Raw genomic sequence first — 57,671 nt, forward strand, 5'->3', positions numbered from 1 at the left:
GGCTTGAAAGTGTCATAAACTCACACAGTTTCACATTTGCAGCCCGCAATCACGCGCCCGCTGCGCCTGCTGCGCCTGTTGTGACCAGCCGCTGACAGTCACTGGGATGGTCATGGCCAGCCGCAGAGCAGTCGTCGGGCCGGCCACCGGGTATCTCCCTCAGCAGCCCCCCACAGCAGCCCCTTCAGTCACACCCAAAATCCGCCCGATACTTGAGGATTCCACGCGACAAACTAGATTGTGTGTACGGTATTCCTTATATTCTTCATATTCTTTCCAGATAATCTTCCGGGAGAACGCGGCCGGGAACTGATTTGAACTGATCGGAACCGGTTGGAACTGATTGGAACTGATTGGAACCGGTTGGAACCGATTGCGGGCTTCTCACAGCTGAAGCCCGGCCAGAGTCCGGCCAAGAACCCCAAGATTTAAACGAAAACCAGAACCTAGACAGTCAAAAACATTCAACGTTGCAGGATAGAAAAACTTCTATGGCGAATTCAGACGGCCTCAAGCGCCTTGTAATTGTCGAGTCGGCGACGAAAGCTCGCAAGATTCAGCCGTATCTCGGCGATGATTACATCGTGGAGGCGTCGGTGGGCCACATTCGCGACTTGCCCCGTGGCGCAGCCGACGTTCCGGCTCGTTACAAGAAGGAGCCCTGGGCTCGTTTGGGTGTGAATGTCGACAACGGATTCGCTCCGTTGTATGTCGTCAGCGCTGATAAGAAGAAGAAAGTCGCTGACCTGAAGGCCAAGCTCAAGGAAGTCGACGAACTCTATCTCGCAACTGACCCCGACCGTGAGGGCGAGGCTATTGCCTGGCACTTGCTGGAGGTTCTGAAACCCAAGGTGCCGGTGCGTCGCATGGTGTTCCATGAGATCACCAAGCAGGCCATCCTGGAAGCCGCCGCCAACACCCGTGAGCTGGACCAGAACTTGGTTGACGCCCAGGAGGGTCGCCGTATCCTCGACCGTCTCTACGGCTACGAGGTCTCCCCGGTGCTGTGGAAGAAGGTCATGCCGCGCCTGTCGGCAGGCCGTGTGCAGTCGGTGGCAACGCGCGTCATCGTCGAGCGTGAGCGCGAACGCATGGCGTTTATCTCCGCCGAGTACTGGGATGTCGCCGCAACTTTGGACACCGGCTCGGCTTCTGCTGACGCCAACCAGCCGAAGGAATTCGTCGCAACCCTGACCAGCGTTGATGGTCAGCGCGTAGCGCAGGGCCGAGACTTCGATGACCGTGGCCAGCTGAAGAAGTCCGATGGCATCCGGGTCGTCGATAAGCAGCTCGCCGAAACCCTGGCGGCGGACCTCGTGGGCTCTGAGCTCAAGGTCGCGTCGGTGGAGGAGAAGCCGTACACGCGCCGCCCGTACCCGCCATTTATGACCTCCACGCTGCAGCAGGAGGCGGGTCGAAAGCTGCATTACACCTCTGAGCGCACGATGCGTGTGGCGCAGCGTTTGTACGAAAACGGTCACATTACCTACATGCGTACCGACTCCACGACGCTGTCCAAGGCCGGTATCGATGCCGCGCGTAAGCAAGCGCTGGAGCTCTACGGCTCGGAGTATGTCGCCGATGCGCCGCGCCAGTACTCGCGCAAGGTGAAGAACTCGCAGGAAGCGCACGAGGCAATTCGTCCGGCGGGAGAGACGTTCGCAACGCCGGGGCAGCTGGCGGGATCGCTGGATGCCGAGGAGTTCAAGCTCTACGAACTGATCTGGCAGCGCACGGTCGCCTCGCAGATGGCCGACGCACGCGGCACGTCCATGAAGGTCACCATCGCTGGCGCCACCGACACGCACGCCGTCGAGTTCGCCTCCACTGGACGCACGATTCGCTTCCCGGGCTTCCTCAAGGCATACGTTGAGGTCTCCGCGCTTTCCGACGGCCGCAAGGTCGCCGACAACGCTGAGAAGCGTCTGCCACAGTTGACTGAAGGCCAGGGCCTGACGGCCACGGACTTCAGTGCCGACAGCCACTCCACCAACCCGCCTGCGCGCTTCACCGAGGCCAGCTTGGTGAAGAAGATGGAGGACTTGGGAATTGGGCGTCCGTCGACCTACGCGTCGATTATCAAGACCATTCAGGATCGCGGCTACGTCTACTCCCGCGGCAACGCTCTGGTGCCCTCGTGGGTGGCCTTTGCCGTGGTGGGGCTGATGGAGGAAGCGTTCTCCGATCTGGTCAACTACGACTTCACCTCCGAGCTGGAGGATGAGCTCGACGGCATTGCTGCGGGCAATAAGGATCGCACGACCTGGCTGACCGGTTTCTACTTCGGTGATGACAAGGATCACCGCCACAAGGGAGCCGACGCCATTGCGACCCACGGTGGCCTGAAGAACATCATCGACGTGAACCTGGAATCGATTGATGCTCGGAAGGTCAATTCTCTCCACCTTTTCGACGATGCCGAGGGTAACCCAATCATCGTTCGCGTTGGCCGCTATGGGCCGTACCTGGAGCGCACTCGCCCGGGTACCGGTGAAAACGGTGCCGACGAGGTGCAGCGCGCCAACATCCCGGAGGCCATGACTCCGGACGAGCTGGACCTGGCCGCCGCCGAGAAGCTGCTGGCCATGCCGCAGGGTGGCCGTGAACTGGGCATTAACCCGGCCAATGGTCGCATGATTGTCGCTCGCGATGGCCGCTACGGCCCCTACGTCACCGAGCTGGTCACCGATGAAGAGCGCGAAGGTGTCGTAGCCAAGGCTGAGGAGATCATCGCAGCTGAGCGCGCCGAAGAGGACGCTCAGCGCGCTGCCGAGGGCAAGCGAAAGAAGAACTGGGAAACCAAGACCGCTGCCAAGCAGAAGGAAAAGCGCACCGCGGAAATCATCGAGGAAACTCTGAAGCCGAAGACGGCCTCGCTGTTTTCCTCCATGGAGCCGTCGACTGTCACGTTGGAAGAGGCTCTGAAGCTGATGAGCCTGCCGCGTGAGGTCGGTGTCGACCCGGTCGATAACGAGGTTATTACTGCTCAGAATGGTCGTTACGGTCCGTACCTGAAGAAGGGCACGGACTCGCGTTCACTTGCTAACGAAGAGCAGATTTTCACCGTGACATTGGACGAGGCGCGTCGTATCTACGCTGAGCCGAAGCGCCGCGGTCGCGCTGCTGCGAAGCCGCCGCTGAAGCAGCTGGGCGACAACGATGTCTCCGGTCGCCCGATGTCGGTGAAAGATGGACGCTTCGGTCCGTACGTCACCGATGGCGTCACCAATGCTTCGCTGCGCAAGGGGGATACGCCTGAGACTCTGACCGATGCCCGCGCCTGCGAGCTGCTGTCTGAGCGCCGCGCGAAGGAAGCCGCCGATGGTGGCACTAAGAAGGCTGCGAAGAAGTCGACTCGCAAGACCACGAAGAAGGCTGCGAAGAAGACCACCAGGAAGGCAGTCAAGCGCACCACCAAGCGAGTGGTGAAGGCGACCCGCCGGGGCAAGTAGGGCAAGTAGGTCTTAAGCGCCCGGCGCGCCTGGCGTGCCCGCCGAACCCGCAGCACCCGGCGCATCCGGCGCATCCTGCGGAGCCGGTTTGGGGCCACCGACCCCGGCCAACTCCGCCCGCATTGTCGGCCCGTACGACAGCCGGCGATGCACCTTCTCAAACGGCCCCTGCATGCCGCGACGCTCCATCGCCCACGCGGCCAACAGTGTCACCAACCAGACGCCTACAGCGATGAGCGTTTGCACGAACGCGCCCATGTCGCGCGGGATATCCAGCATAAACGGGTACACCAGCACAAAGAAGATCACCGACTGCATCAGGTAGCCGGTCATCGAACGCTTGCCGAGCGCCACAATCGGCACCAGCCAACCTGGTACAGCGGCGCCCTCGTTCAGGCGTCGCTGGAGCGGCTGCAGCGCCAACGCCAGCCCGGCTAGGATGCCAGGACCGGCGAACACTCCGGCAAAGTTATTAATTACCAAGAAGGCCATGTGCTGTCCGGCTGGAAGAACTCCAATCGCTGCCAACCCCATAGGGATACCGACACCGAAGGCGACAATCACGGCCACCACGAGCCACCGAATAAGCAGGGGACGGTGCGCGTCAACGTCGTCAAGCACGCCTTTGCGCGCCCACACGAAGCCAATCATCATCACCGGCAGGTAGAGGAACAGCTGTAGCGGCAGAGTAGTGATGCTCATTGTCAGGGCCTCGAGATTCGCGGCGAGCATATCCAGGTAACTTGTTTCAATCGCACCGCCGTTGACGAGCTCGGTCATGTCGGAACCGTCCAACCCGACGTCGGGCATCGCAATTGTGAAAACCAAAAACAGCAGGCTCAATACCGCATTAACTGTCAGCGCAATCCATGCGAGGATAGTCAGCACTTTGTTGCTAAGCCCCATAAGCAGCCCCAGGATGATGCCGCAGATGCCGTAGAGAAACATGATGTCGCCAAAGAACAGAAACAGCATGTGCGCGATGCCGAACAGCCCCAGGAACGCGTAACGCTTTACGACGACCACTCGCGCCCGCGACCGTGGAAAGTTTCTCCTGGCCAAACTGCGGACGATGAGTCCCACACCGAAGCCGAGCAGCGTTGCGAACATCGGCAGCCCGCGATTGTGTGCGGTCACAGCGGTAAAAAGCACGGTGGCTTTGTCGGCGATGCTGTCGTTTATGACGCCGCCGAAGAATGCTCCGGGCAGCTCGGGGCTTGCAACCAGCCAGGCAGTGGCAATGTTCGCGATAGCGATGCCGAGAAGAGCGAATCCGCGCGCAGCGTCGGGGACGAGCATGCGAGGTCTGGGGTTGGTGCTAGAGCTGGAGCGGCTGTCAGTCATTCCTCCAACGTAAAGGATTTGTGGGAGGGTACGCAGGTTGGCGAGACCGACGAGTCCGCTGCCCCCTAGGCCTCGTCGGCAAGCGTCGGGCGCACCGGGCGCGCAAGCTGCGTCATGTGCGTACGGCCGCGCAGCTCCACAGACTTCAGAGTGGTCCAGCGAGCCTGCTCGTCCTCGTTGGCCAGGCGGATAGTGGAAGCTGTAGCGAGCACGCGGCCCGGGGTGTCCTTAGCCAACTCAGTCAGACGGGCAGCCTGGTTAACCGCGTCACCAATAACCGTGTATTCAAAACGGTCACGAGCACCGATGTGGCCGGCGACGACATGACCGGCGGAGACGCCAATGCCAGCGCTGAGTTGGAGATCGAGCAGTTCCTCGCGCAGTTCACGGGCTGCGGTGAGGGCGTGACCAGCCGTGTCGTCGAGGGGCAGGGGAGCGCCGAAGACAGCCAGAGCTGCGTCACCCTGGAACTTGTTGATAATGCCCTTATTGCGGTGCACACAGTCAACAACGTGGTCGAAGAAGGCATTGAGCTCACGGACAACGACTTCTGGCGAGTTCTTCTCCGCGAAGTTGGTCGAACCAATTACATCCACAAACAGCACCGCGACCAGGCGATTCTCACCGCCCAAAGTTGGCTTTTCTTCCAGAGCCTTACGGGCGACCTCAGACCCGACATAGCGGCCGAAGAGGTCACGGACCCGCTGACGCTCCTGCAGGCCACGCATCATTTCATTGAAACCCGCCTGGAGAACGCCCATCTCGGAGCCGTCGTAAATAGGCACGCGCGTATCCACCTGGCCCTGGCGGACCTTGTTAATTGCGCCCGTGAGATCACGAATCGGGTCGACGATGGACATAGTGGCCAACATCGTGCCGAAATAGCCGGTAATCAGAGCCAGAATTGCCAGCGCGGTGATGGTGGGCAGCAAATCTGCCGCGTCATCTGTGAATAGGCCACGGCGCTGACCTATCAGCACAAGCAGGATTGCTACCACTGGAACACCGCTGGTCAACACCCACGTCTGGCGCAGGCGGTGGCCAATCGGTGGCTCCAGCGAAGAATCCGGGGCCCTACGCGCCAGCGCCTCCACAGCAACCGGACGCACCATGCGCTCCGCAATTAGATAGGTCAACAGTGCCACCATGGCGCCACCGAGCACCGAGGTGAGCAGCACCATCAGGCCAATCTTGCTGTCATAGGCGAACGCGACTCCACTGAAGACAATCACGCCCAGAGACCAGATGACGGTACCCAAGAGTGCCTGATAGACAGGCACGCGCATGACCAGATATCGTACCCGCCGCGGATCGTGCATATCCGGATGACGCTGCCATTTCAACAACGGCTTGAACAGGATCCAAGTAGTGCCGATTCCCGCAATAATTGCCAGAACCAGGTAACCAGCCAGGGCATAGATGACCCCATTAGCCAACCGCGGCAGGTGAGTTTCTTGGTTCAGTGGCAACAGCATGCCGAGGAACAAGCCGACAATCATGGCTCCGACAAGGTTGCAGACGAAGATAAATGAGGCATAAGCAGGCCACATTGTCCCGCTTAGCCATTTCAGATTTCGCCAGAGCCGTTGCATGACTACTACCTTAGTGGCAACCCCGGATTGCAGGGAGTAGTTACCTCACAAGAGTCTTGTGGGGCGCGCTAGAGTTGTGGCCATGACAGAGCCCATGACAGAGCGCAGCGTGTTTTCTCGTATGCCCGAAACCGGTGGGGTTCGTCAGCGGCTGCAGGCTGCTGTGCGCGCTGCGCATTATCGCTTTGCCAATGGTCAACCGCTGGCAGGCGATGGGGCGGAGGTTTCGCCGGAAGGTGGGGACGCGGGGTCGTCGTTAAGCGATGTGCCACGCGACTCGGACATGACGCACGCCTGGCTGTTCACGGGACCTGCGGGGTCGGGGCGGTCGGTGACGGCGACGGCGTTTGCGGCGGCGCTGCTGTGCACGCGGCATGACAACCCCGGATGCGGCGAGTGCGAGGGCTGCCGGACGGCGCTGGCGGGAACACATGGCGATATCAAGATTGTGCGCCCGGAGGGCACCATCATTTCCGTGGCGACGGTGAGGGACGAGCTGCGGCCCTGGGCCTACAAGATGCCCACAACGGCGGATTGTCGCGTGCTAATCATCGAAGACGCCGACCGCCTCAACGAATCCGCCTCAAATGCGCTGCTCAAGGTGGTGGAAGAACCGCCGCTGCGCACCGTCATCATCATGTGCGCACCAACGACGAACGCGGAGGATTTCTCCGTTACGCTCCGTTCGCGCTGCCGCCACGTCTATGTGCCGACGCCGCATATCGACGACGTCACAAACCTCCTGCGCGCCGAGCGGCCAGAGCTTACCGACGAGCAAGCGGTCTGGGCCGCGACGGTGTCCAACGGTCACATTGGGCGTGCGCGTGGCTTTGTCTCCGATGAGGGCTCGCGTGCCTGGCGGGGCAAGGCCCTGGATTTCGTAGAGGCCGTGTTCGACCCGGCGAAGTCGTATTTGGCGGCGCGAGAGTTAGCCAACGAAGTGGCTGGCGAGGTGAAGCGGCGGATGGAGCCACTAGAGGCTGAGGAGCTGGAGAACCTCGAGCGCTCACTGGGCGTAGGTGCGTCCGGCAAGGGTGCGCAGGCGGCACTGCGCGGCTCTAAGGGGGTTATCAAGGAGCTGGAGGAAAATCAGAAGCGGCGGCGCAGGCGCGCGGAGTCAGATCTGATCGACCTGTCGTTGACCGACATTATGGGGCTTTACCGTGACGCCCTGGTGCTGGCGTTTGGGGCGGAACGTGGTGGTGAGACTGCTTCGGGGGATTCGGGCTTTGGTGCTGGTTCTGAGTTTGGCGATGGCGCGGTCTACCTCATAAATCCAGACCGTCGTCGGACAGCCACGGAGCTAGCCCGACGCCTTCCGCCGGAGGCGATATTGGCCTCCATCGATGCTGTCACCGAGGTGCGCGGCATGCTCGTGACTGCAGTGAAGTTGACGGTCTTGATGGATGAATTGATGGCTAAATTGCAGATCGCGGGGCAGGTTGGTCGTAGGTAAGCCGGTAGCCGCGCCTAATGCAGCGGACTGCAGGCCCCATTTTGGTAGCGATGGGGGCAGTACAGTAGTATTACCGCTTGTACATTTTGTGCAGGGTTATTTCTGCTTGCTTGAAAGCTCGGCGCAATGTGCGTGCCGCCTTAGCTCAGTCGGTAGAGCGTCTCACTCGTAATGAGAAGGTCGCGAGTTCGATTCTCGCAGGCGGCTCGGTTTGAAACGGGATCCTTTAAAAAGGGTCCCGTTTTTTATTTTTTGGATCGGTCAAACATGAGGAGAGCGAATCCAGCGGCAACCCAGACGATGAGAACCCACCACGCTGCCCCAGCACCGTTGCCATCGAAAAATGACAGTGACCTGACTAGGTAGCCAGTCGCCCCAATGGGCATCCACTGGCCAAGGGTGGACCAACCGGCCGGAAGCAGCCAGGGGCCGGTGGACAGTCCAGAGAGCGGGTTCGCCAAGAAAATCGTCAAAATGGCGCCGATGCCCACACCGGGAGTGCCAATAATGGCCGCAAGCCCGGCGGTAAGCATTGAGGTAGCCAGGATTCCCAGAGAAATAGCCAGCCATTCCATGCCGAAGCTGCCCGAAAGCGTGCCGTAGACAGAGTGGAGCATCCACGTTGCCACGAGGGCTCCGAAGACTGCGATGCCAGCGAGGACACCCAATTTCGTCCACTTCTTACCTCGGAAGAGGAAGGTGGCTATAACTGCCGAGATGATACCGCCGAAAGCCAGCGGCAAGCCGAGGAGCGCGACACCGGAAGCTTGTGGGTCATCCTGTGTGGTTGGAGCCAAATCCTCCCGCTCTACAGGGATGTTTTGAGACTCGAGGGTCGTCGCAATGCCGTCGATAAGCTGCGAGTAAGGTGCGCCGTTGCCTGAAGCGGTGTAGGCGGTAGCGCCCGTCGGGGAGATGACGATGCCGCCAACAGTTTCGCGATTGAGGATTGACTCGCGTACGGCGTCAGGGGTGTCCATCACCTGGATATCAGGAGCATCGTCGCCAGCTTTGTGTTCGATGGCTTGGGTGATTTGTTCGGATATTGGGGCGGGGGCGGTCAGCGCAATGGGGACATCGTTCGGGCCGGAGGCAAATGTCGGTGCCAGGAACGCGAAGAGCATGAGCCCGATGACGAGCGGAATACCGAAGATCACGGCTACTGCTTTGGGGGCGGGTGAGGCTTTTTTCGTCTCAGTCGTAGCTGTTGACATGGCCTATCTCCTAACTGGAGCAGAGTGTTTCACTTACAAAGTGGAGCATAGTGTTCCGTTTGTTAGGATGCAAGTGTGAGACAAGATGCAGTGATGAACAGTGATGCCATCGTGGAAGCAGCGCGAAAACTCTTGATAGAGCAAGGAGCCGGTGTATCCATGCGTGCGATTGCCAGGGAGGCCGGTGTCGGTGTAGCTACGGCAAGCAGGCACTTTCCCAGCAGGATTGAGCTTCTCGGCGCAGTCAGTGCTCGTGTTGCAGCTGATATCGACAGGGTTACTGAGGCAGCCGTAGCTCAGTTTGACGACGATCCGGACGGCGCTTGGCACGAAGCAGTCCACGCGATCGCGAAATTAAGTGTTGCGGCACTTGCCCAGGCATTATTCAGCGATCTCAATACCAGTTTGGGGAGCGAGGCGAAAAAGATTGATGGCATTATCGAAAAGCGAATGACGGAGTTGCGTCAGAGCTATACGCGACTGCTGGATAAGGCAAAAGCAGCTGGGCTATGCCCGGAGGACGTTGCACCGCTTGATTTCCACCTTGGGCTCGCTGTGGTGTCGCGTCCCCTTCCTAACTCTGCAGCGGTCGAGCAGTACTTTCCCGGTGTGCAAGAAAAGCTTGTGGACTTAATGCTTACGGGTTTGGCAGCACAGGCGAAGGGGAATCACTAAACCCCTCGGTGATAAGTCCTGAAAAATCCTGCACACGTCCCGACGTGCGGTGATTCCCCGAAACGAAGGGGGAGGAAATCTCGGAGCCGGCGACTCTCAATCGAGTGTTTGCTACTGTTACTCAGCACATAGCAGGTACGCGGAAACTAGGAGAACGCACTATGCGGCAGCCCGGACACCAGGGACTAGCAGTGCAGCGATCAGCAAGACGACTAGCTGTGGCTTTGGTGGCTGCGGCAATTTTGCCAGCCGGTCTTGTAGCTTGCACCATCGACACGGAGGCTTCCAAAGCAGGAAGCGCTCAGCAAGCTGCGTCGACAGAAACGCAAACGTCGTTGGCAGCTGAAGAAGAGGCTATGCAGATGCCGAACCCCACTCCGCCGAATGAGGAGTCTGCAATGTCTGATTCTGCTAACCCCGACGCAGTCGCTTCTGGCGATGCACAACAACAGCAAGCTAATCGCGCTACTTCGCGTGCCGACGGCTCCAGCGCTGTAGCCGGCAAGGTCATCTACCTCGACCCGGGACACGCCGGCACCCCACCACCAGCGGACATGATGGTCACTGACGGCCGCGGTGGCCAGAAGCCATGTAATACCTCCGGTACCGCTTCCAATGACGGCTTCCCGGAGCATGAGTTCAATTGGCTGATGGCGCAGGAAATTAAGCAGCTGCTCGAACAGCGCGGTGCTCAGGTGCTGCTCAGCCGCGTCGATGACACCGGTCGTGCAGATTGCATCGATGCCCGTGCAGAGAAGGAAAATGCCTCCAACGCCGATGCCGTGGTGAGCCTTCACGCAGATGGTGCTGGAGAGGGCAACCGCGGATTCCATGTGTCTGCGATTTCGCAGCCGCTCGCCAATAATGACGAGCAGGGATCTACCGCGCTGGCAACCGCGCTGCGCGATGCTTTTGTCGCAGCCGGTTTTGCTCCATCCAACTACCTCGGTAGCCAGGGGCTGAATCCGCGCGCTGACCTCACCGGACTCAACCTATCGACGAAACCAAAGGCACTGGTCGAATACGGCAACATGCGTGATAGCAGCGACATTGCCCTCTTGACCTCCAACGAAGGCCGTCAGCGCTTGGCAGAGGCCACTGTGGCTGGGTTGGAAGGTTTCTTGGCGCAGTAGCCAACCTGCGCATCCAGGCCGTAGCTACCTCACACCAGTCACCGCCACAGCAGCCACCACAGCGGCCAACCGGCCAACACGCTAACTAGCCGGGTTTGCCTTAGCTTTCGGTGTCATCGCGTCGTAAGGCTCCATCATGGGGATATCCAGCATGGTGCTGGGGACACCGAAGGCGTCGACAAGCACCTCAGACCAGGGGCCAAGGGAATCAACAAGATCGGCCAAGCCCGCCCGCGCGCCCTTGGTGCGAGTACCGGTGAGCAGTGACTGCTCCAAGAACCAGCCGGCGTTATCGCAGACCACCGACAGGAAGAACACATCGCGAACCTGCTCGAGCACCTCTTGAGAGCGCTCATCTGTGAGTGTGGATTCAGCTTCAAAGAACGCTTCCAAAATCATGCGATCGATATGCGCCCACGCGCAGGAAATCATGTGGTCCTGGACCTTGTCCACCAGCTTCGCGGCCTTTTCCACAGGCAGTTTCCGCGCCGGGCGCAGCCTGCGAGCAAGGGACTTGAGAAGTCGATTCTCGCGCTCGATGAGCAATTGCATCTGGCTGGCGGGGTCAAAGAGCGAGGACTCATCAGCGTCAGTCAGCGCATCCAAGAGGTTCTGAACGACGGCGTCCGCACCGGTGCGACGGCGCAAAATGCCACTGAAATTGTCGAGGCCGAAGCGCACCATTTCCAGGTTGGAAAAACTCTGTACCTCCCGGGCAAAACCACCCAAAAGTTCCTTGGTGACCAGCTGCAACATCACCACGTTGTCGCCCTCAAAGGTAGTGAATACGTCAGAGTCCTCTTTGAGAATGGTCAACAGGTTCTCCGCCAGGTAGCCAGCTCCACCGGTGGCCTCACGCATCTCCTGGATGGCATCGGTGGCATGCGCGGTGTTGGCGACCTTCAATGCGGCGGCATGTGCCTCCGCTTCACGTAGATCGCGAGCCTGCTCCGGGGTTAGATTCGCACGGTCCAGCCCTTCCGCTTCGAGGTCGTGAATCCGCTTGATCAGCAGGTTGGTGGCAAATTGCAGACCGTACGAACGCGCAATGCGGGGGAGTAGTCGGATTCGGTGCTGGCGGTGCTCAATGAGTTTCTTTTCCGGCAGCGAATCGTCGGGAGCAAATTGGCGCCGCAAGTGTGCGTACTTGGTGCCGATGGTCAGTGCGGTGCGGGTTGCCGCACCAGCGGCCGCACCGACTGTCACGCGGCCGCGCACGAGGGCACCGAGCATCGTGAAAAACCGTGCATTGGGGCTGCCAATATCGCTGCTGTACTCGCCAGCGGCCGAGACATCTGCGAAACGGTTAAGCAGGTTCTCCCGCGGCACGCGGTAATGGTCGAACATGAGAGTGCCGTTGTCCACGCCCAAGAGGCCACCTTTGGTGCCGTGGTCGCCAATCGCAACCCCGTCGACAGGCGAACCATCATCATTGCGGATCCGGGCAACAATGCAGTGCACACCATGGGATTCTTCTTGTCCTGGTGTGTAGAGCTGGCAAAAGACCGCAGCCCAGCGCCCATCGCGCGCGGCGTTGCCCAAAAACCATTTCTCAGAGGAAGCTGTCGGCGAATTGAGGATGAATTCTTCCGTCTCGGGGTCGTAATGTGCCGTGGTTTCGAGTGATTGCACGTCCGAGCCGTGGCCGCGTTCGGTCATCGCAAAGCAGCCGAGAGCCCGCAGCTCAATGAGGTCACGCACCAACTCGCTGTGACGCTCAGTCCCCAGATTGCTGACAGCGCCGCCGAAAAGGCCCCACTGCACTCCGGACTTCACCATCAACGACAAGTCGGTGTGGCCGAGCATTTCAATCCCGGAGAGTGTCCCGCCGGTATCTCCTGTGCCTCCCTGGTCAGTGCGGAAAGCACCATAGGGCATGCCGGTCTTAAGCACCTTGGACAACGCCTCGGTGGTGTGCTGCCTGGCCTCCTCCACGGTCAGCCCAGAGGTGGGCCGCAGGGTGGGGTCTTCTAAAAGGGCGCGGACATCAGCGCGCGCCTCGGGGAAATAGCCGTCCAGGACCTTTTGCAGTGCGCGTGCCACTTCCGGTTCCGGACGGGAGGGGAGTGTCTTCGGAGCGTCGGTCGAGCGCCGGCGGGGGATTCGCGTGGAGCTGGAAGAATTCTGTGCCATAACCCAACGTTAATGGGATATCTGGGGCTTGTCAGTCGCTTTCGACTGAGAAACTCATGAGGAAATCGGGACCGAGGAAAGAGAAAGCGGGTTATCGGGAGAAAAAGAAGGTGGAAACGCAAAAGCCGTCGTCAAGCAAATGCTGCGTTGTGCAATGCTTGACGACGGCTTGCGTAATCAGACCCTCGGTGGGGCAGATCCCTTAGCTGTGGGAACTAGACGCGCGACTTAACTTCGTCGAGGTTAGTTTCCGGGTGCTCGATCAGGTCTCGGTCTTCGAGACCCTTCGGCAGCAGGAACAGGGCAATCAGTGCCGGGATAGCCATGGCCATCAGGTAGACGGAGATGTAGAACGGGTTGCCGGTGGCGTCCATGATCATCTGGGCAATCATCGGAGCGAATGCGCCACCGAGGACGGCGCCGATGGCGTAAGCGATGGAAGCGCCCGAGTAGCGGACCTCAGCCGGGAACATCTCGGAGTACATGGCTGGCTGCGGGCCGAAGGTCAGGGCCAGTGGCAGGGTGAGAACTGCGACGGTCATGATGTACAGGAACGGACCCTGGTCCAGGATGCTCCACATGACGGCCTCCCAAATCATAATCACGACGTAGCCGATGATGAAGGTCTTAGCGCGGCCGATGCGGTCGGACCAAGCACCGGCGATGAACATGAAGATGGTCCAGCAAATACCAGCGACGAGAGTACCGGTCCATGCGACGGTTGCGGGGTAGCCCAGTGTCTTCTGTGCGTAAGCGCCGAAGAATGCGATCACGAGGTAACCGGTAGCCTGCTGAGCAGCGAAGATCAGAGCACCCTGGATGACCTTGCCCCAGTGGTTGCGGAAGAGCTCCGGCAGCGGAGCGGAACGCTCGGCAGACTCAGTCTGCATAGCCTGGAAGACCGGGGACTCGTCAACGGAACGGCGAATCATGTAACCGATCAGAACCAAGATGAAGGACAGCAGGAACGGCACACGCCAGCCCCAGTCCATGTAGGCTTCCTCGCCGACGATTGCCATAACAATCAGCATGGTGCCGGTCGCGAGGGTCAGACCCAGCGGAACACCGGCCTGCGGGAATGCGCCGTAGAGACCGCGCTTTTCCTTCGGTGCGTACTCCACGGACATCAGGGCTGCACCGCCCCATTCACCGCCAGCGGAAATACCCTGGAAAACACGGAGGAGAACCAGCAGGATAGGTGCGGCGATGCCGATTGATTCATAGGTCGGTAGCAGGCCGATGCAGAAAGTAGCCGCACCCATGCCGATGAGGGTGAAGACCAGAATCATCTTGCGGCCGTAACGGTCACCGATATGGCCAGCAACAATAGCGCCAAGTGGGCGGAAGAGGAAGGAAATACCCAGGGTTGCCCAGGCGAGCACCTGAGCGACCTGTGGGTTCGACTGTGCAGCCGGCTCGATGAAGTGCGGAGCGAGCACGATAGCTGCGGCCTGAGCGTAAATCAGGAAGTCATAAAACTCGATGGTCGTACCCACGAGAGTTCCCGTGAGCACCTGGCGGCGCTGCTTGGGATCAGTCGCGATGATCGAAGTAGTCATAAATAACAAGACTTTCTTTACATACCCGTCCGCACGGCCATCGAGGACCTTGGCGATCTCAGCGGTCGTGCAGAAATCGCCCCAGGTTTTTCTCAGCCAGCGTTTGGGGAATGGACAGATTGTTTGACGGTGTCGAATTCTTACACAGCCAGACCGGTAGCGACCAGCGTTTGAACTTCAGCGAGCGACGACAAAAAGTGGGCAACGGGGGTAATGGGGGTTGGTGAATGGCGGTAGATTTCCTTTGTTTGTGACCGAATTCATTTTCTAGATGTCTGAAAAAGGTGGAATCGGGGGTATGTAAAGGGTGTGGAATGGATGCTGCTTAACGACGGGCCGTTTCCGGCCTGATGTGCGCGAGCTGATGGCCGTTTGTGCGTGAGACTGTCTTAAATAGGGGAAATCTGCGTTTTATGGCTGTTCGGCTACCCCCACATTGAACTAATCTGTAATTATATAATCAGAAGTTGTGTGAATAGTGCGGCGAAAGTGGCGCAAGATACGAAAGAAGTAACGGAACAATAACGATGTAGTGTCGAAAAGGTCATTGCCCCCGGATGGGGCAGGGATGCAAGGTCGGCAACATGCCACCCCGAGACGGGGGTGTGAGCCCCAGGTTTCAGGGGCATTTGTGCCGAGACCAACCCGAGGTGACCAAACTGGGCACGCCACCGCATTAGCCACCACTCCACTAGTCGCCACAGCACTAACCGACTCAGTTGCCCCGCCCCGCCTGCTCAACTATCTCGGCACACCTCTTGTGGTTAGCTCCGGTGGCTTAAAATCTGCACCATTGTGCGTAAGGCGCTGGGGACCGTCGTAAAGTAAACGACATGTCTTCTCACGCAGGAACTAACGGCAATGAAAACGAGGTACCTCACGGCAGGGCCAAATCCAATAAAGGCACGCCGTTGTGGCTGCTCGCCGCAATTGCAGTTTTCGCCGTCGCGTGGGGTGGCAATGAATTCACACCGCTGATGGTGATGTACCGCGAAAACGCTGACCTGGCGCCGGTGTTCATTGACCTTCTATTGCTGGTCTACGCTCTCGGCATCGCGCCGGCACTGCTGATTTCTGGCCCAATCTCGGACCGTATCGGCCGTAAGCCGGTGATGCTCGCCGCGCCGGTGCTCTCGATTCTGGGCTCGACTCTCATCGCGCTGGGCGAGACCATCGCTCCGCTCATTCTCACCGGTCGCTTTATCTCGGGCCTGGCAGTCGGCATTGTCATGGCCGTGGGCGGCTCGTGGGTAAAGGAGCTTTCCGATCCACGCTTTGACCCCAAGGCCACTTCCACCTCGGGCGCGAAGCGTCAGTCCATGGCGTTGACCTTGGGCTTTGGCCTGGGTGCGGGTATTGCCGGCACGTTGGCGCAGTTCGCACCGCTGCCGGGGCAGTTGGCTTATATCATCCACATCCTGATTTCCATCCCAACGATCTTCGGTCTTGTGGCTGTGCCGGAGACCCGCCAGTCGCCGCACCTGGGCGGCAGCAATGCTCCGCACGAAAGCGTCTGGGAATCTCTACACACCCCTTCGGTAACTAACCGTCGCTTCCTGCTCGTCGCCGCGATGGGAGCGCCGTGGGTCTTCGGTGCAGCCGGTGTTGCCTATGCAATCATTCCTTCTCTGCTTCAGGACCACGTCTCCCAGCCAGTGTTCTACTCCGCGATGGTCACACTGTTTGCGCTGCTCTGTGGTTTTGGCATTCAGCAGATTGGTCCACGCTTTGTAACCGAGCACAACGCCCGCGGCTCGCTGATCGCAATGGGCATTGTGGTTATCGGCATGGGAATGGCCGCATGGATGTCCACCAACCCCACCGCAGTGACGGCGTTTATTGCAGCGCTGGTGCTGGGCACCGGCTACGGCCTGGCCATGTTTACCGGCCTCAACGAAGTACAGCGCATCGCCGGCCCGCGCGACATGGCCGGGCTGACCGGTATCTTCTACTGCCTGACTTACATCGGCTTCGCATTCCCAGCAATTCTGACCAAGCTCTCCGAGTCCATCTCCTGGATGACCTACCCGGTCATGCTCGGTGGCGGTATGGTCATCGCCATCCTGATGGGCTTGGTTATTTTCTTCAATTCCACCGTCAACCTGCCACAGCGCGCTGAGTAATCTCGCATTCCCTGGAAGACTAATCAACCCCGTCAATGTGAGGTTGGCACACGTATAAGCGGCTTTCCTTACTAAGCGCCTATAGTTCTTCCTATGGAGAAGCACAAGAACGAATCACCGGCCACCGCGATGACAGAATCGTCGGCAAGCGCGAAACCGCGTGCGCTGGTGACGGGTGGTGCGGGATTTATCGGTTCGACGCTGGTTGACCGGCTGCTGGCTGAAGGGTACGCAGTCACGGCGCTGGACGATCTCTCCCACGGAAAGCTGGAAAACCTCCAGCAGGCATCGCTTAACGACGACTTTGAGTTCATAACCGCCGATGTGCTGGAGGTGGACTGGGACGAGCTGCTCGAGCAAAACCGTCCGGAGGTTATTTTCCACCTCGCAGCGCAGATTGATGTGCGGATTTCCGTGGCCGACCCGGTGCGGGATGCGACGCTGAACATCATTGGCACAATCAAACTTGCCGATGCGGCCCGAAAGCACGGTGTCCGCAAGGTTGTGTTTACATCTTCGGGCGGTTCCATCTACGGCACGCCGGAGGAGCTTCCGGTGTCGGAGAACGTGCCGGTCAATCCGCTGAGCCCCTATGCCGCCTCAAAGGCGACGGGCGAACTGTACTTGAATATGTTCCGCAATCTTTACGGGCTCGAATGCTCGCACATCGCGCCGGCGAATGTGTACGGCCCGCGGCAGGATCCACACGGTGAGGCCGGTGTGGTGGCTATTTTCGCTCAGCGACTGCTGGCGGGAGAGCCAACCAAGGTGTTCGGTGACGGCGGAAATACCCGCGACTATGTGTATGTCGACGATGTAGTGGATGCTTTCTACCGCGCATCCGGCGAGGTCGGTGGCGGGATGCGCTTTAATATTGGCACCGGTGTAGAAACCTCGGATCGGCAGCTGCACTCGTTGGTGGCGCAGGCTGCGAAAGCCGAGGATAATCCGGAGTTTGCACCGCCGCGCACTGGTGATGTGGCGCGGTCGGCATTGGATCCCACGCGGGCACGTGAGGTACTCGGCTGGGAGCCAGCTATGAGCATTCACGAGGGTGTTGCTCGTACTGTGGAGTACTTCCGGAATCAGGGCTAGCGCAACTTATGCGGGCGGCTTCGTGCACTCGCCCGCGTAAGTTAGCCGTGAGTCAGCGCAGCTTACTTGCCAGCTTCTTCCATGCGCTTAGCGTGGATGAGAGCCAGCTCGATATTGTCCTCGAACACGTCGAGAGGCTGTGCGCCCGAGACGAACTGAGTACCAACGAGGAAGCCCGGAGTACCGGAAATGCCCAGCATGGAACCGAACTGGGTGGCATTCTCTACCGCCTCGGTCCACTTGCCGTCCTTAAGTTCCTTTTCAAAGCGCTTCATGTCCGGCACACCGGCCTCACGAGCGACGGCAATCAGTTCCTTTTCAGTGAACTCCGGGTGACCCTGGCCCTTTTCCCCGGCCTTCTTAAACAGTGCACGGGAGAATTCCCAGAACTTGCCCTGAGCTGCCGCGGCACGTCCGGCCTCAGCATCCTTGGTAGCCTTCTCGCCGTTGATGGCCATGTCGTTCCACTCCAGGCGGACCAGGCCCTCATTGACGTACTTTTCCACGAGGGCAGGCTCGGTTTCGTTTGCGAACTTCGCGCAGAACGGGCATTCGAAGTCCGAGTAGATCGAGATTACGACCGGCGCATCCACTGCACCGAGAGCAAAAGGATCATTTTCATTGCGGCGGTGGACATTGTCCATATCCTCCGGGGACTTCAGCTGTGCTCCCGCCTTTGGCCCATAGATGCTGGCATCAAAATCCCCGTTCGGGCCAGGTACAGGCGCAATCTCCCCCTTGCCTGGTGCAACGCCCGCCATGTTGACGGTGCTCACGCCGTTGAAGCTAGCCGAACGCGAACCAGCGAAGAAGCCCGCTGCGCCGACAACAATCAATGCGACGACAGCTAGCGCCCATGCGGCGTTCGGAATCGAGTACCACGACTTGGTTTTTCCATCACTGTCGGCAGACCAGGACTCCAAGTCCTGCTCAGTGGGTACCGGCTGAGAAACCTGCTGGGGTTCCTGCTGTGTCCCCTGCGGCGCTGCGTCTGCCGAGGGCTGCTGCGAATCGCTGCTGTTGTCAGCGGCGGCGTTGTCCTTATTTGCTTCGCTCATGGCTTCTATGGAACCACAGCCTCAGATTCACATGCGCTTAGCGTGCCGATTAGTCGGACGGAGCGTTGTTCTCGACGTTTGTCGCGCTGTCCTTTTGACTGTTGTTCTGGCTGCCCGAAATCACAATTTCTTCTTCCGGACGCACAGCGGTCTTCAAGGCCACTGCACGAGCCAGTCGCGCGTAGCGTAGCTCCTGTTCGCGGAAGCGAATGTAGGACGACACCGTGGTAAACACGAACGCCAACACCAGTACGTAGAGCAGCAAATCGGTGCCCCGAGTCACACCAATCCAGTTGGCCACCACGGTCAGATCGTCGGGACGCACGATTGCCCATAGGCACGCGATGACGAAAACGACGAATCCCAGCTTCACGCCCGCCTTGGCGCGCGCTTTACGACGGTTAGCGACGAAGTAAGCGACCAGGCCCACCATCGCCAGCAGCAAAATAATTTGAACGATGGATGCGGTCATGGCAGCCTCTTCGAAATCAGGGAGTCGGCAAGGATATTGACACCGTTGAACAAGGATTGACCTTTAGACATGGAGTATTCCGTGTAGAGGATATCCACCGGCTGTTCAGCGGTGCGCCAACCTCTGCTGTCCATGACCTCGACAAATTCGGAGGCATGGCTCATGCCGTTCATGCGTAGGTTCAGTTGCTCTGCCACCGTGCGGTTGAAGGCGCGCAGGCCGTTGTGGGCATCGGTAAGCCCGAGCCGGCGCGTGCGTGGTGACAACATGACCACCGTCTTGAGGACAATTCGCTTAATCAGCGGCACCTGGTCATCCTCGGCGCGAGGGCGGCCGAAACGGGTTCCCACAATGATGTCGATTGGTTCGGTGCGCAGTCGCTGCACCATAGCGACGACGTCCTTGACCTGGTGCTGGCCATCGGCGTCGAAGGTGACAAAGTACTTCGAGCCAGCCTGCGCGCGGGCGTATTCCACGCCGGTTTGGATAGCGGCACCTTGACCCAAATTGACAGGGTGGTTGACCAGGTGAGCGCCAGCCCTGTGGATCTCCAGGCTGGAGTTATCCGAAGAGCCGTCGTTGACCGCGACAATGTTGGGGAAGGTCTCGCGAGCGTGCTCGAGAACCTCACGAATAACCTGGCCCTCGTTGTAGCACGGCACAATCAGCCAGGTGTCCGAGAAATCCATGTTGTCAGTCATCGCTCCGAAGCCTACCGCACAAACAATCGTCGATATGCGCGTGACATGAGCTGAGTTGGCAAAAGTCGGAAAAGTGTCCGCACCGCCAAGTTAAACACCGCCCGCGGCCGGGAAATCAGCCCCTCAGCTACCAGCGTGCGCTGGAGCTGGCGTTCACCGCGGATGATGCCGCGGGAGGTTCGTCGCTCGAACATGCCGTCGGCGCGGAAGTACACCAGCGGCTCGGGCAGATTCTCAAACTTCGCGCCGGCGGCCATGAGGCGCACCCAGAGGTCGTAGTCCTCCATCAGACGGATGTCGCGATACCCACCGACCTCACGCACCTTCGCCGTTCGCAGCATCGAGGAGGGGTTATTCACGGGCGAATTGATCTTGATATAACGCGCAATCTCGGCGTGCGTCTGCGGCAGGGTCCGCACGCGCACCACATTGTCCGGCGTGCCCTCGAACTCCGCCATTGCACTGCCCAGCACATCCAACTCCGGATTAGCGGTCAGCACGTCCCACTGCTTTTCAAAGCGGTCCGCACGCGCAATATCGTCCGCATCCAGCCGCGCCACCCATGGCGTTTCCACCAACTGAAGACCCGCCTGCGAAGCCACTCCCGAGCCGCCATTTTCTGCACACCGCAGCACGGTCATCTCCGAATGCGCCTGCTCATGCTTGACGACGACCCGGTCGAGTTCCTGCCCGATCGGGCCATCGATGACCACAATGACGTGCGCGGCCGGACGCGTCTGGTTCCACAGCGACTGCAGCGCAGCATCGAGCTGGTCGGGGACGACGCGGTGGTAGACGGTCATGAGAACCGTGAGGTTAGTGATGGTGGACATGTGAGTCTCGAACCTTGGGAGTTGCAGGGGGATGTGGACGGTTTTTTTTTGGGGGGGGGCATTGGATGTGGGTGGTGTTATTCCACCGCAAAAGCCTCCGATACGGCTGACCTGGCAGCACGTGGGGAAAGTTTGCGCAGCGCAAGCAGGTGAATGGCAACACCTACTGCAGAGCCTACGGCGATAGCCGCGACCGTGCGTACCGACAGGTGCCCAGGGAGGAAAAGAATGGCAACGGCGATCGTGGTCGCAGCCAACCAACCGATCAGATACATATGGTGCTTTTCCACTGCCAAGGTGACCGAGCCGGTAATCATCAACATGGCGGTCAACGTCGCACCGAGCGTCAGCGCTGCGAGCACCGGCCCGGACACGTGATAGCTATCGTCCAGGATGAGAGTCATAATCCACGGGCCGATGAGCCATGCCAGGCCCGCCCCGAAGGTGCCGAAAGCAGCCAGCGCCCCCAACGGCTTGGCCAGCGCTGCCAGCACGCCTTCGGAGCGATGCCGGACAAAGCTCACAATGATGGCGTTTTGGAACTTCTCCAAGGGCATGAGCAGCGGAGCGCGGGTCAGCGTTACAGCGTAGGCGATACCCGCAATGGTCACCGCTGCGGTGAAGTTGTTGGCATGCGGCGGGGTAAGCGACTCGGCTATCCCGGCGCCAGTGGTGACCGCTTCGCCGGCAATCTTGACGATTGTCGGAAAACCTGTGACCAGCACAGCAGATGCGCCGGATGCGCCCATGGCCGTGACCATGAGAGTGATGAAGCGGCGCACCGGGACGTCGGCACGCGCGAACATGACCGAGCGGGTTGCCGGGGAAAACAGCGCGAGAATAAGCCAACTGACTGTCCCGAACACCGTGATAATCAGCCAGGCCAGCAGGCCCCAGCCGAAGTGCCAGGCGACGAGTGCCAGTGCTACGCGCACGAGAATGTCAATCATGATTAGGGCGGCGTAGGGGCCCCACAGCTGGCGGCCGCTGAGCAGACCCGAGGTGGTGGCCTGCATGGAGTACAGAGCAAGGCCAGAGGCCATGAGCAGAATTGCAGTGCCGGCGCCATCCTGCACGACCAGTGGGGCCCACAGCGGACCCGTCACTGCCATGGTGACGAAAGTAACTGCGGCGACGCCCAGGGACACTGTGATGGGACGAGCACCGAGAGTTTGACCCGCTTCCGAGGCTTCCTGCTCCTGGCTCTGCCCCTGCTCTCGATCCCGCTCCCGCGATTCCGCAGCACCGATTGCGCGCGTGGTCTCCTGCATCAACCCGCCGAGAACACCCGTGAGCGCGAAGAACAGTCCCCAAAACGCCACGAACTGCAGGTTTATAGCATTGGGAAGTGCGCGGGCCGAAATAATCAGCACCGCGAAGCTGCCTATCGCCGCGACAATCGTGGCCAGCGACAACCATTTGAAACCGGACATTGACGTGCCTCTAGCTCTCTAGTCCTTGGCCTTCGAGTAGCCGAGCTTTGCAAACTGAGCAGCCAGCTTCTCGTCCACGATTGGAGCACCATTATCGCCGATGCCCTGGTCAGCAGGGGAGCGCGTCGGGTCAGCGGGGAAGTTTGGCAAGGAGCTGCGTGATAGCCAGGAGTCAAAGATGACATCCAGGTGCGAGGTGGTGATGCCACGCTCACGGCACACGCGGTTGGCCAGTGCGCGGAAGTCCACTGCATCGACCACACTGTGGCGGTTAGTGGTGGTCCACTTGCGTACCAGGTCGAAGAACACCTCGTCGCCCAGCAGCAGACGCAGAGCGTGTACAGTCAGTGCACCGCGCTTGTACAGACGGTCGTCGAACATCAGCTTTGGCCCTGGGTTGGCGATGACGATGTCCTGCTCTTCCTCAAGCAGATCCAGGTAGTGCTTGCGGGCGTGCACATCCGCGCTGGCACCACCGCTGACCTCGGACCACACCCACTCGGAGTAGCAGGCAAACCCTTCGTTGAGCCAGATATCGCGCCACTGCGAAATGCCAACGCTGTTGCCGAACCACTGGTGCGATAACTCGTGGGCAATCAGTCGATTCCACGTATCCTTGCCGTCGGCGTGGTTGGCGCCGAAGATGGAAAGCCCCTGAGCCTCAATGGGGATCTCCAGGTCATCCTCACAAATGACCACCTGGTAGGCGCGGAAGGGGTAAGGGCCAAAGAGCTTGGCGAATTCATCGAGCATGCGCCCCTGATCGCGGAAGTCATGGCGAGCATTGGCCACCAGCTCAGAAGGCACCCACGCCACCACAGTCGAGGTCTCGCACGGCAGCTCGACCTTCTTAAACTGGCCGACATTGATGGTGGCCAGGTAGGAGGCCATGGGCTCTTCGGTGACAAACCGCCAGCGGCGGCGCGATCCGCCCACGTTCACCGGAGCGTCGGCAAGCCCTGGTGCGACGACCTCGTAGGGAGCGTCGGTGACCATCGTGAACTCGTAGAATGCCTTGACCTCGGGATCGTCATCGCAGGGGTACCACGACGCCGCGCCCACCGGCTGCGATGCCACGAGCGCACCGTTTTCCAGTTCCTCCCAGCCAATTTCGCCCCACTTCGAGCGCACCGGACGTGGCGTGCCCGAGTAAGTGACAATCAACCGCAGCGTCTCGTCGGGAGCTAGCTCGCGGTCAAAGGTGACTCGCAGCTTACGACCCGAATGGCGCCAACGCTTCACATCGATAGAGTGTGCCTGCGAATCGGAAATCGCATCCACCGAATCGGCCCCCAGCGCATCCGCAAAGTCGAGCGTGATGTGCGAGGTCCAGGCGTTGATCTCGATATGCAGAGTCGCCGTCGCCTTCAGACGATTCGGCCCGACCCGATAGTCGAGGTCCAGCTCGTATTTGTTCACCCGGAAACCCAGGTTGAACGCGATACCGGTATATGGATTAGTGAAATCAGCGCTACTCACGGCTGTTACCTTACTTGAGCTTGTTCCACAGCCACGTAGATATGAGCGCCTCGACAAACGCGACCTGCGAATTATCCGCTGCGCCCGCGTGCCCGCCCTCTGTGTTTTCGTGATAGTCCACCGGCTGACCGGCTTCTTCCAACAGCCAAGCCAGGCTCCGCGCATGCGCCGGGTGGACACGGTCGTCCCTGGTGGAAGTCGTAATCAACGCCGGTGGGTAGGCGCGCTGTTCTCGCTTGACGACGCGCTGGACCGGCGAATACTGCGCAATTGCAGCCCGCTCGGTGGGGTCGTCCGGGTTTCCATACTCGGCCATCCAGGAGGCTCCCGCGGACAGCCTGTGATAGCGCATCATGTCCGCCAGCGGCACCTGGGATACCACTGCGCCTACCAACTCCGGGTAGGAGGTGAGGCAGACAGCGGTCAGCAACCCGCCGTTGGAACCACCGCGCACGCCCAGCTGTTCGCGCGTGCAGTAGCCACGTGCAACAAGGTCGCGCAGCACGGCCTGATGATCCTCATAGACCCTCATCCGCTCAGTCTTGACCACCGAGGAGTGCCAGGTCGGACCGAATTCGCCACCGCCACGCAGGTTGGCCTCCACGAAGTAACCGCCGCGCTCGAGCCAGGTCAGGCCACGAATCGCCGAGTACTGCGGGACCAGCGAGACCTCGAAACCGCCGTAGGCGTGCACGAGGGTTGGGGCTGGGTTCGGAGTGGGTGCGTCTGTGGTTGTCTCCGCGCCTGTGCCATCACCTGTATCAGCGCCCGCCTCCGCGCCGAAGCGGCCGGTGATGCGATACGGAATGCGCGTGCCATCGGCCGAGGTCGCCCAGTGCTGGCGTGTCTCCAACCCCTCACTGTCGAAGAGCGCCGGAGCACGCCGCACTTCCGTGAGGGGGCTGCCGACTTGCCCGTACCAGAGGGTTGCCGGCTGCGTTGCCGAGGTCGACACCAACCAGATCTCATCATCGCGTTCAGAGGTCGTATCAATCACGCTCACAGTGGCCTGCGCAGGTAACTCGCCGAAGGCCTCCACCGGCTCCCATGAGACCTCGCGCAAGACAACCAACTTCGTCGCGACATCCTCCAACAGCGTCAGCACCAGGAAGTTCTTCGTCCACGCGAGCTGCTGGAACGACGTGTGCGCATCCGGGGTGAAAATCACCTCCACCTCACGCGAGCCTGCCAGCCACTTTTCTAGCTCCACAACAGCCACGCCACCAGCCGGAATGCCGTTGAAGTCCGTGCGCGGCATCAGCACCAGCCACTGCCTATGGACACTCGTCCGGCAGTCCTGTGGCACCTCCAGAATCTGCAGCGAAAAGTCCCCATTCTGCTGCGCCGCCAACTTGCCCGAACGCTCCGCTGCCACGAACCGCTGCGAATTATAAAAATCATGCGCACGCTCGACAAACAGCCGCTCGAAACCCTCCGTCGCGTCGAACCAGCCGCCCACGGCCACATCATCACTGTGGCCCGAGAAAATCACATCCGCGCTTGACGACGGCATGCCGCGCCGCCACCTACGTACCTGCCGAGGGTAGCCCGAATCCGTAAGTGACCCCGGACCAAAATCACTGCCAACGAGAATCTCGTCACGGCCCAACCAACAGACATCGGACTTCGCCTCCGGGAGGTAGAACGGCTCATCCTCGACAAAAGTGCAGTTGACGAGGTCAAACTCCCGCACCACGGTGGCATCGGCGCCGCCGCGCGAGAGCAGAATTAACGCGCGGTCGTAATCCGGATAACGGCACACCGTGCCCTTCCAGACCCAGTTTTCTCCCTCGGCTTTCGCCAGCTCATCGAGGTCAACCAGCACTTCCCACTCGGTCGTCTGCGGATCTTCCTGGCCAGCCAGATAGCTCTGCAACGAGGTGCGCCGCCACAGACCCCGCGGATGCTCGGCATCCCGCCAGAAGTTATAGAGGTACTCGCCGCGCCGCACCGGGTATGCGATCCGGGCATCGGTGTTGAGCGCAGTCAGGATGCGTTGTTCCAGGTTGGTGCGGTCGCTGGTGTCGTCGGCAAGCGAATCGACGCCTGCGACGGTGGCCTCCGACTGCGCGCGAGCCCACGCCAGCGCCTGGGAGCCGTCGATATCGTCCAGCCAATCGGGGACAAGGTCAGTGGAGACGAAGGAGGAATTGTTGCCCAAGTCGGTGTCCGTGTCGGTGCCCATGCCCACCACCGTAGCCGACCGCAGTAGGTAAAACCGGGACTCGCGCGTGAAGTAAAGGCAAGTCGTGCGTAGACTTGTGCACGTGGCTGAACATTTTGATCTTGTAGTACTCGGCGGCGGTCCTGGCGGATACGTCGCAGCAATCCGTGCATCCCAGCTGGGGCTGAAGACTGCTGTGGTGGAGAAGCAATACTGGGGCGGTGTCTGCCTCAACGTTGGCTGTATTCCATCCAAGTCTCTGTTGAAGAACGCCGAGGTGGCGCACATTTTCAACCATGAGGCTAAGACCTTCGGTATCTCCGGCGATGTCTCCTTTGACTTCGGTGCCGCACACGCGCGTTCGCGCAAGGTGTCCGCGGGCATCGTCAAGGGTGTTCATTTCCTGATGAAGAAGAACAAGATCACCGAAATCAACGGTTTCGGTGAATTCACTGGCCCGACCTCCATGGCCATCACTGATGGCGATGACAAGGGCAAGGAAATTACCTTCGACAAGGCGATTATTGCAACCGGCTCTGTCGTCCGTTCCCTGCCGGGCGTTGAGGTCGGCGGCAACATCGTTTCCTACGAAGAGCAGATTCTCTCCGACGAGCTGCCGGACTCCATGGTTATCGTCGGCGCTGGCGCCATCGGTATGGAGTTCGCATACGTCTTGGCCAACTACGGCGTGGACGTCACCATCGTCGAGTTCATGGACAACGTTCTGCCGAACGAGGACGCAGACGTCTCCAAGGTTATTGCCAAGGAATACAAGAAGCTGGGCGTCAAGCTCATGACCGGGCACAAGACCACCTCCATCGTGGACAATGGTGACTCGGTTGAGGTCAAGGTCGAGGCCAAGGATGGTGGCGACGAGCAGACTCTGACCGTCGACCGCGTTATGGTCTCCATCGGCTTCGCACCGCGCACCGAGGGCATCGGCCTGGGCAAGGCCGGTGTTGAGCTGGGCGAGCGCGGCGAGATTGTCATCGACGAGTACATGCGCACCAACGTCGACAACATCTACGCCATCGGTGACGTCACCATGAAGCTGCAGCTGGCACACGTCGCTGAGGCACAGGGCGTTATCGCAGCTGAGCACATGGCGGGACACGAGACCGAGACCATCCCGGACTACAACATGATGCCGCGCGCAACCTTCTGTAACCCGCAGGTTGGTTCCTTCGGTAAGACCGAGGCGCAGGCCAAGAAGTGGGCAGAGGAGAACGGCCGCGAGATTAAGGTCTCCACCTTCCCGTTCTCTGCCAACGGTAAGGCCCAGGGTCTGGCGGAGCCGGCTGGTTTCGTGAAGCTCATTGCAGATGCCGAATACGGCGAGCTGCTGGGTGGCCACATGGTGGGCGCCAACGTTTCCGAGCTCATGCCGCAGCTGGTTCTGGCTGAGAAGTACGAGCTGACCACTGAGGAAATCGGCCGCGCCGTTCACATTCACCCGACCATGTCCGAGGCTATGAAGGAAGCAGCCGAGGGCGTTATGGGCAAGATGATTAACCTGTAAGAGGTTGTGGCTTTGGCCTGGGGCCAGTTTTCGCTGGTCCTGGCTCTCACCGGGCTGGTCCCGGCTCAGGCAGATACGAGTTAGTGCTTAAGTTTATGACAGTTTGACCGTGAAAATCGGTGCGAAAGTGTCATAAACTTAAGCACTTTCTTTTTTGGGGTCTTCCTTTTTTGGGGCATCCTGCGCGAACCAAGCCCCCCCCGCAAACAGGCCGGCCCTGCGCCCGTCGTAAAGCGAACTAGTACGGCGAGACGGTGGAGCGGTGCATGTTGATGTCGATATCGCGATGGATCGGCGGGAACGCGCGCTGCGGACAGGCCTCGCGGGAGCAGACCCTGCAGCCAGCACCGATCGGAGTGGCGGCGTCGAGGTCCGCGAGATCGAGACCATCGGCGTACACGGTGCGCTCAGCGTGACGGGCCTCGCAGCCCAAACCGATGGCAAAAACCTTACCTGGCTTGCCGAAACGTGCCGCGTGATGCTCCACGGTCCGCGAGATCCACATGTACGGCCGACCATCCGGCATGAGCGCGACCTGCCGCATGACTTTGCCGGGGTAGGAGAAAGTCTCGTAGACGTTCCACAACGGGCAGGTACCGCCCGAATGCGTGAAGTGGAAGCCCGTGGCGGATTGACGTTTGGACATGTTGCCCGCGCGGTCGACGCGCACGAATGTCCATGGAATACCGCGCAAGCTGGGGCGTTGCATCGTGGACAGTCGGTGGCAGATGGTCTCGTAGCCCACGCCGTAAGTGCGCGACAACAGCTCGATGTCGTAGCGTTTCGACTCAGCCATCGCATGGAACGACTCATACGGCAGAATAAGCGCCGCCGCGTAGTACGTCGCGACTCCGCGCTGCGCCAGCTTCCGCGACTCTTCCGACATGAAATGCCCGGACGCGACGGCCTCGGAAATGGTCTCGCCCTGCTCCAAAAACCCCAGCTCCGTGGACATGCGGAAGGCCCGCTGTCCCGGCGAGAGGTGCCGCGCGAGGTAGAGCGTCTTCGTCCGCCGATCAAGGCTGTGCTGCACATCGCCTAACGACGATTCCAGCGCAATCCGAATCCCATGGTCGTTGGACAGCCTGTCGGCCAGCACAGAGACCACATCGGTGGTCTCGTCGGTGATGCGCAGCTCGCGGGCCAGCTCCTCGGCGGCGGTGTCGACCGAAGCGATGTAGTTCTGGCGGGCGTAGAAGTAGTCGCGGACCTCCTCATGTGGCATGGTCAGCGCCTGTGAGCCGGAGGCGGTGTCGGTGCTGTTGCCGAAGTTGCGCTCCTCGGTGGCCAGAGAGAGTTTGTCTGTGACGTTGCGGTAGCGGCGGTGGATATCCACCATGATGCGGGCGATGTCGGGATGGTCGCGAACCATTTCCGAGATCTCCTGCAGGTCCATGGGGGACTTAGCGATCTCCTTGTCCATCACCACGTCCTGAACCTCAGCGAGGAGGCGAGAATCGTCATCGCGGGAGAAGAAAGTCGCGTCAACGCCGAATGTGTCCGTGATGCGGAGCAGCACGGGCACAGTCAGCGGGCGGACGTCGTGCTCAATCTGGTTGACGTAACTAGCCGAGAGGCCCAACGCCTGCGCGAGCGCAGCCTGGCTGAGGTCGCGCTCGCGGCGTAGCTGGCGGAGGCGGGATCCGACATAGGTTTTCGACATACTGCCCAGCATATCGCGGGCTTTGCTGAACTTGTGTAGAGAACCGTTGCAACCTTTGCTTGCGTGTGTAGGTGCTGAGGTTCTCAGGCACGCTTCACGACGGCCCGGAGTCGACATGTCGATAAACACACAAAAACACCCAGCGAGGGCTGCAAGTGCAACCCTCGCTGGGTGTTGAAGTTAGGTCCTTGACCTAAGTCCTAAGCCGAGTGACTTAGAACTGACCCTCCTCGGTGGAGCCCTTCAGGGCGGTGGTGGAGGAGTTCGGGTCGACGGTGGTGGCGATGCGGTCGAAGTAGCCAGCGCCAACCTCGCGCTGGTGCTTGACAGCGGTGAAGCCGCGCTTCTCGGCAGCCTCGAACTCGCGGTTCTGCAGGTCGACGAATGCGGACATCTGCTCGCGAGCGTAGCCGTAAGCCAGGTCGAACATGCCGTAGTTCAGGGCGTGGAAGCCAGCCAGGGTGATGAACTGGAACTTGAAGCCCATCTTGCCCAGCTCGTTCTGGAACTTGGCGATCTCGTCCTTCTCGAGGTGAGCGGACCAGTTGAAGGACGGGGAGCAGTTGTAAGCCAGGAGCTGGTCCGGGTACTCAGCCTTGACGCCCTCAGCGAACTTCTTAGCCAGCTCGAGGTCCGGAGTACCGGTCTCCATCCAGATCATGTCAGCGTACGGAGCGTAGGACTTTGCACGCTCGATGCACGGCTCCAGGCCGTTCTGGACGTGGTAGAAGCCCTCGGAGGTGCGGTCACCGGTGATGAACTTCTGGTCGCGCTCATCAACATCGGAGGTGATGAGGGTAGCGGCCTCAGCGTCGGTGCGGGCGATGATGACGGTCGGGGTGTTGGAGACGTCAGCAGCCAGGCGAGCAGAGGTCAGGGTGCGGATGTGCTGCTGGGTCGGGATCAGGACCTTGCCGCCCAGGTGGCCACACTTCTTCTCAGAAGCGAGCTGGTCCTCCCAGTGGGTACCAGCGGCACCAGCGTTGATCATAGCCTTCTGCAGCTCGTAGACGTTCAGAGCGCCACCGAAGCCAGCCTCACCGTCAGCGACGATCGGCAGCAGCCAGTTGTCGACGGAGTCGTCGCCCTCGATGCGAGCGATCTCGTCTGCGCGGAGCAGAGCGTTGTTGATGCGACGAACGACGTTCGGCACGGAGTTAGCCGGGTACAGGGACTGGTCCGGGTAGGTGTGGCCGGAGAGGTTAGCGTCACCAGCAACCTGCCAACCGGAGAGGTAGACAGCCTTCAGGCCAGCGCGAGCCTGCTGAACGGCCATGTTACCGGTCAGTGCGCCCAGAGCGTTGATGTAGGAGTCGTCCTTAACGTTGACGCCTTCCCACAGGATCTCAGCGCCGCGGCGAGCGAGAGTGTTCTCCTCGACGACGGAGCCCTGGAGCTCAGCAACCTGCTCAGCGGTGTAGTCGCGGGTGATACCTTCCCAGCGCGGGTTCTCGTCCCAATCCTTCTGGATTTCGGCGGCGGTACGTGCCTTACCAACGTTAGACATAAACGGAGTCACTTCCTTTTGCTTGCTTTTTGAACTCCGGGTGCTGACTTAAGAACAATTCCGACAGAACCGATCTACAGGCTGACCCGATAGTGACCGCGGTGTCACGTGAATGCAGGGGCGCTAGCAAAATGCTGTACCCCTGCACGCAAACACGCGAACAAAAACAATGTCCGCTTCCGCGTGCCATGTCTCACATTTTGGGGCATAGCGCTACGTTCGTCAAGCAGCTTCCGATGTGAATTCAAGTATGTAATACGGATAACACCTGTGAAGATTGCAAACATTGTGATGTGTAGCTTGGCTTTAACAATTTTCGCCTGTGACCGGCCGGTACATTTGTACTGTTATTTCCCTATGGCTGGCTCGCTAATAATGTTCCCCCCGCTTTGGGGTGATTTATATTTTGGTAATTATCAAAGCTGGCCGTTAACAGTGTTTGGGGTTTAGGGGGTGTTTCGCTACCCCCGAAATTACGGCCGCAAAGGTAGAAACGGGCTTCTAAATACACTGCCGTTACACCGTCAGTACCCCGCCGGAGCATCCCTGGGTAGTGGCCAGGGTCTCGGTTGTCATCTCGCTTTTATGGTCTGGTTTGAAGGCGGAGACTGTAGCGACGTGATTGGTCGCTGGCCGTTGATACGCAGGTCGCAATAGTAAATGTCTGTGAGGCGCGACACTTTCCCATTGTGTGTGGTGTTCTGTGGCTGGAGGAAAGAGTGCCGGGGATGCTGCAGTCAATGCGGGTGGGGGAGGGCTGGTTGTGGCGTCAGGATTGAATGCCCGAATGGTCATTGGGGAGGGGTGGGGTCTGTTCGCAGGGTGCTCGTCGTAAAGCGAATGAAATGGCAAATGTGAGCGGCGCTATACCGGGCTGGCGGTTGGCGGTTATGGAAAAAGACGGTTCATAAGTGCGCCGAATCACATACAGTAGGGGAACAACGCATCCAGTGTGAGCCGCTGACGTGGCCATGGCTGGATGGGCAAATTGCAATCAATAGTTTTGAGGAGAGCAATGGCACAGCGTATTTCGGCAGGTGGAATGCAGGTCGCGAAGGTTCTTTACGACTTCGTTAATGACACCGCACTCCCCGCCGCCGGCATTGAGGACAAGGACGCGTTCTGGAACGGCTTCGGTGACATTGTCGCTAAGTACACTCCGCGCAACCGCGAGCTGCTGGTCAAGCGCGATGAGCTGCAGGAAAAGCTCGACGCTTGGTACAAGGAACACCCGGGCGAGCAGAATCAGGATGAGTACGTCGCATTCCTGAAGGAAATTGGCTACCTCGTTGACAACCCGGGTGACTTCCAGGTCACCACCGCTAACGTCGACACCGAGATCACTTCCACCGCTGGCCCGCAGCTGGTTGTGCCGGTCCTCAACGCCCGTTTCGCCATCAACGCTGCGAACGCACGCTGGGGCTCGCTTTATGACGCGCTGTACGGCACCAACGCTATTCCTGAAGATGGCGGTGCGGAGAAGGACACCCCGGGCTACAACAAGGTCCGCGGTGACCGCGTTATCGCATGGGGTCGTAACTTCCTGGACAAGGCTCTGCCGCTGGTCGACGGTTCCCACGCGGACGTCACCTCTTACGACATCGTCGACGGTCACCTGCAGGCAACCCTGGAAGGTGGCGCTACCTCCGGTCTGCGCGAGCCGGAGACCCTGGTCGGCTACACCGGCGACAAGGACGCACCGGAGTCCATTTACTTCAAGCACAACGGTCTGCACATCCAGCTGCTGATTGACCCGGAGTCCCCGGTTGGCAAGACCGACAAGGCTGGCGTCAAGGACATCATCCTGGAAGCCGCTGTCACCAACATCATGGATCTCGAGGACTCTGTCGCCGCAGTTGACGCTGCAGACAAGACCCTGGGTTACACCAACTGGTTGGGCCTGAACGTCGGTGACCTCGCAGTCGAGTTCACCCGTGGCGGCAAGAAGCTGTCCCGTACCATCAACGACGACCGCACCTACACCGCTCTTGACGGTTCCGAGGTCACCCTGCACGGTCGTTCCCTGAACCTGGTCCGTAACGTCGGCCACCTGATGCAGAACCCGGCCATCCTCGACCGCGACGGCGAGGAGATTTTCGAGGGCATCATGGATGCCGTCGTCACCGCTGTGTGTGCAATCCCGGGCCTGGACCAGGACAACGCACGTAAGAACTCCCGTACCGGTTCGATCTACATCGTGAAGCCGAAGCAGCACGGCCCGGATGAGGCTGCATTCACCAACGAGCTGTTCGCAGACGTTGAGAAGCTGCTGGGTCTTCCGCACAACACCCTGAAGGTCGGCCTGATGGACGAGGAGCGTCGTACCTCCGTCAACCTGGACGCCGCCATCAAGGCTGTTTCCGAGCGTGTCGTCTTCATTAACACCGGCTTCATGGACCGCACTGGTGATGAGATCCACACCTCCATCCAGGCTGGTCCGATGTTCCGCAAGGCTGTCCAGAAGACCGCTCCATGGATGCTGGCTTACGAGGACAACAACGTCGACTCCGGTCTGGCACACGGCCTGCAGGGCAAGGCTCAGATTGGTAAGGGCATGTGGGCCATGACCGAGCAGATGGCCGAGCTGCTGGAGCAGAAGATCGGTCAGCCGAAGCAGGGTGCTTCCACCGCGTGGGTTCCGTCCCCGACCGGTGGTGTCCTGCACGCTACCCACTACCACGAGGTTGACGTCTTCGGCGTTCAGGACAAGCTGCTTACCGACGGTCGCCGCGACACCTTCGGTGATCTGCTCACCATCCCGGTAGCGGCAGCTAAGGCTGGCGAGCCGGGCGCTGACTGGTCCGATGAGGACAAGGCCAACGAGCTGGATAACAACTGCCAGTCCATCCTGGGCTACGTTATCCGCTGGGTTGAGCAGGGTGTTGGCTGCTCCAAGGTGCCGGACATCAACGATGTTGACCTGATGGAGGACCGCGCTACCCTGCGTATTTCCTCCCAGACTCTGGCTAACTGGCTGCTGCACGGTGTTGTCACCGAGGAGCAGATCATCGATTCGCTGGAGCGCATGGCCGAGGTCGTTGACCGCCAGAACGAGGGCGATGAGGCATACCTGCCGATGGCTCCGGACTTCGACAAGTCCATTGGTTTCCAGGCCGCCAAGGAGCTCATCCTCGATGGTGTGAACCAGCCGTCCGGTTACACCGAGCCGATCCTGCACCGCCGTCGCCTGGAGTTCAAGAAGCGCGAGGGTATCGACCAGGATTAATTCTTGGTCGGGCTGCGGCTGCCGAGCCTGAAATAACAAAATAGATATCCAAACTGCCGGTGTGTAGGTGGTATTGGCTAACCTCTGATGCCAATTCCGCATGCGCGCCGGCAGTTTTGTTTTTGGGGGAAGCGCACCATGATTCTCGGATTCGAGATACCCGGGTTCGCAAGCGGGGTAGGGGCAACGTTGCTAGCGTTGATTGGGAAGTTAATTGAGAATATGCAGTCTGCAACGTCCAAGGAGCTGCGACCCCCCATGACTAATTCCACGACCGACAGTGCTACCAACCTCGCCAAGGCCAAAGAATTCCTCCATAGCGCGGGCGCAATCCTCTTTGACCTCGACGGAGTGATTACCCCTACCGCCGATGTGCACGAGCAGGCGTGGGCGGACATGTTTAGCGACTACTTCGAGCACAAGGGCGTCTCGGCCTACACAGAGGAGGACTACTTCACCTACCTCGATGGCCGCCGCCGCGATGAGGGCATCGCAGCAATCCTGGAATCTCGCGGCATTTCGCTGCCGCACGGTAGCGATGAGGACACAGCGAAAGACGAGACGATTGTCGGGCTCGGGAAGCGCAAAAATGATGACTTCTTGGCGCGAGTCGAGAGGGGAATTGAGGCCTACCCGGGGTCGGTTGCGCTGCTCGACGAGTTAGAGGGCGCGAGGGACTCGTCGGCAAGCGAAAAACCGCAGTTGGCGGTGGTTAGCTCGTCGAAGAACGCGGTGCCGGTGCTGACGGCCGCTGGGCTGCGTGAGCGGTTCGTGGAGATTGTTGACGGCGTGGTGGCGCATGAGAACAACCTGCCGGGTAAGCCAGCCGCCGATACTTTCGTGTACGCGGCGAAGAATCTGGGGGTGGCGCCGCGCGATGCTGTGGTGGTCGAGGATGCCATCAGTGGTGTGCAAGCGGGTGCAGCCGGCGCATTTGGTCTGGTCATTGGTGTTGACCGCGGTGCTGGTGCGGAAGCGCTGCGCCGAGCGGGCGCCGACGTTGTGGTCAGTGACTTGGCGGCACTCGTCTAGGCTGGCTCGTGACAAATGGCTGAGACAAAACCGGAAGGCATCATGGCCAACGATTCGACCACGGCAGCAGTCGACGAGACTGAGCGTGTGATTCCGCAGGGGCAGGGTCACGACGCGGAGACCGCAGAGGCTGAAAAACAGGAGGAGACGGTGTCCCCAGTTCGTCGTAAGCAGCGTCGTAACTTCCCGGCGGATCGTGCGGATAAGCACCACCACCTTGTAAATGCCGAGGGACTCATGGACCGAGACATCACTCCGGTCGATGAGTGGCGTCTGATTGAGACGAAGCCGAACGGCCTCCCGCTCGGTTTGGGCGAGACGCTGTTTGCGCTGTCGAACGGGTACATCGGCATGCGTGGCAACCCGCCGGAGGGCCGTGACTCCAGTGAGCACGGCACTTATATCAACGGTCTGCATGAGACCTGGCCGATTAGGCACGCCGAGGACGCCTACGGCCTAGCCCGCCAGGGGCAGACGATTGTCAATGCTCCGGACGCTAAGGCAATGCGTCTCTACATTGACGATGAGCCCCTGCGTCTCGGCAATGCTGAGGTCAGCGACTACGAACGTAGCCTGGATTTCCGCGAGGGCGTGCTGCGTCGTCGGTTCATTTGGCGCACCCCGGGTGGCAAGCGCGTTCGCGTCACCTCTGAGCGCATGGTGTCTTTCCAGGAAAAGCATGTCGCCGCGATGAGTCTGGAAGTCGAGCTGCTGGATGCGGATGCTGCGGTGATGATTAACTCGCAGATCCTCAACCGCCAGGACGGCGAGGACGAATACCACGATGCCGCTAAGGCGCAGGGCACCGAACTGGATCCCCGTCGCGCCGAGGCGCTGGAAGACCGCGTTCTCATTCCGGCATTTCAGTCGGAATCGGCGCACGGGCAGCGCTCGACGCTGGGCTACCGCTGCGCGAACTCCGGTATGACCGTGGCTACCTCCATGGACCACACCTTTACTGTCCGCACTCCCGACGGCACGGAGCCGTTCGTAGAGATTTCGCAGTCGACCGAGCCGGATGTGGCCAGCTCCCTGTTCAACCTGGATGCGCCGGTCGGCACTGTCATACGCCTGGAGAAGCTGGTCGCGTACCACTCCTCCCGTAAGGTGCGTGCCGAAGAGCTGGCATTCCGCTGTGAGCGCACCCTGAACCGCGTCGGCCGCATCGGCATGCTGGGGCTGATGGAGAACCAGGAGGAGTGGCTCGAACGCTTCTGGGAGCGCTCTGACGTGGTCATTTACAATCAGCCGGAGATTCAGCAGGCAGTGCGCTGGAACATTTGGCAGATTATCCAGGCCGCCGCCCGCGCCGAATTCCAAGGCGTCCCGGCCAAGGGAATGACCGGCACCGGCTACGGCGGCCACTACTTCTGGGACACGGAAATCTACGTGACCCCATTCCTTACCTATACGTCGCCGCAATTCTCGCGCAATGCCATGCGTTTCCGCTGGGACATGCTCGAAGCCGCGTGGGCGCGTGCCGACGAACTGGCGCACGACGGTGCCCTCTTCCCGTGGCGCACTATCAATGGTCAGGAGTCCTCGGCCTACTTTGAGGCCGGCACGGCGCAGTACCACATCGATGCGGACATCGTGTACGCGATGATGAAGTACGTCTATGCCTCCGGCGATGAGGAGTTCCTGCTCAAGGAGGGCACGGATCTGTTGCTCGGCACGGCCAGGTTTTGGATGTCGTTGGGATTCTTTGATGCCGAGCAGCGAGAGTTCCAAATTCACAGCGTCACCGGTCCAGATGAGTACAACACGGTGGTGAACAACAACCTGTACACCAACGTGATGGCGCAGTATAACCTGCGGGTTGCTGCGGACGTCGTCAAGCAGATGAAGCGTGATCGCCCTGCTGCCTATCGCGAACTGACCAACCGCTTCGACCTCACTGAGCGCGAGGTTGAAGAGTGGGAGCAGGCCGCTGAGGCGATGTACATCCCGTTCGATGAGAAGCTCGGCACTCACCCTCAGGATGACCAGTTCCTGCTGCGTAAGCGCTGGAATCTCGACGATCCCGAAGTTGGCCCGCTGCGCCCGCTGCTGCTGCATTACCACCCGCTGACGATTTACCGTCACCAGGTCATTAAGCAGGCGGACGTCGTCCTCGCACTGTTCCTCATGGGCAATCGCTTTACGACGGAACAAAAGCGCGCAGACTACATGTATTACGATCCGCTCACCACCGGTGATTCCTCGCTGTCCGCCGTTGTGCAGTCCATTGTTGCGGCCGAGTTGGGCTTGCAGGAGCAGGCAATGGACTTCTTCCTACGCGGACTCTATGTGGACCTGGCGAACTTGCATGGCAACGCTGCCGATGGTGTCCACGTCGCATCTGCCGGTGGTGTGTGGCAGTCCCTGGTCTATGGTTTCGGTGGTTTCCGCGATCATGACGGCCGCTACAGTATTGACCCGCGTCTGCCGGAGGACTGGAGTGGTCTGACGTACCGAGTCACTATTCATGGTTGTCGTATCCGGGTGACGGTGCGTGGCCGCACGGTGGAAGTCGTCCTGGAGGAGGGCGACCACCAGGTTGGACCGATTATGGTCGCGAGCCATGAGGTGATCATTGGTCCGGAGCCGTTGACCGTGGTGATGGCGAACTCGGATCAGAGCGAGGATTAGTCGGACGGCTTCGGCTGTACACGGTGCCAATGGGGGGGGGATTGCCTGTTGGGGGTGGCTGTTTGGGTTCTTTGGGGAATTCGGCAGGGGTAAAAATAAAGAATTTCGCAACATAATTATTGAGTATTAAAACCGTCCACCTGAGAAAAGTGGGCGGTTTTTTATTTCCGTGCTATTTATGTTGCGTTATTAGCTGGTTTGGGCGGGTGAAAAATCGGCAAAAGTCGGGGTAGGGGCGTTTTTATGGTGGGGAAGGGGATTTATACAGCGACGACATCAGAAGTGGCTAAAATGCGATAACCTGAGAAAAGGCGGAGAAAAGCCCTAGGTAACCTGTGAAAATCCCCACCCAAAAGGGGGAAAAATGTTTACCAGGCGCTGTGTGACTTTAGAGTGAATATGACACTGGAGGTGCCATGACTGTTAAAAGTTCAAACCGTGACGCAATCGCGCACGGCAAAATTAATGTAGAACCGCTGCGCGAGCAGCCTAAATACCCCTCATGGGCTCTGAAGCTGACCATGGCCGTCACTGGCGTGCTGTTTGGCCTCTTCGTTATTGTCCACATGCTGGGTAACCTGAAAATTTTCGCTGGCGCGGAAGATTTCAACGCATACGCGACCTTCCTGCGCACTGTCGGTGCTCCGGCAGTTCCGAACGAGGGCATTCTGTGGATTTTCCGCATTGTCCTGCTGGTAGCTATTGTCCTGCACATTTTCGGTGGCCTCACCCTGGCTGCACGTGCTAAGCAGTCCCGCGGCAAGTTCCGCCGTCAGGGCATGGTGTCCAGCTGGAACACCTTTACTGCACGTTCGATGGTGATCACCGGCATCGTGCTGCTGGCCTTCATCATCTTCCACCTGCTGGACCTGACCATCGGTGCTGGCGTTGCTCCGTCTTCTTTCGAGCACGGTGAGGCGTACCAGAACGTGATTGCGTCCTTCTCGCGTCCGGGTGTTGTTGTTTGGTACATCATTGCGCAGCTCGCTCTGCTGCTGCACCTGTCCCACGGTCTGTGGACTGCTACTTCCGACCTCGGTATCACCGGTAAGCGCTGGCGCAAGGTTCTGCTGTTCCTGTCCGGCCTGCTGCCGCTGCTGGTTGTTGTCGGCAACATCTTCATCCCAGTCGCCGTCCTGACCGGTCTGGTCTCGTAGGTCGAGGAGGAAATTTACTATGACTAACACTGAAGCAACCGTCGCTGCGGACTTCCGCGCGCCGGAAAGCGTTGTCGACGGGGTCAAGATCGGCAAGGTTCTGTCCGATAACTCCCCGGGTGACAAGGTCTCCATGAAGGACCACTGGCAGTACCAGAAGGATCACGCCAACCTGGTTTCGCCGCTGAACCGTCGTAAGTTCCGCGTCATGGTCGTCGGTACCGGCCTGGCTGGTGGCGCTGCCGCTGCTGCCCTCGGTGAGCTCGGTTACGACGTGCAGGTTTTCACCTACCACGACGCTCCGCGCCGTGCGCACTCCATTGCTGCACAGGGTGGTGTCAACTCCGCTCGCGGTAAGAAGGTCGACAACGACGGCGCTTACCGCCACGTCAAGGACACCGTTAAGGGCGGCGACTACCGCTGCCGCGAGAACGACTGCTGGCGTCTGGCTGTCGAGTCCGTCCGCGTCATCGACCACCTGAATGCAATTGGTGCTCCGTTCGCTCGCGAGTACGGCGGTACCCTGGCAACCCGTTCCTTCGGTGGTGTGCAGGTCTCCCGTACGTACTACACCCGTGGTCAGACGGGTCAGCAGCTGCAGCTGTCGACTACCTCGGCTCTGCAGCGCCAGATTGGTCTCGGCAACGTCGAGATCTTCACCCACAACGAGCTGGTTGACATCATCGTCGCCGACGGCCGTTGCCAGGGTGCCATCATGCGTAACCTCATCAATGGTGAGCTGACCGTTCACACTGCTCACGCAGTTATTCTGGCTACCGGCGGTTACGGCAACGTCTACCACATGTCCACGCTGGCCAAGAACTCCAACGCTTCGGCCATCATGCGTGCATACGACCAGGGCGCTTACTTCGCATCCCCGTCCTTCATCCAGTTCCACCCGACCGGTCTTCCGGTCAACGCGCACTGGCAGTCGAAGACCATTCTGATGTCCGAGTCGCTGCGTAACGACGCACGTATTTGGACCCCGAAGAAGAAGGGCGACGAGCGCCCGGCCAACGACATCCCGGAGGACGAGCGCGACTACTTCCTGGAGCGTCGCTACCCGGCATTCGGTAACCTCGTCCCGCGTGACGTCGCTTCCCGCGCCAACTCTCAGCAGATTAACGCCGGCTACGGTGTTGGTCCGCTGAAGAACTCCGTCTACCTGGATCTGCGTGACGCAATTGAGCGCCTGGGCCAGCCGGTCATCAAGGAACGCTACTCGAACCTGATTCAGATGTACGAAGAGGCAATCGGTGAGGACCCGTACAAGGTTCCGATGCGCATTGCTCCGACCTGCCACTTCACCATGGGTGGTCTGTGGTCTGACTTCAACCAGATGACCTCCATCCCGGGTCTGTTCACCGGTGGCGAGGCATCCTGGACCTACCACGGTGCAAACCGCCTGGGTGCAAACTCCCTGCTGTCCGGTTCGGTCGACGGTTGGTTCACCCTGCCGTTCACCATTCCGAACTACCTTGGCCCGCTGCTCGGTACCGACCGCCTGGCTGAGGATGCCCCGGAGGCCAAGGAAGCACTGGACCGCGCTCAGGCTCGCCTGGACAAGCTGATGAGCATCCAGGGTAAGCACGGCGCTGAGTACTTCCACCGCCAGCTCGGTGAGATTCTCTACCGCGACTGTGGTGTGGCCCGTAACAAGGAAGACCTGGCTCGTGGTATCGAGGAGATCCGCGAACTGCGTAAGGCATTCTGGTCTGACCTGTTCATCCCGGGTGAGCCGAATGAGATGAACCAGCAGCTCGAGTACGCTAACCGTGTTGCTGACTACATCGACCTCGGTGAGCTCATGTGTGTCGACGCCCTCGACCGCGATGAGTCCTGCGGTGCTCACTACCGCGATGACCACATCTCCGAAGATGGCGAGGCAGAGCGCGATGACGCTAACTGGTGCTTCGTTTCCGCATGGGAGCGAGGCAACAATGGTCCTGCATGGGATCAGTCCGGTCACGAATTCATTCGCCACGCCGAGCCGCTCACCTTCGAAGCCGTCCCGCTCATGACAAGGAACTACAAGTAATGAAACTGCACCTTGAAATCTGGCGCCAAGCAGGTCCGAACGTCGAGGGACACTTTGAATCCGTTGACGTTGACGACGCCGTCGCAGAGATGTCGATCCTGGAGCTGCTTGACCACGTCAACTCCAAGTACGTCGAGTCCGGCAAGGAGCCGTTCGCGTTCGCATCTGACTGCCGTGAGGGTATCTGTGGTACCTGTGGTCTGAACGTCAACGGTCGTCCGCACGGCCCGGGCCAGAACACCCCGACCTGTCAGCAGCGCCTGCACCAGTTCAGCGATGGTGACACCCTGAAGATCGAGCCGATGCGCTCCGCCGCATACCCGGTCATCAAGGACATGGTCGTTGACCGCTCCGCTCTGGACCGTGTCCTCGAGCAGGGTGGCTACGTCTCCATCAACGCTGGTACCGCTCCGGATGCAGATACTCTGCACCTGAACCACGAGACCGCTGAGTTCGCACTTGACCACGCAGCCTGCATCGGCTGTGGTGCTTGTGTCGCAGCTTGCCCGAACGGTGCTGCACACCTGTTCACCGGCGCAAAGCTGGTTCACCTTTCCCTGGTCCCGCTGGGTAAGGAAGAGCGTGGCAAGCGTGCCCGCAAGATGGTTGACGAGGTCGAAGGCACCTTCGGTCCGTGCTCCCTCTATGGTGAATGTGCTGACGTCTGCCCGGCAGGTATCCCGCTGACTGCGGTTGCCGCCGTCACCAAGGAACGAGCTCGTTCGTTCTTCCGCGGTAAGGACGACTAGACTCTTTCTCGATTAGAGTTTTCCAGAAGGGACATAGATTATGGCGAATGCAGTCAAGCGTTACCAGGGCGAAGAGCACTTCGTCGACGGTTACGTGCCTCAGAGCATGAATGCCGAATACTCCTCGCTTCACAAGAGCATTACCTGGATTGGCATGGGTCTCATTCTCGCCTCTCTGGCGGCTTGGGGTACCTTCATTTTCGGTCTCGCAACGACCGTTTTTGCCGACCAGACTGCTGCCTCTCACAGCAACGGTTTCCTGGCTAAGGATGCCGCCAACTACACCGACTACACCGGTGGTTGGAACTTCGACGGCAGCGTGTTCATGTGGGCTGGCCTGGTAGTCGCACTGGTTATGGTTATTGCGGGTGTGGCCTGCATCTCCATCGGTCGTCGTGACTACAAGGCTTACCGAAAGGAATTCGGCACTCACCACTAAAGGCTTGCCCCAGTTTAAAGGGGCTCGCCTCTAGGCGGATGCAACGCTAGCCTTTTGAACTAGCACCTCCACAGTTGATGCCACTGTGCACAGTGTGCTGGGGTGGGGAAGTACTGGGAAGTACCTCTCTCACCAACAGCGGACTGCGGCGCGGTGGCATTTTCGCGTTTTCGGCGCCTAATCTATACACATGGATAACAACCCCGCTAAGCTCCCGGCAGCTGTAGATGCGGTCTCGGACCGTCTCGAAGTTCCCGGGCCATCACCAGAGGTTGAGGCGGAAAAACGTGCGCAACTGCGTAAGGCCAAGGCCTTCGCTACGATGCTGCTGGTCATCGCGACCGCTGTGTATTTCACATGCCGCGGTATTGAGTCTTCACACTTATCCGCAGGCGAAGTTGTGCCCGCGTGGGTGGGCTACGTTCGCGCTGCTTCTGAGGCTGGCATGGTCGGTGCCCTCGCCGACTGGTTCGCAGTCGTAGCTCTGTTCCGCCACCCGCTCGGCATTCCTATCCCACACACCGCTATCGTCCGCCGCAAGAAGGACCAGGTCGGTGAGTCCCTGGCGCAGTTCGTCGGTGATAACTTCCTGAACCCCGCTTTGATTGTGGACAAGGTGCGTAAGGCCGAGATTCCTGAGCGTATTGGCGAATGGCTGGTAGCGCCGGGAAACGCCGACAAAGTGTCTGCAGAGGTCGGTAAGTTCACCGGAAATGTGCTGGAGGCGATTAATCCTGACGATGCCGCCGCAGTGCTGAAGTCAGCAGTCATCGACGAAGTTGCGGCCCCGGAGTGGGGACCACCAGCGGGTAAGGTTCTCGAGCAGCTCATCGAAGAGGGGCGCACCGAGCCTATTGTCCAGCAGATGGCTGAGTGGCTGCACCGGAAGTCGCTGGGCTCGCAGAATCTTATCGACCGTCTCGTCGGAGAGCGTGCCCCATCCTGGGCGCCGAGCTTTGTCAACGATCTCATCGGCGACAAGGTCTATCGCGAGCTGGTTGATTGGACCTGGCAGGTGCAGCATGACCCTAAGCACGACGCGCGCTTGGCGCTCCACCGCTTCCTCACGCAGCTCGCCGTTGATTTGCAGAACGACGAGAAGACCATCGCCAAGGTCGAAGAGATTAAGACTGACATTCTTTCGTCCGCTGCCGTCACACAGGCACCGGCGAAGATTTGGGCATCGACATCCGCAAAGCTTGTCGACGCTGCCCGCGACCCGGACTCCCTGCTCCGTCGGAAGGTCTCGGAAACGGCCGCTCGCTACGGCGAGCGGATCCAGTCCGATCCTGAGTTGCGCAAGCGAATGGATCGCCGTTTGGAAGCGGCTGTCGTCTTCATCGCTGAGAATTACGCGGGCGAGATTACGTCGATCATTTCCGAGACCGTCGAGCGTTGGGATGCCGATGAGGCTTCCGACAAGATTGAGCTGATGGTCGGTCGCGATCTGCAGTTCATTCGCGTTAACGGCACCGTTGTCGGATCACTGGCCGGTTTGGCTATTTACACCCTGTCGACCTTGGTATTTGGAGTTATTTAGCAGCTCAACCCAGCACATTCGAACGTGTGCGTTAGCATGTAAAAAGCAAATGCATCCCTGTTAAAGGAGTTGTTCCCCCGGTGCGCCTGTTACCATCTTTGCCCAGTCTTGCGGATTCGCCGCTTATGGCGATTTCCGTCTATATGGACGTCCTGTTTCAGTTCGCCATTCCGTTTGTCATCGGCATCTTGGCGCTAATCGGTGCGGTGCTTGTCATCACCACCCGCGCGGATGCCTTTGACGCTGCAGACCGCAAGAGCCGCAACGTCTGGGCCGGCATGCTGGTCGGTTCGGCTATCTTCCTGCTCTTGCCGTGGCTGGGCTGGGCAATGCTGGGCATCCCGCTGATTGCCGGACTAGTCATCACGGGTATTTACTGGCTGGATGTTCGCCCACAGATCAAGGACATTTTGTCGAACGCACAGGGCGGGTATTAGTCCCGGGCGGGTGCTAGCCCAGGGCGGGTGTTAGCCCGCACAACTGAGAAAGTGTCTGGGTTTATGACAGTTTCTGGGTGAAAAACCCGGTGATTTTGTCATAAACCCAGACACTTTCTTTCTGGGGGAGGGGATAGGGATAGGTCTGGCTCCCCGAAAACCTACTGGAACACCACGGTGCGGTTGCCGTAGACCTGCACACGATCCTCCAGGTGCCAGCGCAAACCGCGGGCGAGGACCTGCTTCTCCGCATCGCGACCCTCACGCTGCATGTCCGCAGCGGTGTACTTGTGGGAGACACGCATGACGTCCTGCTCAATAATCGGGCCGTCGTCGAGGTCCTCAGTGGCGTAGTGGCAGGTGGCACCGATGAGCTTCACACCACGTCGATAAGCCTGCAGGTACGGGCGCGCGCCCATGAACGACGGCAGGAAGCTGTGGTGGATATTGATTGCGCGGCCTTCCCACTTTTCGCACAGATCCGGCGGCAGAATCTGCATGAAACGTGCGAGCACAATGGCATCCGGGTTTTCGGCATCGACAATCTCGGCGACCTCATCGAATGCCTTACGCTTGCCGACGGCATCCTTGGGGAAGGGCACGTGGTGGAAGGGAATGTCATACGCTGCGACCAGTGGCTCCAGATCGCGGTGGTTACCAATTACTGCAGCGATTTCCATCGGATAGTCGGACTGTGCGACGCGGCCGAGCAGATCCTGCAGGCAGTGGCCTTCCTTGGTCACCAGGATGACAGCGCGCTTCGGGACAGCGTTGTCGGTGACCTTCCAGCGGACCTCAGGGCCCCAATCACCGACGAGCTCAGCGAACTTCTCGCGCAGCTCTTCTACCGTCAGGTCGAGAGCGTCGGCGCGGACCGCCTGGCGAGTGAAAAACCATCCGGTCTCCGGGTCGGAGAAGAAGTCCGCCTCGGTAATCCACGCACCAATGTCGGACAGGAAGGTCGACAGGGTGGAAACGATACCGGTACGGTCTGGACAGCCGAGCGAGAAGATGTACTGGCGCTCGGTGGGAGTACCGCTATTTGCGGTGATGAGAGAGCGAGTCATTCTCGGTATCTTACCTGCTAGCTAAAGGTAAGTTCGCTCACGGTCGACAAAGGCAGATTTGCGCCCGTCAGCGTCAACGCCAGGCCCTCTCCGGTGACGTGCGCTTCCTCCACCTGCATACCGTGGCCGATGTCGTAGCTCAACAGCGTACCGCTCGCTTCTCCCAGCCAGCCGGCCAGGCCATCGAGGTTTAAGCCGAGGATTGAGCCGCCCTCCAAGTTGATTTCGATATGACCGCCGTTGGCAATCGGGCGGAACTTGGAGGTCGCAAATCCGGAGGCGAATTCAATGTTGAACAGGCCTTCGTCCGGCAACGGCGTGATTGTGGAAGCGCGTACACCGCTTTCCCGGTTAATTAGCGCCTGCAGCAGCTGAGGTGGGATTGTGACATCTACTCGCAGCGACTCTGCGGTCGGATCCGCACGATTGCTCAGATCCACGTTTTCCAGGTGCACTTCCGCTGCCGGGTCACCGTTGATCTCCGGTGCGCCACCCAGCGCCTCCGGGTTCTTGACCTCCAGCGTGTTCGGAGTGGACAGATCCATCGAGGGCACTGACTTGGTGGCCAAGGCGAGCAGCATCGGGCGGGTGCCGAAAGAAACCTTGGGGTCTTCAGTGACCGTCGCACCACGCTCTTCGGCGGAGGTGCGGTAGCCGTCGGAAATCTCCTTGCTCACGAACATCCGGACGCCGATTTCGCCGGCAATCGCAATGAGTGCCACCACGATGATGACACCGAGGACGGTGGGCAGGACTTTGACGCTCGACGAGCGTTTAGCAGAACTCATGGTTCCCAGTCTTGCTTAACGACGGCTCCGTCGCTACCACCTTTCTTCGCCCGGGTGTCCGCCCCCGGTGCCGCCTCGGTGTGCCCCGCTGCGCAACCTACTTAGTGACGTAGTCCGCCAGCACAGCGGTCTCAGCGTTGAGGACGCGCTCCAGGTACGGAGCTGCCTTCTCCTCGAGCTTGCCACCGAGCAGCGGCACGTTGATGGCGAACTCGGAGTTGGTGGTCAGCACGGAACCTTCACCCTGGGCGGTGAGCTTCTGGGACGCACTGAAGGACGCCGGTACGCCCGAAGCTTCTGTGGTCAAAGTAGAGGTCGCGCCGTCGTCGTTAAGCGGGCTGATGACGAACGTGCGCGTCATGCCGACCCCGGACTTGACGAACTTCTGTGCCTGCGCCGGAATCTTGTCAGCAGAGACGGTCTGGCGAATCACGACGGTGGTGCCAGCGTCGGTGGTCTCGAACTTTTCCACCTTGCCGTCAGCTGCCGAGAAACGGTTTGCGACCTTCTCCCAGAAACCGGCGTCGGTGAGGGCCTCGTAAACCTTCTCAATCGGCTGGTCGAAGTTGACGGTGTGCGTGTTAGTCGTACTCATGCGCTTGATGATACGTAATTTGCACTACGCTAGGGGCGTGGAAAATCTCGACCAATCGCCGAACCCAATTCACCTGACCTCCGACATGGAAGAAGCCATCGATGGGCTTGCGGGGCTAGAGGGGGTGGAGCTCAGCACGCATACCGCTTTCGCGGATTTGACGACGCTCCGCCTTGGCGGGGTGCCACGCGCGGTCGTGCGGTGCAACACGACGGACGCTGTGGTCGATGTTGTACGCACGCTTGACGACGCTAACGTGCCCCTCCTCATCGTGGGAGGCGGATCCAACCTGGTGGTGGCCGATGAACTCGAGCCGCTGGTGGCTGTGGTGATCGAGGCCGACAACGTGACCATGAGCACTCGCGGACACGGGCTGGAGTCCGTGTCGGCAATCGTGGAGGCCGAGGCCGGTGCGGTCTGGGACGAGGTCGTGGAGATGAGTGTCGACGCAGGTTTTGGCGGCCTTGAATGCCTGTCGGGTATTCCGGGATCGGCCGGAGCCACTCCGGTGCAAAACGTGGGCGCCTACGGTGCTGAGGTGTCGCAGGTCCTGGACGCGGTGCAGCTTTACGACCGCGCAACCGGCTCGGTCGAGTGGGTGGAACCGGAGTCTCTCGACCTTTCCTACCGCTACTCGAACCTGAAGTTCACCGCACGGGCAGTGGTGCTGGCCGTGCGGTTCGAGCTCAGTGTGGATGGCATGTCCGCGCCACTTCGCTATGGCGAACTGGCGCGGCGCCTGGGCGTCGACGAGGCCGAGGCTGCGGCTGGCGAGATTCGCAGGCCGGCTGCGCTGGTGCGCGAAAAGGTGCTTGAGCTGCGCCGGGGCAAGGGCATGGTGCTCGAAGATGCTGACCGCGATACCTGGTCGGCGGGTTCTTTCTTTACCAACCCGATCATTCCGGAGAACTCGGTGGAGGCCGTGCGTGCAAAGGTTGCCGCGCTGCGTGGGGCCGATGAGGCCGCGAATATGCCCGCATTCCCCGCTGGCCCCGGCCACGAGGGAGCCGTGAAGCTCTCGGCGGCGTGGCTTATCGAGCGCGCCGGGTTCCCCAAGGGCTACCCCGGTGACGGTGCGCCCGCGCGACTGTCGACTAAGCACACTCTTGCCCTGACCAACCGCGGGGAGTCCGGCGACGGTACGCCTACGACCGCCGCCGACTTGGTGGCTTTGGCGCGCGATGTGCGCGCTGGTGTGGAAAAGGCCTTCAGCGTGACCCTGGTGCCCGAGCCGGTGTGGGTCGGCGTGAGCATCGACTAGGCCCGCGGCGGGTGGCTGATGGCCAGTGGGGGCGGACTGGAGAGGCTAGCGTGCCTGATGGGACTAACGGGGGTGATGGGGCTGACCGGGGCGCTGGGGCTGATAGAACCGCCGGGTAGTCCTCAGTTTGCGCTCCCGGGCCTTCTCCCAATGGCGGGGATAGAGAAAGTGACTAGGTTTATGACACGTGAATATTATTCACCCTCAGTTTTTTGTCATAAACCTAGTCACTAAGTCTGGGGGGGGGAGCCGGGGTCCGCCTTAAAGGGATAGGAGCCCGCTCTACTCAGGCCCCTATCCCAACTACAAAACCACCGTGAACTAATGGTGCTTGCGGTGGGAAAGCGAATCGACGCTCTGGCCCTTCTGCTCCAGCTGCGTGAGCAGCACGTCGCGGACATCGCGGCGGCGGACCTTGCCCATCTGGTCGCGAGGTAGTTCCTCCAGGTGGAAGAATGCGCGCGGCACCTTGTACCGGGTCAGGTTGTCGTAGCAGTGGTCGCGGTAGGCGTCGGAATCCAGTCGGGCGTAGTCAGCAAGGGTGATGGCGGCCACGACCATCTCGGAGCCGTCACTCTTCGGCAGGCCGACGACCGTGGCATCGGTGATGTCCGGGTGGGAGAGCAGTACTTCCTCGACCTCGGCCGGGTAGACATTGAAGCCACCGGTGATGATGACCTCCTTGATGCGGGCAACCAGCTTGATGAAGCCGTCCGACTCCATGACTCCGACATCGCCGGTGCGGTACCAACGGTCGCCAGCGGGAAGCTCAGCAGGCCCATCGGTGAAGGACTTCTCCGTTGCCTCCGGGAGGTTGAGATAACCGGCGAAAACCTGTGGGCCTCGGACGATGACCTCGCCCTCCTCGCCGTCAGCGCGGAGTTTGGTGGGATTTTCGGGGTCAACGATGGCAACCTCGGTGTCGGGGAATGGCAGGCCAACGTAGCCCGGGCGGCGGTTGCCGTCCATCGGGTTGCCGACGATAATCGGTGACGTTTCGGTGAGGCCGTAGCCTTCGACAAGGCGCCCGCCAGTGAGTTTCTCCCACTTCTGCACAAGGGAAACCGGCAGGGTAGCAGCACCGCAGAAGGCGAACTTCACGCCGGAGAGGTCGACATTATCGCGCTCGGCGGCTTCGACAATCTTCTCGTAGAGAGTCGGCACACCAGGCACCCATGTCGGGCGATTGTTCTTCATCACCTTCATAATCAGCGGAATCTCCGGTGCCGGCACCAGCACCAGTTCAGCGCCAATCAGCATGGACAAGTTGGTGACAATGGTCAGGCCGTAGGCATGGAACATTGGCAGGATGCCGAGGGAGATTTCCCGCTCCTTGCCAAGGCCCGGCACCCAGGCCTTGCCCTGCAGAATGTTGGCGACCAGCCCGCGGTGGCTCAGCTGCGCGCCCTTTGGCGAGCCCGTGGTGCCAGAGGTGTACATCATCACTGCAGTGTCATCGGCAATGATGGATTCATCGGCCTGGAGGTCGTGGCCGTCTCCGCCGACGGCGTCGTGAAGCAAAGCGTCAAAACCCATGACCTGCGGTGCGGAGGAGTGCAGCTTAGCGCGGGCGGCGCGGAGTTTCGGCAGCGGGATCGACAGGGCGGTGCGCATGACAAACGGCAGGTCCTGCAGCATATTGACCGCGATGATGGTCTCGAGCGGGGTGTTGCTGCGAAGGTCTTCAAGTACGGGGACGATCTTGTCCCAGCAGATGGCAAAGCGGGCGCCGTGGTCGTTGAATGGGTGGCGCAGTTCGTGGGCGGTGTAGAGGGGGTTGTGCTCTACGGCAACAGCGCCGAGGTGCAGAACTGCCCAGTAGGCGATGACGTGCTGCGGGCAGTTCGGCATGAGCAGTGCCACGCGATCGCCTTTGCGTACGCCAAGTGCGCGCAGGCCGGCGGCAACGCTGCGAACCTTGGCATCCAGCTCGGCGTAGGAGGTGGAGCGACCGAAGAAGGTCAATGCCTTGCGGCGCGGGTGGTTGCTCAGAGTGTGGCGGTAGACGTCTAGGAGGGTGTCGAAGTTGTAGTCGATGTGGGGTGGGGTCCACTCCGGATACAGGTTCAGCCAGGCCTTGGAGGCCGCAGCGTTGGGTGTGGAACCGTGAGCTGGGGCAGAGTCATTTGCAGCGTGTGAGCTGGATGTATCGGCCATGGGATCCTCCTAGGTTTTTGTTTATCGCCTGACTATGTCGTGAGGTGATAATAACCTACGACGTAGTAGGTATCGACCTCTATTGTGCCGTACGTCGCACTGCGATGCCGGAATTCCTATACACGTATTTGAGGTACTCATTTGCGGGGTTGCCCCTGGCATAGGCACTCTGGGCAGTATGAGCGAAACATTTCCGGCGGCAACGGCGGGCGCAGACGCGGCCACCTCTAACACCCCGGCGTGGCCGAACCGCATCGCGATGATCTCCATGCATACCTCTCCGCTGGAGCAACCGGGCATCGGTGACGCTGGTGGCATGAATGTCTACGTGCTGCGCACCTGCGAGGAGCTGGCGCGACGCGGTGTGAAGGTGGATGTTTTCACCCGCGCCACGCGTTCCAGCGATGGGCCGGTGATTCAGGTCAGTGAGAATTTCCGTGTCATCAACATAGTGGCTGGCCCATATGAGGGGCTGGAGAAGTCAGACCTGGCTACGCAGATGCCGGCTTTTGCTGGCGGGGTTATTGAGTTCGCCCGCAAACAGGGGATTGAATACGACCTGATTCATTCGCACTACTGGCTCTCTGGCCAGGTGGGGTGGTTGCTGTCGGATTTGCTTGATATTCCGTTTGTGCACACGGCGCACACGCTGGCGGCGGTGAAGAACCTCCATCTGGCGGAGGGGGATACGCCAGAGCCTGAGTCGCGTCGTATTTGTGAGCAGCAGATTGTGGACAATGCGTGCCGGCTCATCGTCAATACAGATGCCGAAGCTAAGCAGCTCGCGGATCTCCACGATGCCGACCCGTGGCGCATCAATGTCGTGCCGCCCGGAGTGGACGTGGAGCTCTTTTCGCCGGGCAGCGATCGTGCCACCGAGCGGTCCCGTCGTGAGCTGGGCATCCCGTTGCACACTAAGGTCATTTTGTTCGTTGGTAGGCTGCAGCGGCTGAAGGGGCCGCAGGTATTGCTGCGCGGTGTTGGCGAGCTCATGCGTCGCCATCCCGCCACTAATGTCCGAGTGATTATCTGCGGTGGCCTGTCCGGTTCTGGGGTGCACGCGCCCGACGAGTTCACCAATCTCGCCGCGGAAGAGGGGATCGATCACCTAGTCCGTTTCATGCCCCCGCGCCCGCCGCAGGACCTGGCGAAGCTCTACCAGGCCGCAGACATCGTCGCCGTGCCCAGTTACAACGAAACTTTCGGGTTGGTGGCGATGGAGGCTCAGGCCACCGGCACTCCCGTTGTCGCGGCGAATGTTGGCGGGCTCTCCATCGCTGTCGACGATGGGGTCAGCGGTTTGCTTGTCGACGGTCACGAGCCCGCAGCCTGGGCCGATGCCCTCGGTCGCCTGGTGGAGGACGACGAGCTGCGCATTAAGTTGGCCACCCAGGCGCGCGAGCACTCCTTGGAGTTTTCCTGGCAAAAGACCGTGGATCGGTTGGCCGATGTCTATCATCGAACCGAACTCCAAAAGGAAAATTGTCCCGGCTCTATCCGGGATGCGGGCGGCTCCCGGTAGGTTTCGTTAGCTTCAGTACCGCCAGAGCCGTAGCCACAAAAGCAGGGAGATGATTCACGATGAGCACGGACATCCAAGTACAGCTGAAATCCCTCGGTGAGCAGCTGGAACGCCTCGGTGTCGAGCATGGTATTGCAGACAATGCCGCCGTGGTGGTTCTGCCTGGTAAGAAGAAGCTGAAGACCGTCGTTGGCCTCATCCCGGCGCCTGACTCCCTGCGTGTCGAAGCCTTCGTTTGTCGCGCTGTCGAAGAAAACCACGAGGCCGTCTACAAGTGGTTGCTGCAGCGCAATCGTCGGCTGTTCGGCATCGGTTACACCATTGACGCCGCCGGCGACATCTACCTGGTTGGTCAACTGCCGGCTCAGATTTCCGACGATGACCTCGACCGCCTCCTCGGTCAGCTGCTCGAGACGGCCGATGGGGACTTCAACCAGATCCTCGAACGCGGCTTTGCATCGGCAATTAAGCGCGAGTGGGAGTGGCGGGTTGACCGTGGGGAAAACCTGGCCAATCTGGAGCAGTTCCGCCACATGGTTGAGTAGCCGGGGGTAGCAACCCACATAGCGGGGCAACGAACGGCGGGCTTTCCCGTTTTGGGGCACAATTAGGGGTATGAGCAATGGAAAACTGATTCTTGTCCGTCATGGCCAGAGTGAGTGGAACGCATCCAACCAGTTCACGGGCTGGGTCGACGTTGCACTGACCGACAAGGGCCGCGCTGAGGCAGTACGTGCCGGTGAGATGCTCGTAGAGGCAGGCCTGAAGCCGCAGGTTCTCTACACGTCGCTGCTGCGTCGCGCAATTAACACCGCACACATTGCCCTGGATACCGCTGACCTGTTGTGGATTCCGGTTATCCGTGACTGGCGTCTGAACGAGCGCCACTACGGTGCTCTGCAGGGTCTGAACAAGGCAGAGACCAAGGAGAAGTACGGCGAGGACCAGTTCATGTCCTGGCGTCGCTCCTACGACACTCCGCCGCCGGAGCTGTCGGATGACAGCGAGTTCTCGCAGGCTAATGACCCGCGTTACGCCAACCTGGATGAGGTTCCGCGCACGGAGTGCCTCCTGGACGTCGTGAAGCGTTTCATTCCTTACTTTGAAGAGGAAATCCTGCCGCGTCTGAAGGCCGGTGAGACTGTCATGGTGGCAGCTCACGGTAACTCCCTGCGTGCACTGGTCAAGCACCTGGACAACATCTCGGACGAGGACATTGCCGCTCTGAACATCCCGACCGGTATCCCGCTGGTTTACGACTTTGATGCTGAGGGCAAGGTTTTGAACCCGGGTGGCACCTACCTGGATCCGGAAGCTGCAGCTGCAGGTGCTGCTGCTGTTGCTGCTCAGGGCAACAAGTAAAAATGTAGGTGTTTGATAGGCCGATAAGGGGCGCAGCCAAGTGGGGCTGTGCTCCTTGGTCTATTTAGAGCTAGCTAGCGCACTGATTTTCAGCGCGCGCGGATTGTGAAAAGAGCTTAGGGTAAGACCCGTGTCAAAAATCATTATCGCCGCTCTATTAGGTGCTGCGGTTATGGCAGCTGTGCTGATTCTTGGTGGAGTTGTCTCGGGTGCCTATAACGCCGCTCGGCGTCAGAAGAGCGACGAGGAAAGTTCAATAACCACCATGGCGCAGGTCATGCACCTGGCCATTCAGAAGTCTCCGACGGGTGTGGTGGTCGTTGACATCTCACGTGATTTGATTTTGTCGAACTCCATGGCGCACAAGTTAGGGCTGGTCTATGAGCGCCGCCTCAATGACGTGGGCTGGGAAGCTGCGCTCAAGGTCTTTGACTCGCAGGAGGACCAGGAGCTAACGCTGGTGCTGCCGTCGCGCCGGGCGGGGGCGCCGGACACAATTGTCCGCTGTCAGCTAACTCCGTTGTCACTGGTGGACGACCGTTTTGTGGTGATTTATGCGGCGGATGTCTCCGAACAGGCCCGTATGGAGGCCGCGCGACGTGACTTTGTGGCTAACGTTTCCCACGAGCTCAAGACTCCGGTGGGGGCCATCAGCCTCTTGGTCGAGGCGCTGAATGAAGCTACCGACGACCCGGTTGCCGTGCGTCACTTTAGTGAGAGCCTGACGCAGGAGTCCAAGCGGATGTCGACCATGATTACGGAACTCATCTCGCTGTCGAAGCTGCAGGGGGCAGAGCCGCTGCCGGACATGTCTCCCGTGAAGGTTGAAGAGATTGTCCAAGGAGCTGTGCGTCGTAACCAGATGCTCTCGGAGCAGGCGGGTATTGAAATCACCGTTGACTGTGAGCCGGATTTGGTGGTTGAAGGTGAACGCAGCCTGCTGATTACCGCGGTGTCCAACCTGATTTCAAATGCGATCAACTACTCGCCAGAGGCCACGCCTGTATCTGTGACTGCGGTCAAGGAGGATAACGACACCGTCGCTATCCGCGTCACTGACCGCGGTATCGGCATTTCCCAGGCGAACCAGAAGCGCATCTTCGAGCGCTTCTTCCGTGCGGATAAGGCACGCTCGCGGGCGACAGGCGGTACCGGTCTGGGCTTGGCAATTGTTAAGCACGTCGCAGCGAATCACAAGGGAACCGTCAAGCTGTGGAGTCGGCTGGGCACAGGATCGACCTTCACCATTGAGCTCCCGCTGATGGAAAAGAACGGTTCCGCGTCGAATGATGGCGATGTATCTGCACGTTTGCCAATCGGCCACACCCAGCCTGCGGGTAAAATTGCGGCTAAGAAAAACGCGCAGCGAGGTACGGGCAAAACCCGTGGCAAGGATAAGGATTCCCAGAACAAGGATTCCAAGGAAGGAATGAAGTAATCCGTGACTGAGGTACTTATTGTCGAAGACGAGACGGCTTTGGCGGAGCCGCTTGCGTTTCTGCTGCAGCGCGAAGGATTCGAGGTGCGGATGGCCGCTGACGGCCAGGAAGCACTTGCAGAATTCTCCAAGGCAGAACCGGACATTGTGCTGCTGGACCTCATGCTGCCAGGTATGAGTGGCACCGAGGTCTGCAAAAACATCCGCTTAAAGTCCTCTGTCCCAGTGATTATGGTGACCGCCCGTGACACTGAGATTGACAAGGTCGTCGGCCTCGAAATTGGTGCGGATGACTATGTGACCAAGCCGTATTCCTCTCGGGAACTTATTGCCCGTATCCGGGCTGTGCTGCGCCGCGGTCGCCACGACGACTCTGACGATGTCGAGGATATCTACGAGGAGGTCTTGCGCGGCGGCCCGGTCGTGCTGGATGTCGAGCGCCATGTAGTCACCGTTGACGGCGATGATGTCGCAATGCCGCTCAAGGAATTCGACCTGCTGGAGTACTTGCTGCGCAACCGTGGTCGTGTGCTAACCCGTGGCCAGCTCATCGACCGCGTCTGGGGCTCCGACTACGTCGGCGACACCAAGACGCTGGACGTACACATCAAGCGCCTGCGCTCCAAGATCGAGCGCAATCCTTCCTCGCCGGAGTTCCTGGTCACCGTTCGCGGCTTGGGTTACAAGTTCGAGGACTAGCTCAGCAGACTGCTGCCGACAATCTCCGCCGTCGGTCTGAGAAACCCCGACTTAAACCTCGTCCGGCGCCAGCCCCTCGGCCGCTGCGCGTGTGGCCGGGTGAATCGCCAGCAGTGGGTAGCCACTCGGCCCGAAAGCCTTGGCCGCGCCCGCTATTTCTCGGGCACGGCAGTGCTCCGCCAGAATTTCGTAGCACTCTTCGCCGATGAGCTCTATTAGCTCGGACTTGTGCGTGCGCCACACCGGCTCGCCACCGGTATGTGTGGCCGGCGCGCCCGTGCAGAACCATTCAAAGTCCTCGCCGCCATCGCCCCAGGCACGACGATCGTATTCGGTAATGGTCGTGCGCAGAATCTCCTGGCCGTCTGGGCGTTCCTCCCAGTCCTCCAGTCGGCGCAGCGGCACCTGCCAACACACATCCGGCTTGACCTTTACGGGGTCAATGTCGTTGGCCATCGCCCATTGGTGGATGGCACAGCCCGCACCATTGCGCCATCCGTCACGGTTGGCAAAAATGCAGGCATTCTTCACGACCTTCGTTTTCAGAGCAGGCTCAGGCTCTCCGTTTTCGTCGTCAAGCTCGTCCCACACTAACCACGGTTCCAACGGTTCGGAGGGGTCGGTTTCGTAGGTTTCAAGCCACTTCAGAGTTTGTTCGGGGCGGTTCTGCCACCACTGGGGCTCTGCGGAGTCGCCTTCCATTCGCTTTACGACGTCAATAACCCTCTCGCGGTCTTCTTCGTCGGTGATAAAGGCGCCATGGCCACAGCATCCGACATCCGCGTTCGCGGAGTCGATGCCCTGGCAAGCGGAGGTGCCGAAAGCGCATTGATAGGAGCTCATCAACCAGGTTAGGTCGCAGGTGATGATATGTTCTGGGTCCTCCGGGTGGGCGAACTCGAACCACTCGCGGGGAAAGTCATAGGCGACTTCAGCGGGAGACGGTTGCGGTCCACGACCGGGGCGGGGGTGGGGTTGATTCACACCAATACACCGTAGACCGTCTAACCTACTAAGAGTGAGATTAGGTGTATTAGATGTAGGTAGTAATACCGTCCACTTGGTGATGGTGGACGCCCGCCGGGGCGGACATCCGACTCCGATGAGCGATTCCAAGTCGACGATGAAGCTGGTCGAGTACCTGGATAAGGACAACAACCTGTCCAAGAAGGGCATTGACAAGCTGACGGGCTACGTCGCTGAATCCAAGGAATTGGTTGAGCAGATGAAGTGCGAAGAGATGATTAGCTTCGCCACTTCAGCTGTTCGCGATGCCACGAATGCGGACGAGGTTCTCGCCCACGTTGAGAAAGAAACTGGCATTAAGCTGCAGATTCTCTCCGGTGAGGATGAGGCTCGTCTGACCTTTTTGGCAGTACGGCGCTGGTACGGCTGGTCTGCTGGTCGTCTAATCAACCTGGATATCGGTGGCGGTTCTCTTGAGCTGACGTCGGGTACTGATGAAGATCCGGAGGCCGCGTACTCGCTGCTGCTCGGTGCGGGACGGTTGACCCACGAGTGGTTCGAGACCGATCCGCCGGAGCGCAAGAAGATTGACCTGCTGCGCGATTACATTGATGCTGAGCTCGCTGAGCCAGCTCGTCATCTGCGTACGCTTGGTGAGCCGGACTTGGCTGTCGCCACCTCGAAGACTTTCCGCACTCTCGCTCGCCTGACCGGTGCGGCGCCTTCCGCTGCTGGTCCCCGGGTTAAGCGCACTCTGACTGCCGCTGGTTTGCGCCAGTTGATTGCGTTTATTTCCCGCATGACGGCGGCTGACCGTGCTGAACTTGAGGGTGTTAGTGCGAATCGTTCTCACCAAATTGTCGCAGGTGCTCTCGTTGCAGAGGCTAGTATGCGAGCATTGGGATTAGAGAAGGTCGAGATTTGTCCTTGGGCGCTGCGTGAGGGCATTATCTTCCGACGACTGGACAGTGACCTATACGGAAAGGGTTGAGATGAGCGAGGAAAAGCTCACCGTTGCCGAACTGCTGGCGCGGCGGCAGAAGGAGGGAGCCCCCTCTGAACCACCGCGGCGCCGCCGTCGACGCAGCCTTGAAGAAGGCGGTGTGTCTGTTCAGGAGCTCACCGGCTCAATCCCTCGTGTAAAGGCCGACGAACCGCGACGTGGTGCTCACGCTCTTTCCAACGCAGACGACGATCAGACGACTACGAGTGATTTGCTTGCCGACGAAGCTGCGGCCAACGCCGCCGAAGAAGCGCAGGCAACCGAACCGGAGGTAGAAGCTCCGGAGCACTCGGAGGCTGTCGCTGAGCCAGTGGTAGTTGCTGAAGGGGCGGATTCGTCGGAGCATGAGGTTCAAGCTGAGGCCGAGGCTGAAGCTGCTGATCAGGAAGAAGAGGAGTCGGAATTAGCTGAGGCTGACGCCGAAGTAGCTGACGCCGAGGTCGCTGAGGCCGAAGCTGACGAGGTTGCCGAAGTTGCTGAAGAACCGGTTGCACCGGTTGCACCGGCAGCTCCGCAGCAGGAGCAAGCCGCGCAGAGCACACCAACTGCGCAGCCAGCAGCCCCTGCGGTGCCATTGGCAATTCCGATGGAACCCCGTCCGGTCATGGTCAACTCCGAGCGTTCGGAGATTACCTACACCTTCACCGAACTGCGTGACATGGCAGACGAGTCGCAGCAGCTTGGGGAGCCGGGGCCAGTCGCTCGTGCGGTACTCACCGGTTCCAACGCTTACGACGACCGTCCGACTGCCTCCATTCCGGTTGTCCAGGACAATGTCGACGAAGAGTCCGAGGCATCCGCTGAATCGGATGACGTCGACGGTGAACAATTTGCTGAGGCTGAAGCTGCTCAGGAAACCGCTACCTTCGAGGCTGCCGACGCTGACGCCGATACCGGTGCCGCTTCCAAGGCGGCAGTGGCAGCCGCTGTCGCTCCTGAAGTTGCACAGGCAGAAGACG

Annotated in this window: 43 protein-coding genes and 1 tRNA gene (1 of these 44 cut by a window edge); 25 read left to right on the plus strand and 19 right to left on the minus strand. The window is 59.9% G+C overall.

Annotation, left to right across the window (positions count from 1 at the left end):
* Positions 1 to 491: 491 nt before the first annotated feature.
* On the plus strand, positions 492 to 3,452 hold the full coding sequence (gene topA, locus ADM64_RS01455; protein ID WP_049192961.1) for a type I DNA topoisomerase: 2,961 nt from the start codon (positions 492 to 494) through the stop codon (positions 3,450 to 3,452).
* A gap of 12 nt (positions 3,453 to 3,464) precedes the next feature.
* Here topA and ADM64_RS01460 read toward each other — a convergent pair whose 3' ends face one another.
* Both ADM64_RS01460 and ADM64_RS01465 read right to left on the minus strand, forming a co-directional pair.
* A complete protein-coding gene (locus ADM64_RS01460; protein WP_342585525.1) occupies positions 3,465 to 4,796 on the minus strand; it encodes a DUF418 domain-containing protein in 1,332 nt (443 codons plus the stop codon).
* A 65-nt stretch (positions 4,797 to 4,861) separates the two neighbouring features.
* Complete coding sequence (locus ADM64_RS01465) at positions 4,862 to 6,388, minus strand: adenylate/guanylate cyclase domain-containing protein (RefSeq protein ID WP_193390807.1); 1,527 nt, start codon at positions 6,386 to 6,388, stop codon at positions 4,862 to 4,864.
* Between the two features lie 82 nt (positions 6,389 to 6,470).
* On the opposite strand from ADM64_RS01465, the gene ADM64_RS01470 reads away from it, so the two are divergent.
* Positions 6,471 to 7,844, plus strand: coding sequence for a DNA polymerase III subunit delta' (locus tag ADM64_RS01470; protein WP_049192964.1), 1,374 nt, complete (start codon positions 6,471 to 6,473; stop codon positions 7,842 to 7,844).
* 134 nt (positions 7,845 to 7,978) lie between these two features.
* Positions 7,979 to 8,051, plus strand: a tRNA-Thr gene (locus ADM64_RS01475).
* 38 nt (positions 8,052 to 8,089) lie between these two features.
* Here the strand turns inward: ADM64_RS01475 and ADM64_RS01480 are convergent.
* Positions 8,090 to 9,058 carry a hypothetical protein gene (locus ADM64_RS01480; protein WP_016421944.1) on the minus strand — a complete coding sequence of 323 codons (969 nt, stop codon included), beginning with the start codon at positions 9,056 to 9,058 and terminating at the stop codon, positions 8,090 to 8,092.
* Positions 9,059 to 9,133: 75 nt separating this feature from the next.
* Here ADM64_RS01480 and ADM64_RS01485 point away from each other — a divergent pair, with 75 nt between their 5' ends.
* The gene (locus ADM64_RS01485) at positions 9,134 to 9,733 is read left to right on the plus strand and encodes a TetR/AcrR family transcriptional regulator (protein ID WP_241486308.1); all 600 of its coding nucleotides are present in this window, start codon (positions 9,134 to 9,136) and stop codon (positions 9,731 to 9,733) included.
* Positions 9,734 to 9,894: 161 nt separating this feature from the next.
* Entirely contained in the window at positions 9,895 to 10,866 is a 972-nt protein-coding gene (locus tag ADM64_RS01490; RefSeq protein ID WP_016421946.1) for an N-acetylmuramoyl-L-alanine amidase, read from the plus strand.
* 81 nt (positions 10,867 to 10,947) lie between these two features.
* Here ADM64_RS01490 and ADM64_RS01495 read toward each other — a convergent pair whose 3' ends face one another.
* The gene (locus ADM64_RS01495) at positions 10,948 to 12,999 is read right to left on the minus strand and encodes an acyl-CoA dehydrogenase family protein (protein ID WP_049192965.1); all 2,052 of its coding nucleotides are present in this window, start codon (positions 12,997 to 12,999) and stop codon (positions 10,948 to 10,950) included.
* Between the two features lie 215 nt (positions 13,000 to 13,214).
* A complete protein-coding gene (locus ADM64_RS01500) occupies positions 13,215 to 14,558 on the minus strand; it encodes an MFS transporter (protein WP_049192966.1) in 1,344 nt (447 codons plus the stop codon).
* An 833-nt stretch (positions 14,559 to 15,391) separates the two neighbouring features.
* Here ADM64_RS01500 and ADM64_RS01505 point away from each other — a divergent pair.
* Together ADM64_RS01505 and ADM64_RS01510 are read left to right on the plus strand one after the other, a co-directional pair.
* Entirely contained in the window at positions 15,392 to 16,681 is a 1,290-nt protein-coding gene (locus tag ADM64_RS01505; RefSeq protein ID WP_048732299.1) for an MFS transporter, read from the plus strand.
* Between the two features lie 129 nt (positions 16,682 to 16,810).
* Positions 16,811 to 17,776, plus strand: a complete 966-nt coding sequence (locus tag ADM64_RS01510) for a GDP-mannose 4,6-dehydratase (RefSeq protein WP_049192996.1) — start codon at positions 16,811 to 16,813, stop codon at positions 17,774 to 17,776.
* A gap of 62 nt (positions 17,777 to 17,838) precedes the next feature.
* Here ADM64_RS01510 and ADM64_RS01515 read toward each other — a convergent pair whose 3' ends face one another.
* The 7 genes from ADM64_RS01515 to ADM64_RS01545 form a co-directional block, all read right to left on the minus strand.
* Positions 17,839 to 18,834 carry a DsbA family protein gene (locus ADM64_RS01515; protein ID WP_049192967.1) on the minus strand — a complete coding sequence of 332 codons (996 nt, stop codon included), beginning with the start codon at positions 18,832 to 18,834 and terminating at the stop codon, positions 17,839 to 17,841.
* 49 nt (positions 18,835 to 18,883) lie between these two features.
* Positions 18,884 to 19,306 (minus strand): DUF2304 domain-containing protein, encoded by a 423-nt coding sequence (locus tag ADM64_RS01520; protein ID WP_049192968.1) that lies wholly within the window; start codon positions 19,304 to 19,306, stop codon positions 18,884 to 18,886.
* Positions 19,303 to 19,995, minus strand: coding sequence for a glycosyltransferase family 2 protein (locus ADM64_RS01525; protein WP_038629309.1), 693 nt, complete (start codon positions 19,993 to 19,995; stop codon positions 19,303 to 19,305). Before ADM64_RS01525 ends, ADM64_RS01520 begins: the two co-directional genes overlap by 4 nt.
* A gap of 23 nt (positions 19,996 to 20,018) precedes the next feature.
* Positions 20,019 to 20,840 carry a glycosyltransferase gene (locus ADM64_RS01530; RefSeq protein WP_049192969.1) on the minus strand — a complete coding sequence of 274 codons (822 nt, stop codon included), beginning with the start codon at positions 20,838 to 20,840 and terminating at the stop codon, positions 20,019 to 20,021.
* 77 nt (positions 20,841 to 20,917) lie between these two features.
* The gene (locus ADM64_RS01535; protein WP_049192970.1) at positions 20,918 to 22,273 is read right to left on the minus strand and encodes a lipopolysaccharide biosynthesis protein; all 1,356 of its coding nucleotides are present in this window, start codon (positions 22,271 to 22,273) and stop codon (positions 20,918 to 20,920) included.
* Positions 22,274 to 22,291: 18 nt separating this feature from the next.
* Positions 22,292 to 23,752 carry a M1 family metallopeptidase gene (locus ADM64_RS01540; RefSeq protein ID WP_048732311.1) on the minus strand — a complete coding sequence of 487 codons (1,461 nt, stop codon included), beginning with the start codon at positions 23,750 to 23,752 and terminating at the stop codon, positions 22,292 to 22,294.
* A gap of 10 nt (positions 23,753 to 23,762) precedes the next feature.
* A complete protein-coding gene (locus ADM64_RS01545; protein WP_080985588.1) occupies positions 23,763 to 25,937 on the minus strand; it encodes a prolyl oligopeptidase family serine peptidase in 2,175 nt (724 codons plus the stop codon).
* Between the two features lie 82 nt (positions 25,938 to 26,019).
* Here ADM64_RS01545 and lpdA point away from each other — a divergent pair, with 82 nt between their 5' ends.
* Positions 26,020 to 27,435: a dihydrolipoyl dehydrogenase gene (gene lpdA, locus ADM64_RS01550; RefSeq protein WP_049192998.1), complete on the plus strand. Its 1,416-nt coding sequence runs from the start codon at positions 26,020 to 26,022 to the stop codon at positions 27,433 to 27,435.
* 238 nt (positions 27,436 to 27,673) lie between these two features.
* On the opposite strand, the gene ramB is transcribed toward lpdA, so the two are convergent.
* Positions 27,674 to 29,098 carry an acetate metabolism transcriptional regulator RamB gene (gene ramB / locus ADM64_RS01555; RefSeq protein WP_049192999.1) on the minus strand — a complete coding sequence of 475 codons (1,425 nt, stop codon included), beginning with the start codon at positions 29,096 to 29,098 and terminating at the stop codon, positions 27,674 to 27,676.
* A 214-nt stretch (positions 29,099 to 29,312) separates the two neighbouring features.
* Positions 29,313 to 30,605: an isocitrate lyase gene (gene aceA / locus ADM64_RS01560; RefSeq protein ID WP_016421960.1), complete on the minus strand. Its 1,293-nt coding sequence runs from the start codon at positions 30,603 to 30,605 to the stop codon at positions 29,313 to 29,315.
* 1,015 nt (positions 30,606 to 31,620) lie between these two features.
* Between aceA and ADM64_RS01565 the strand changes: the two genes are divergently transcribed.
* From ADM64_RS01565 to ADM64_RS01605, 9 genes are all read left to right on the plus strand, one after another.
* The gene (locus ADM64_RS01565; RefSeq protein WP_049192971.1) at positions 31,621 to 33,831 is read left to right on the plus strand and encodes a malate synthase G; all 2,211 of its coding nucleotides are present in this window, start codon (positions 31,621 to 31,623) and stop codon (positions 33,829 to 33,831) included.
* 258 nt (positions 33,832 to 34,089) lie between these two features.
* Entirely contained in the window at positions 34,090 to 34,863 is a 774-nt protein-coding gene (locus ADM64_RS01570) for an HAD family hydrolase (RefSeq protein WP_193390808.1), read from the plus strand.
* A gap of 15 nt (positions 34,864 to 34,878) precedes the next feature.
* Positions 34,879 to 37,494, plus strand: a complete 2,616-nt coding sequence (locus tag ADM64_RS01575) for a glycoside hydrolase family 65 protein (RefSeq protein ID WP_049192972.1) — start codon at positions 34,879 to 34,881, stop codon at positions 37,492 to 37,494.
* A gap of 416 nt (positions 37,495 to 37,910) precedes the next feature.
* A complete protein-coding gene (locus ADM64_RS01580) occupies positions 37,911 to 38,651 on the plus strand; it encodes a succinate dehydrogenase cytochrome b subunit (RefSeq protein ID WP_038627511.1) in 741 nt (246 codons plus the stop codon).
* A 19-nt stretch (positions 38,652 to 38,670) separates the two neighbouring features.
* Entirely contained in the window at positions 38,671 to 40,689 is a 2,019-nt protein-coding gene (locus ADM64_RS01585; RefSeq protein ID WP_038627513.1) for a fumarate reductase/succinate dehydrogenase flavoprotein subunit, read from the plus strand.
* Complete coding sequence (locus ADM64_RS01590) at positions 40,689 to 41,438, plus strand: succinate dehydrogenase/fumarate reductase iron-sulfur subunit (RefSeq protein WP_016421966.1); 750 nt, start codon at positions 40,689 to 40,691, stop codon at positions 41,436 to 41,438. The genes ADM64_RS01585 and ADM64_RS01590 overlap by 1 nt, the downstream gene beginning before the upstream one ends.
* Positions 41,439 to 41,478: 40 nt before the next feature.
* Positions 41,479 to 41,877 (plus strand): hypothetical protein, encoded by a 399-nt coding sequence (locus ADM64_RS01595; protein ID WP_038627515.1) that lies wholly within the window; start codon positions 41,479 to 41,481, stop codon positions 41,875 to 41,877.
* Positions 41,878 to 42,067: 190 nt separating this feature from the next.
* On the plus strand, positions 42,068 to 43,417 hold the full coding sequence (locus tag ADM64_RS01600; protein ID WP_049192973.1) for a DUF445 domain-containing protein: 1,350 nt from the start codon (positions 42,068 to 42,070) through the stop codon (positions 43,415 to 43,417).
* Positions 43,418 to 43,497: 80 nt separating this feature from the next.
* Positions 43,498 to 43,854, plus strand: coding sequence for a DUF2516 family protein (locus ADM64_RS01605; protein WP_370548476.1), 357 nt, complete (start codon positions 43,498 to 43,500; stop codon positions 43,852 to 43,854).
* Between the two features lie 161 nt (positions 43,855 to 44,015).
* Here the strand turns inward: ADM64_RS01605 and purU are convergent, their stop codons facing one another.
* The 3 genes from purU to ADM64_RS01620 all read right to left on the minus strand — a co-directional run bounded on the left by purU (position 44,016) and on the right by ADM64_RS01620 (position 46,304).
* Positions 44,016 to 44,921, minus strand: a complete 906-nt coding sequence (gene purU, locus ADM64_RS01610; protein WP_016421970.1) for a formyltetrahydrofolate deformylase — start codon at positions 44,919 to 44,921, stop codon at positions 44,016 to 44,018.
* A gap of 17 nt (positions 44,922 to 44,938) precedes the next feature.
* The gene (locus tag ADM64_RS01615) at positions 44,939 to 45,709 is read right to left on the minus strand and encodes an LmeA family phospholipid-binding protein (protein WP_016421971.1); all 771 of its coding nucleotides are present in this window, start codon (positions 45,707 to 45,709) and stop codon (positions 44,939 to 44,941) included.
* A gap of 97 nt (positions 45,710 to 45,806) precedes the next feature.
* Positions 45,807 to 46,304 carry a DUF2505 domain-containing protein gene (locus tag ADM64_RS01620; RefSeq protein WP_049192975.1) on the minus strand — a complete coding sequence of 166 codons (498 nt, stop codon included), beginning with the start codon at positions 46,302 to 46,304 and terminating at the stop codon, positions 45,807 to 45,809.
* 85 nt (positions 46,305 to 46,389) lie between these two features.
* Between ADM64_RS01620 and ADM64_RS01625 the strand changes: the two genes are divergently transcribed.
* Positions 46,390 to 47,565 carry a UDP-N-acetylmuramate dehydrogenase gene (locus ADM64_RS01625; RefSeq protein WP_049172410.1) on the plus strand — a complete coding sequence of 392 codons (1,176 nt, stop codon included), beginning with the start codon at positions 46,390 to 46,392 and terminating at the stop codon, positions 47,563 to 47,565.
* Between the two features lie 321 nt (positions 47,566 to 47,886).
* Here the strand turns inward: ADM64_RS01625 and ADM64_RS01630 are convergent, their stop codons facing one another.
* Entirely contained in the window at positions 47,887 to 49,722 is a 1,836-nt protein-coding gene (locus ADM64_RS01630; RefSeq protein WP_080985590.1) for a long-chain-fatty-acid--CoA ligase, read from the minus strand.
* Positions 49,723 to 49,981: 259 nt separating this feature from the next.
* Here ADM64_RS01630 and mshA point away from each other — a divergent pair, with 259 nt between their 5' ends.
* The 5 genes from mshA to ADM64_RS01655 all read left to right on the plus strand — a co-directional run bounded on the left by mshA (position 49,982) and on the right by ADM64_RS01655 (position 54,743).
* Entirely contained in the window at positions 49,982 to 51,244 is a 1,263-nt protein-coding gene (mshA, locus tag ADM64_RS01635) for a D-inositol-3-phosphate glycosyltransferase (protein WP_187401396.1), read from the plus strand.
* Positions 51,245 to 51,303: 59 nt separating this feature from the next.
* Positions 51,304 to 51,789, plus strand: a complete 486-nt coding sequence (locus ADM64_RS01640) for a YbjN domain-containing protein (RefSeq protein ID WP_049192977.1) — start codon at positions 51,304 to 51,306, stop codon at positions 51,787 to 51,789.
* A 70-nt stretch (positions 51,790 to 51,859) separates the two neighbouring features.
* The gene (locus ADM64_RS01645) at positions 51,860 to 52,606 is read left to right on the plus strand and encodes a phosphoglyceromutase (RefSeq protein ID WP_016421977.1); all 747 of its coding nucleotides are present in this window, start codon (positions 51,860 to 51,862) and stop codon (positions 52,604 to 52,606) included.
* A gap of 130 nt (positions 52,607 to 52,736) precedes the next feature.
* On the plus strand, positions 52,737 to 54,044 hold the full coding sequence (locus ADM64_RS01650; RefSeq protein ID WP_016421978.1) for a sensor histidine kinase: 1,308 nt from the start codon (positions 52,737 to 52,739) through the stop codon (positions 54,042 to 54,044).
* Between the two features lie 3 nt (positions 54,045 to 54,047).
* Positions 54,048 to 54,743: a response regulator transcription factor gene (locus ADM64_RS01655; protein WP_016421979.1), complete on the plus strand. Its 696-nt coding sequence runs from the start codon at positions 54,048 to 54,050 to the stop codon at positions 54,741 to 54,743.
* A gap of 51 nt (positions 54,744 to 54,794) precedes the next feature.
* On the opposite strand, the gene ADM64_RS01660 is transcribed toward ADM64_RS01655, so the two are convergent.
* Positions 54,795 to 55,727 (minus strand): hypothetical protein, encoded by a 933-nt coding sequence (locus tag ADM64_RS01660; protein ID WP_016421980.1) that lies wholly within the window; start codon positions 55,725 to 55,727, stop codon positions 54,795 to 54,797.
* A gap of 34 nt (positions 55,728 to 55,761) precedes the next feature.
* Here ADM64_RS01660 and ADM64_RS01665 point away from each other — a divergent pair, with 34 nt between their 5' ends.
* Positions 55,762 to 56,700 (plus strand): Ppx/GppA phosphatase family protein, encoded by a 939-nt coding sequence (locus tag ADM64_RS01665; protein ID WP_161798518.1) that lies wholly within the window; start codon positions 55,762 to 55,764, stop codon positions 56,698 to 56,700.
* Position 56,701: 1 nt separating this feature from the next.
* Positions 56,702 to 57,671: the 5' portion of a hypothetical protein gene (locus ADM64_RS01670; protein WP_016421982.1), read on the plus strand. It continues 434 nt past the right edge of the window; only the first 970 of its 1,404 coding nucleotides appear in the window; its start codon is at positions 56,702 to 56,704; the stop codon falls past the right edge of the window.

Origin of the sequence: Corynebacterium sp. 401_CJEI (genome assembly GCF_001076435.1) — a bacterium.
GTDB classification, from domain to species: Bacteria; Actinomycetota; Actinomycetes; order Mycobacteriales; family Mycobacteriaceae; genus Corynebacterium; species Corynebacterium jeikeium_D.

Excerpts from the sequence above, each read along its gene's own strand:
- topA (WP_049192961.1), top strand. The coding sequence starts at position 492 with ATGGCGAATTCAGACGGCCTCAAGCGCCTTGTAATTGTCGAGTCGGCG.
- ADM64_RS01460 (WP_342585525.1), bottom strand. The coding sequence starts at position 4,796 with ATGACTGACAGCCGCTCCAGCTCTAGCACCAACCCCAGACCTCGCATG.
- ADM64_RS01465 (WP_193390807.1), bottom strand. The coding sequence starts at position 6,388 with ATGCAACGGCTCTGGCGAAATCTGAAATGGCTAAGCGGGACAATGTGG.
- ADM64_RS01470 (WP_049192964.1), top strand. The coding sequence starts at position 6,471 with ATGACAGAGCCCATGACAGAGCGCAGCGTGTTTTCTCGTATGCCCGAA.
- ADM64_RS01480 (WP_016421944.1), bottom strand. The coding sequence starts at position 9,058 with ATGTCAACAGCTACGACTGAGACGAAAAAAGCCTCACCCGCCCCCAAA.
- ADM64_RS01490 (WP_016421946.1), top strand. The coding sequence starts at position 9,895 with ATGCGGCAGCCCGGACACCAGGGACTAGCAGTGCAGCGATCAGCAAGA.
- ADM64_RS01495 (WP_049192965.1), bottom strand. The coding sequence starts at position 12,999 with ATGGCACAGAATTCTTCCAGCTCCACGCGAATCCCCCGCCGGCGCTCG.
- ADM64_RS01500 (WP_049192966.1), bottom strand. The coding sequence starts at position 14,558 with ATGACTACTTCGATCATCGCGACTGATCCCAAGCAGCGCCGCCAGGTG.
- ADM64_RS01505 (WP_048732299.1), top strand. The coding sequence starts at position 15,392 with ATGTCTTCTCACGCAGGAACTAACGGCAATGAAAACGAGGTACCTCAC.
- ADM64_RS01510 (WP_049192996.1), top strand. The coding sequence starts at position 16,811 with ATGACAGAATCGTCGGCAAGCGCGAAACCGCGTGCGCTGGTGACGGGT.
- ADM64_RS01515 (WP_049192967.1), bottom strand. The coding sequence starts at position 18,834 with ATGAGCGAAGCAAATAAGGACAACGCCGCCGCTGACAACAGCAGCGAT.
- ADM64_RS01520 (WP_049192968.1), bottom strand. The coding sequence starts at position 19,306 with ATGACCGCATCCATCGTTCAAATTATTTTGCTGCTGGCGATGGTGGGC.
- ADM64_RS01525 (WP_038629309.1), bottom strand. The coding sequence starts at position 19,995 with ATGGATTTCTCGGACACCTGGCTGATTGTGCCGTGCTACAACGAGGGC.
- ADM64_RS01530 (WP_049192969.1), bottom strand. The coding sequence starts at position 20,840 with ATGTCCACCATCACTAACCTCACGGTTCTCATGACCGTCTACCACCGC.
- ADM64_RS01535 (WP_049192970.1), bottom strand. The coding sequence starts at position 22,273 with ATGTCCGGTTTCAAATGGTTGTCGCTGGCCACGATTGTCGCGGCGATA.
- ADM64_RS01545 (WP_080985588.1), bottom strand. The coding sequence starts at position 25,937 with ATGGGCACCGACACGGACACCGACTTGGGCAACAATTCCTCCTTCGTC.
- ramB (WP_049192999.1), bottom strand. The coding sequence starts at position 29,098 with ATGTCGAAAACCTATGTCGGATCCCGCCTCCGCCAGCTACGCCGCGAG.
- aceA (WP_016421960.1), bottom strand. The coding sequence starts at position 30,605 with ATGTCTAACGTTGGTAAGGCACGTACCGCCGCCGAAATCCAGAAGGAT.
- ADM64_RS01565 (WP_049192971.1), top strand. The coding sequence starts at position 31,621 with ATGGCACAGCGTATTTCGGCAGGTGGAATGCAGGTCGCGAAGGTTCTT.
- ADM64_RS01570 (WP_193390808.1), top strand. The coding sequence starts at position 34,090 with ATGACTAATTCCACGACCGACAGTGCTACCAACCTCGCCAAGGCCAAA.
- ADM64_RS01575 (WP_049192972.1), top strand. The coding sequence starts at position 34,879 with ATGGCTGAGACAAAACCGGAAGGCATCATGGCCAACGATTCGACCACG.
- ADM64_RS01580 (WP_038627511.1), top strand. The coding sequence starts at position 37,911 with ATGACTGTTAAAAGTTCAAACCGTGACGCAATCGCGCACGGCAAAATT.
- ADM64_RS01585 (WP_038627513.1), top strand. The coding sequence starts at position 38,671 with ATGACTAACACTGAAGCAACCGTCGCTGCGGACTTCCGCGCGCCGGAA.
- ADM64_RS01590 (WP_016421966.1), top strand. The coding sequence starts at position 40,689 with ATGAAACTGCACCTTGAAATCTGGCGCCAAGCAGGTCCGAACGTCGAG.
- ADM64_RS01595 (WP_038627515.1), top strand. The coding sequence starts at position 41,479 with ATGGCGAATGCAGTCAAGCGTTACCAGGGCGAAGAGCACTTCGTCGAC.
- ADM64_RS01600 (WP_049192973.1), top strand. The coding sequence starts at position 42,068 with ATGGATAACAACCCCGCTAAGCTCCCGGCAGCTGTAGATGCGGTCTCG.
- purU (WP_016421970.1), bottom strand. The coding sequence starts at position 44,921 with ATGACTCGCTCTCTCATCACCGCAAATAGCGGTACTCCCACCGAGCGC.
- ADM64_RS01615 (WP_016421971.1), bottom strand. The coding sequence starts at position 45,709 with ATGAGTTCTGCTAAACGCTCGTCGAGCGTCAAAGTCCTGCCCACCGTC.
- ADM64_RS01620 (WP_049192975.1), bottom strand. The coding sequence starts at position 46,304 with ATGAGTACGACTAACACGCACACCGTCAACTTCGACCAGCCGATTGAG.
- ADM64_RS01625 (WP_049172410.1), top strand. The coding sequence starts at position 46,390 with ATGGAAGAAGCCATCGATGGGCTTGCGGGGCTAGAGGGGGTGGAGCTC.
- ADM64_RS01630 (WP_080985590.1), bottom strand. The coding sequence starts at position 49,722 with ATGGCCGATACATCCAGCTCACACGCTGCAAATGACTCTGCCCCAGCT.
- mshA (WP_187401396.1), top strand. The coding sequence starts at position 49,982 with ATGATCTCCATGCATACCTCTCCGCTGGAGCAACCGGGCATCGGTGAC.
- ADM64_RS01640 (WP_049192977.1), top strand. The coding sequence starts at position 51,304 with ATGAGCACGGACATCCAAGTACAGCTGAAATCCCTCGGTGAGCAGCTG.
- ADM64_RS01645 (WP_016421977.1), top strand. The coding sequence starts at position 51,860 with ATGAGCAATGGAAAACTGATTCTTGTCCGTCATGGCCAGAGTGAGTGG.